The sequence below is a fragment of the Salipiger abyssi genome, assembly GCF_017311415.1.
Classification (GTDB): Bacteria; Pseudomonadota; Alphaproteobacteria; order Rhodobacterales; family Rhodobacteraceae; genus Salipiger; species Salipiger abyssi_A.
Genome location: NZ_JAEKIS010000015.1, coordinates 57,672 through 112,590, shown reverse-complemented (window position 1 = coordinate 112,590; position 54,919 = coordinate 57,672). Strand labels below are relative to the sequence as shown.

Annotated in this window: 57 protein-coding genes (2 of these 57 only partly in view); 27 read left to right on the top strand and 30 right to left on the bottom strand. The window is 64.8% G+C overall.

Annotation, left to right across the window (positions count from 1 at the left end):
* Positions 1-662, top strand: the 3' portion of a protein-coding gene (locus I6N89_RS18800; protein ID WP_236016720.1) for an SDR family NAD(P)-dependent oxidoreductase. Its footprint begins 88 nt before the window's first position; 662 of the gene's 750 nt are visible here — the last part of the coding sequence; its start codon lies off the left edge, out of view; it ends in the stop codon at positions 660-662.
* Positions 663-664: 2 nt separating this feature from the next.
* On the top strand, positions 665-1,627 hold the full coding sequence (locus I6N89_RS18795; protein ID WP_207020047.1) for a PDR/VanB family oxidoreductase: 963 nt from the start codon (positions 665-667) through the stop codon (positions 1,625-1,627).
* Positions 1,628-1,716: 89 nt separating this feature from the next.
* On the opposite strand, the gene I6N89_RS18790 is transcribed toward I6N89_RS18795, so the two are convergent.
* A complete protein-coding gene (locus I6N89_RS18790) occupies positions 1,717-2,187 on the bottom strand; it encodes a MarR family winged helix-turn-helix transcriptional regulator (RefSeq protein WP_207020046.1) in 471 nt (156 codons plus the stop codon).
* Between the two features lie 143 nt (positions 2,188-2,330).
* Between I6N89_RS18790 and I6N89_RS18785 the strand changes: the two genes are divergently transcribed.
* From I6N89_RS18785 to I6N89_RS18750, 8 genes are all read left to right on the top strand, one after another.
* Entirely contained in the window at positions 2,331-3,356 is a 1,026-nt protein-coding gene (locus I6N89_RS18785; protein ID WP_207020045.1) for a TRAP transporter substrate-binding protein, read from the top strand.
* Positions 3,353-3,892, top strand: coding sequence for a TRAP transporter small permease (locus tag I6N89_RS18780; protein WP_236016719.1), 540 nt, complete (start codon positions 3,353-3,355; stop codon positions 3,890-3,892). The genes I6N89_RS18785 and I6N89_RS18780 overlap by 4 nt, the downstream gene beginning before the upstream one ends.
* Before the next feature lie 16 nt (positions 3,893-3,908).
* Positions 3,909-5,189, top strand: coding sequence for a TRAP transporter large permease (locus I6N89_RS18775; RefSeq protein WP_207020044.1), 1,281 nt, complete (start codon positions 3,909-3,911; stop codon positions 5,187-5,189).
* Between the two features lie 10 nt (positions 5,190-5,199).
* Positions 5,200-6,228 (top strand): ketopantoate reductase family protein, encoded by a 1,029-nt coding sequence (locus tag I6N89_RS18770; protein ID WP_207020043.1) that lies wholly within the window; start codon positions 5,200-5,202, stop codon positions 6,226-6,228.
* 227 nt (positions 6,229-6,455) lie between these two features.
* Entirely contained in the window at positions 6,456-7,481 is a 1,026-nt protein-coding gene (locus tag I6N89_RS18765; protein WP_207020042.1) for a TRAP transporter substrate-binding protein, read from the top strand.
* A gap of 58 nt (positions 7,482-7,539) precedes the next feature.
* Positions 7,540-8,052: a TRAP transporter small permease subunit gene (locus I6N89_RS18760; RefSeq protein ID WP_207020041.1), complete on the top strand. Its 513-nt coding sequence runs from the start codon at positions 7,540-7,542 to the stop codon at positions 8,050-8,052.
* 6 nt (positions 8,053-8,058) lie between these two features.
* Positions 8,059-9,384: a TRAP transporter large permease gene (locus I6N89_RS18755; protein ID WP_207020040.1), complete on the top strand. Its 1,326-nt coding sequence runs from the start codon at positions 8,059-8,061 to the stop codon at positions 9,382-9,384.
* Between the two features lie 146 nt (positions 9,385-9,530).
* Positions 9,531-9,848: a hypothetical protein gene (locus I6N89_RS18750; RefSeq protein WP_207020039.1), complete on the top strand. Its 318-nt coding sequence runs from the start codon at positions 9,531-9,533 to the stop codon at positions 9,846-9,848.
* 16 nt (positions 9,849-9,864) lie between these two features.
* Here the strand turns inward: I6N89_RS18750 and I6N89_RS18745 are convergent, their stop codons facing one another.
* Positions 9,865-10,431, bottom strand: coding sequence for a nuclear transport factor 2 family protein (locus I6N89_RS18745; RefSeq protein WP_207020038.1), 567 nt, complete (start codon positions 10,429-10,431; stop codon positions 9,865-9,867).
* 229 nt (positions 10,432-10,660) lie between these two features.
* Here I6N89_RS18745 and I6N89_RS18740 point away from each other — a divergent pair, with 229 nt between their 5' ends.
* Positions 10,661-11,434 (top strand): class II aldolase/adducin family protein, encoded by a 774-nt coding sequence (locus I6N89_RS18740; RefSeq protein ID WP_207020037.1) that lies wholly within the window; start codon positions 10,661-10,663, stop codon positions 11,432-11,434.
* A gap of 11 nt (positions 11,435-11,445) precedes the next feature.
* On the opposite strand, the gene eutC is transcribed toward I6N89_RS18740, so the two are convergent.
* The 7 genes from eutC to I6N89_RS18705 form a co-directional block, all read right to left on the bottom strand.
* Positions 11,446-12,201: an ethanolamine ammonia-lyase subunit EutC gene (gene eutC / locus I6N89_RS18735; protein WP_207020036.1), complete on the bottom strand. Its 756-nt coding sequence runs from the start codon at positions 12,199-12,201 to the stop codon at positions 11,446-11,448.
* Positions 12,198-13,586 (bottom strand): ethanolamine ammonia-lyase subunit EutB, encoded by a 1,389-nt coding sequence (locus I6N89_RS18730; protein ID WP_207020035.1) that lies wholly within the window; start codon positions 13,584-13,586, stop codon positions 12,198-12,200. Before I6N89_RS18730 ends, eutC begins: the two co-directional genes overlap by 4 nt.
* Before the next feature lie 138 nt (positions 13,587-13,724).
* On the bottom strand, positions 13,725-14,021 hold the full coding sequence (locus I6N89_RS18725; RefSeq protein WP_207020034.1) for a type II toxin-antitoxin system RelE/ParE family toxin: 297 nt from the start codon (positions 14,019-14,021) through the stop codon (positions 13,725-13,727).
* A gap of 3 nt (positions 14,022-14,024) precedes the next feature.
* The gene (locus I6N89_RS18720) at positions 14,025-14,264 is read right to left on the bottom strand and encodes a type II toxin-antitoxin system ParD family antitoxin (protein ID WP_076706261.1); all 240 of its coding nucleotides are present in this window, start codon (positions 14,262-14,264) and stop codon (positions 14,025-14,027) included.
* Positions 14,265-14,365: 101 nt separating this feature from the next.
* Complete coding sequence (locus I6N89_RS18715; RefSeq protein ID WP_207020033.1) at positions 14,366-14,833, bottom strand: MaoC family dehydratase; 468 nt, start codon at positions 14,831-14,833, stop codon at positions 14,366-14,368.
* Between the two features lie 7 nt (positions 14,834-14,840).
* Complete coding sequence (locus I6N89_RS18710) at positions 14,841-16,013, bottom strand: acyl-CoA dehydrogenase family protein (RefSeq protein ID WP_207020032.1); 1,173 nt, start codon at positions 16,011-16,013, stop codon at positions 14,841-14,843.
* 43 nt (positions 16,014-16,056) lie between these two features.
* Positions 16,057-17,295, bottom strand: coding sequence for a CaiB/BaiF CoA transferase family protein (locus tag I6N89_RS18705; protein ID WP_207020031.1), 1,239 nt, complete (start codon positions 17,293-17,295; stop codon positions 16,057-16,059).
* Between the two features lie 242 nt (positions 17,296-17,537).
* Between I6N89_RS18705 and I6N89_RS18700 the strand changes: the two genes are divergently transcribed.
* The 3 genes from I6N89_RS18700 (at position 17,538) to I6N89_RS18690 (ending at position 22,031) form a co-directional block, all read left to right on the top strand.
* Positions 17,538-18,947, top strand: coding sequence for an MmgE/PrpD family protein (locus tag I6N89_RS18700; RefSeq protein WP_207020030.1), 1,410 nt, complete (start codon positions 17,538-17,540; stop codon positions 18,945-18,947).
* Between the two features lie 112 nt (positions 18,948-19,059).
* Positions 19,060-19,518, top strand: coding sequence for a MaoC/PaaZ C-terminal domain-containing protein (locus I6N89_RS18695; protein ID WP_207020029.1), 459 nt, complete (start codon positions 19,060-19,062; stop codon positions 19,516-19,518).
* 167 nt (positions 19,519-19,685) lie between these two features.
* Positions 19,686-22,031 (top strand): xanthine dehydrogenase family protein molybdopterin-binding subunit, encoded by a 2,346-nt coding sequence (locus I6N89_RS18690; RefSeq protein ID WP_207020028.1) that lies wholly within the window; start codon positions 19,686-19,688, stop codon positions 22,029-22,031.
* Between the two features lie 41 nt (positions 22,032-22,072).
* Here I6N89_RS18690 and I6N89_RS18685 read toward each other — a convergent pair whose 3' ends face one another.
* From I6N89_RS18685 to I6N89_RS18670, 4 genes are all read right to left on the bottom strand, one after another.
* Positions 22,073-23,371: an MFS transporter gene (locus tag I6N89_RS18685; protein WP_207020027.1), complete on the bottom strand. Its 1,299-nt coding sequence runs from the start codon at positions 23,369-23,371 to the stop codon at positions 22,073-22,075.
* A 157-nt stretch (positions 23,372-23,528) separates the two neighbouring features.
* Positions 23,529-24,395 carry an RNA polymerase sigma factor SigJ gene (sigJ, locus tag I6N89_RS18680; protein ID WP_207020026.1) on the bottom strand — a complete coding sequence of 289 codons (867 nt, stop codon included), beginning with the start codon at positions 24,393-24,395 and terminating at the stop codon, positions 23,529-23,531.
* A 19-nt stretch (positions 24,396-24,414) separates the two neighbouring features.
* Positions 24,415-24,870, bottom strand: coding sequence for a carboxymuconolactone decarboxylase family protein (locus I6N89_RS18675; RefSeq protein WP_207020025.1), 456 nt, complete (start codon positions 24,868-24,870; stop codon positions 24,415-24,417).
* Positions 24,871-25,021: 151 nt separating this feature from the next.
* Positions 25,022-26,221, bottom strand: coding sequence for an acyl-CoA dehydrogenase family protein (locus I6N89_RS18670; protein ID WP_207020024.1), 1,200 nt, complete (start codon positions 26,219-26,221; stop codon positions 25,022-25,024).
* Between the two features lie 264 nt (positions 26,222-26,485).
* Between I6N89_RS18670 and I6N89_RS18665 the strand changes: the two genes are divergently transcribed.
* The 4 genes from I6N89_RS18665 to pcaF all read left to right on the top strand — a co-directional run bounded on the left by I6N89_RS18665 (position 26,486) and on the right by pcaF (position 30,331).
* Positions 26,486-27,652 carry a thiolase C-terminal domain-containing protein gene (locus tag I6N89_RS18665; protein ID WP_207020023.1) on the top strand — a complete coding sequence of 389 codons (1,167 nt, stop codon included), beginning with the start codon at positions 26,486-26,488 and terminating at the stop codon, positions 27,650-27,652.
* A gap of 23 nt (positions 27,653-27,675) precedes the next feature.
* Positions 27,676-28,140 carry a MaoC/PaaZ C-terminal domain-containing protein gene (locus I6N89_RS18660; RefSeq protein WP_076706271.1) on the top strand — a complete coding sequence of 155 codons (465 nt, stop codon included), beginning with the start codon at positions 27,676-27,678 and terminating at the stop codon, positions 28,138-28,140.
* Between the two features lie 15 nt (positions 28,141-28,155).
* The gene (locus I6N89_RS18655; protein WP_207020022.1) at positions 28,156-28,956 is read left to right on the top strand and encodes an enoyl-CoA hydratase/isomerase family protein; all 801 of its coding nucleotides are present in this window, start codon (positions 28,156-28,158) and stop codon (positions 28,954-28,956) included.
* A 172-nt stretch (positions 28,957-29,128) separates the two neighbouring features.
* Entirely contained in the window at positions 29,129-30,331 is a 1,203-nt protein-coding gene (gene pcaF / locus I6N89_RS18650) for a 3-oxoadipyl-CoA thiolase (protein WP_207020021.1), read from the top strand.
* Positions 30,332-30,340: 9 nt separating this feature from the next.
* Here pcaF and I6N89_RS18645 read toward each other — a convergent pair whose 3' ends face one another.
* Positions 30,341-30,817 carry a MarR family winged helix-turn-helix transcriptional regulator gene (locus I6N89_RS18645; protein WP_207020020.1) on the bottom strand — a complete coding sequence of 159 codons (477 nt, stop codon included), beginning with the start codon at positions 30,815-30,817 and terminating at the stop codon, positions 30,341-30,343.
* 117 nt (positions 30,818-30,934) lie between these two features.
* On the opposite strand from I6N89_RS18645, the gene I6N89_RS18640 reads away from it, so the two are divergent.
* The gene (locus I6N89_RS18640) at positions 30,935-32,422 is read left to right on the top strand and encodes an MFS transporter (protein WP_207020019.1); all 1,488 of its coding nucleotides are present in this window, start codon (positions 30,935-30,937) and stop codon (positions 32,420-32,422) included.
* Here I6N89_RS18640 and I6N89_RS18635 read toward each other — a convergent pair.
* The 6 genes from I6N89_RS18635 to rpoN form a co-directional block, all read right to left on the bottom strand.
* Entirely contained in the window at positions 32,419-33,258 is an 840-nt protein-coding gene (locus I6N89_RS18635) for an acyl-CoA thioesterase (RefSeq protein WP_207020018.1), read from the bottom strand. The genes I6N89_RS18640 and I6N89_RS18635 overlap by 4 nt on opposite strands.
* A complete protein-coding gene (locus I6N89_RS18630) occupies positions 33,255-34,136 on the bottom strand; it encodes a thioesterase family protein (RefSeq protein ID WP_207020017.1) in 882 nt (293 codons plus the stop codon). Before I6N89_RS18630 ends, I6N89_RS18635 begins: the two co-directional genes overlap by 4 nt.
* Positions 34,137-34,179: 43 nt before the next feature.
* Entirely contained in the window at positions 34,180-35,025 is an 846-nt protein-coding gene (locus tag I6N89_RS18625; protein WP_207020016.1) for an SDR family oxidoreductase, read from the bottom strand.
* Between the two features lie 45 nt (positions 35,026-35,070).
* A complete protein-coding gene (locus I6N89_RS18620) occupies positions 35,071-35,463 on the bottom strand; it encodes a Zn-ribbon domain-containing OB-fold protein (RefSeq protein ID WP_236016718.1) in 393 nt (130 codons plus the stop codon).
* A 5-nt stretch (positions 35,464-35,468) separates the two neighbouring features.
* Positions 35,469-36,275, bottom strand: coding sequence for an enoyl-CoA hydratase-related protein (locus tag I6N89_RS18615; RefSeq protein ID WP_207020015.1), 807 nt, complete (start codon positions 36,273-36,275; stop codon positions 35,469-35,471).
* 74 nt (positions 36,276-36,349) lie between these two features.
* A complete protein-coding gene (gene rpoN, locus I6N89_RS18610; RefSeq protein ID WP_207020014.1) occupies positions 36,350-37,774 on the bottom strand; it encodes an RNA polymerase factor sigma-54 in 1,425 nt (474 codons plus the stop codon).
* 325 nt (positions 37,775-38,099) lie between these two features.
* On the opposite strand from rpoN, the gene I6N89_RS18605 reads away from it, so the two are divergent.
* The 7 genes from I6N89_RS18605 to I6N89_RS18575 all read left to right on the top strand — a co-directional run bounded on the left by I6N89_RS18605 (position 38,100) and on the right by I6N89_RS18575 (position 46,261).
* The gene (locus tag I6N89_RS18605) at positions 38,100-39,758 is read left to right on the top strand and encodes a sigma-54 interaction domain-containing protein (protein WP_207020013.1); all 1,659 of its coding nucleotides are present in this window, start codon (positions 38,100-38,102) and stop codon (positions 39,756-39,758) included.
* Between the two features lie 113 nt (positions 39,759-39,871).
* Entirely contained in the window at positions 39,872-40,993 is a 1,122-nt protein-coding gene (locus I6N89_RS18600) for a C4-dicarboxylate TRAP transporter substrate-binding protein (protein WP_207020012.1), read from the top strand.
* A gap of 100 nt (positions 40,994-41,093) precedes the next feature.
* A complete protein-coding gene (gene dctP / locus I6N89_RS18595; protein ID WP_207020011.1) occupies positions 41,094-42,119 on the top strand; it encodes a TRAP transporter substrate-binding protein DctP in 1,026 nt (341 codons plus the stop codon).
* 126 nt (positions 42,120-42,245) lie between these two features.
* On the top strand, positions 42,246-43,277 hold the full coding sequence (locus I6N89_RS18590) for a TRAP transporter substrate-binding protein (protein WP_207020010.1): 1,032 nt from the start codon (positions 42,246-42,248) through the stop codon (positions 43,275-43,277).
* A 71-nt stretch (positions 43,278-43,348) separates the two neighbouring features.
* The gene (locus I6N89_RS18585; RefSeq protein WP_207020009.1) at positions 43,349-43,948 is read left to right on the top strand and encodes a TRAP transporter small permease; all 600 of its coding nucleotides are present in this window, start codon (positions 43,349-43,351) and stop codon (positions 43,946-43,948) included.
* Positions 43,948-45,231, top strand: coding sequence for a TRAP transporter large permease (locus I6N89_RS18580; RefSeq protein ID WP_207020008.1), 1,284 nt, complete (start codon positions 43,948-43,950; stop codon positions 45,229-45,231). Before I6N89_RS18585 ends, I6N89_RS18580 begins: the two co-directional genes overlap by 1 nt.
* 382 nt (positions 45,232-45,613) lie before the next feature.
* Positions 45,614-46,261 (top strand): biosynthetic peptidoglycan transglycosylase, encoded by a 648-nt coding sequence (locus I6N89_RS18575; protein ID WP_207020007.1) that lies wholly within the window; start codon positions 45,614-45,616, stop codon positions 46,259-46,261.
* Here the strand turns inward: I6N89_RS18575 and I6N89_RS18570 are convergent.
* The 8 genes from I6N89_RS18570 to I6N89_RS18535 form a co-directional block, all read right to left on the bottom strand.
* Complete coding sequence (locus tag I6N89_RS18570; RefSeq protein ID WP_207020006.1) at positions 46,234-46,845, bottom strand: hypothetical protein; 612 nt, start codon at positions 46,843-46,845, stop codon at positions 46,234-46,236. The genes I6N89_RS18575 and I6N89_RS18570 overlap by 28 nt on opposite strands.
* Before the next feature lie 386 nt (positions 46,846-47,231).
* The gene (locus tag I6N89_RS18565; protein ID WP_207020005.1) at positions 47,232-48,236 is read right to left on the bottom strand and encodes an amidohydrolase family protein; all 1,005 of its coding nucleotides are present in this window, start codon (positions 48,234-48,236) and stop codon (positions 47,232-47,234) included.
* A gap of 18 nt (positions 48,237-48,254) precedes the next feature.
* Positions 48,255-48,485 (bottom strand): tautomerase family protein, encoded by a 231-nt coding sequence (locus tag I6N89_RS18560; RefSeq protein WP_076706181.1) that lies wholly within the window; start codon positions 48,483-48,485, stop codon positions 48,255-48,257.
* 10 nt (positions 48,486-48,495) lie between these two features.
* The gene (locus I6N89_RS18555; RefSeq protein WP_236016717.1) at positions 48,496-49,263 is read right to left on the bottom strand and encodes an SDR family NAD(P)-dependent oxidoreductase; all 768 of its coding nucleotides are present in this window, start codon (positions 49,261-49,263) and stop codon (positions 48,496-48,498) included.
* A gap of 16 nt (positions 49,264-49,279) precedes the next feature.
* Positions 49,280-50,743, bottom strand: coding sequence for an NAD-dependent succinate-semialdehyde dehydrogenase (locus tag I6N89_RS18550; protein ID WP_207020004.1), 1,464 nt, complete (start codon positions 50,741-50,743; stop codon positions 49,280-49,282).
* Between the two features lie 72 nt (positions 50,744-50,815).
* Positions 50,816-51,943 carry a C4-dicarboxylate TRAP transporter substrate-binding protein gene (locus I6N89_RS18545; protein ID WP_207020003.1) on the bottom strand — a complete coding sequence of 376 codons (1,128 nt, stop codon included), beginning with the start codon at positions 51,941-51,943 and terminating at the stop codon, positions 50,816-50,818.
* Positions 51,944-51,980: 37 nt separating this feature from the next.
* The gene (locus tag I6N89_RS18540; RefSeq protein ID WP_207020002.1) at positions 51,981-53,288 is read right to left on the bottom strand and encodes a TRAP transporter large permease; all 1,308 of its coding nucleotides are present in this window, start codon (positions 53,286-53,288) and stop codon (positions 51,981-51,983) included.
* Complete coding sequence (locus tag I6N89_RS18535; protein ID WP_207020001.1) at positions 53,288-53,839, bottom strand: TRAP transporter small permease; 552 nt, start codon at positions 53,837-53,839, stop codon at positions 53,288-53,290. Before I6N89_RS18535 ends, I6N89_RS18540 begins: the two co-directional genes overlap by 1 nt.
* 252 nt (positions 53,840-54,091) lie before the next feature.
* Here I6N89_RS18535 and I6N89_RS18530 point away from each other — a divergent pair, with 252 nt between their 5' ends.
* On the top strand, positions 54,092-54,247 hold the full coding sequence (locus I6N89_RS18530; RefSeq protein WP_156876479.1) for an RSP_7527 family protein: 156 nt from the start codon (positions 54,092-54,094) through the stop codon (positions 54,245-54,247).
* A 264-nt stretch (positions 54,248-54,511) separates the two neighbouring features.
* On the opposite strand, the gene I6N89_RS18525 is transcribed toward I6N89_RS18530, so the two are convergent.
* Both I6N89_RS18525 and I6N89_RS18520 read right to left on the bottom strand, forming a co-directional pair.
* A complete protein-coding gene (locus I6N89_RS18525; protein ID WP_076706187.1) occupies positions 54,512-54,832 on the bottom strand; it encodes a carboxymuconolactone decarboxylase family protein in 321 nt (106 codons plus the stop codon).
* A 68-nt stretch (positions 54,833-54,900) separates the two neighbouring features.
* On the bottom strand, positions 54,901-54,919 hold the final stretch of the coding sequence (locus I6N89_RS18520) for an aldehyde dehydrogenase family protein (RefSeq protein ID WP_207020000.1). The gene runs 1,394 nt beyond the window's last position; 19 of the gene's 1,413 nt are visible here — the last part of the coding sequence; the start codon falls outside the window, past its right edge; its stop codon occupies positions 54,901-54,903.

Sequence of the window (54,919 nt, the reverse complement as noted above, 5' to 3'; positions counted from 1 at the left end):
ATCGCGTGATTATCACCGATATCGCCCCCGGCGCAGAGGCGGCGGCGCTCGCCTCCGAGCTGGACCTCGCGGGCGAGACCGCGATGACCGCGACACTGGATGTCTCGAAGCCCGAGGACTTCCAGGCGGTGCTGGAGAAATGCGTATCGCGCTGGGGCTCGGTCGAGATTCTGGTGAACAACGCCGCCCGCACCGAGGCGCAGGCGCTGATGGAAATCGACCCCGCGACCTTCAACGAGATCGTGGCCACCAATGCCGGCGGCACCTTCGCGGGCTGCCAGATCTTCGGTCGCCATTTCAAGGAGCGCGGCTATGGCCGGCTGATCAACATGGCCTCGCTCGCCGGGCAGAACGGCGGCACTGCCACCGGTGCGCATTATGCCGCGTCCAAGGGCGCGATCCTGACCCTGACCAAGGTGTTCGCCCGCGATCTTGCCCCTTTCGGCATCACCTGCAACGCGATTGCGCCGGGGCCGATGGATACGCCCATGGTGCGCGAGGTCGTCGGTGACAAGCTCGGGGCGATGATCGAGACTATCCCGGTGAAGCGCCTCGGCGATCCCGATTTCGTCGCGCAGATGGTGGTGATGCTGGCGAGCCCCGAGGCCGCTTTTGTCAACGGCGCCTGCTGGGACGTCAATGGCGGGCTTTATGTGAGATAGATATGACCGAGACCGCTCAGAAACTCCGGGTCAGCGCGCGGATCGACGACCGCGGCGAGATCGCCCGCATCCGTTTCGTACCCGACGGGCCGGGATCGCTGGCGCCCTTCGAGGCAGGTGCGCATCTCGATATCTACCTGCCCGGGCCCGGTCTCTGGCGGCAGTATTCCCTCTGCTCCGATCCCGCCGAAAGCGGTTTTTACGAGATCGGCGTGTTGAAGGATCCGGCGAGCCGGGGCGGCTCGGCGGCGCTGCACAACAGCGCGCAGGTCGGCGCCGTCTTCGCCACCGAAGGGCCGCGCAATCATTTCCGGCTGGAGGAAAGCGCCGACAGGACAGTGCTGTTCGGCGGCGGCATCGGGGTCACGCCGATGATTGCCATGGCGCGGCGCCTGCACGCGCTGGGGCGCGACTTCACCCTGCATTACTGCACCCGGTCCGAGGGTGTCACCGCCTTTCTCGACGCGCTGGAGGGCTGCGGTTTCGCCGACCGGGTGGTGTTTCATTTCGACGACGCCGGCGCGGCGCAGCGGCTCGATCCGGCGCGCGACCTGCCGGCACCGGCGCCGGGCACGCATGTCTATATCTGCGGGCCGCAGGGCTATATGGACTGGTTGATCGCCGCGGCGCAGGAGGCCGGCCATGCCAGCGCGAACATCCATCGCGAGTATTTCTCGGCGGACGTGGAGCTGGGCGGCGACGGGTTCGAGGTCGAATGCGCGCAGAGCGGGCTGACCATCAGCGTCGGCCCCGACGACACCATCGTGAAGGCGCTGGCGAAAGCCGGAATCGCGGTCGAGGTGAAATGCGAGGAAGGCGTCTGCGGCACCTGCCTCACCGATGTGCTGGAAGGCGAGATCGACCACCGCGACCAGTTCCTGACCGAGGAGGAGCGCGAGGACGGCGACATCATGTGCGTCTGTTGCTCGCGCGCCAAGGGCCCGAAACTGGTGCTGGATATATAGGGGATGGGAATGGATCTGCCGCAGACGCACCGGGCCTGTCGCGATCACCGCGCCCTGATGGCGGGGCCGGTGTGATGCATGTCCGGCGCTCAGATCATCCTGGCCAGATCGGCGCTGATCTTGCGCAGGATGCCGTTGAGCGTCTCCAGCTCGGCGGGCGAAACGTGATAAAAGCTCTCGTCGCGGATCCTGTCCGCCTCCACCAGCGCCTGCGCGCGCAGCGTATCGCCCTTTTCGGTCAGCCGCACCTCGGTCACGCGGCCGTCGGTCGGGCGCACACGGGTTTCAACCAGCCCGTCGCCGATCATCCGCTGCACAACCTTGGTGGTGGTGTTGAGCTTGACGTTGGAGAACTCCGCGATCTCGGACACCGACATGTAATCCTGCTCGAAAAGCGACATCAGCACCCGCCAGCGCGGTGCATCGATACCGATGGGCTTGAGCCGCTTTTCCAGCGCCAGAGTGTAGTAGACATTCGCCCGGTTGATCCAGAAATAGGGCCATGTTTCACGAAAATGGCCCTGGCTGGCCTGCGTATCGGTCGTTGTGTCTTCGGTCATTTCTTGTCTTGCATCCGCTGTCGGTGGGGCAGACTATCCTGCAAAAATACAAATAAGATAAACAGCTTGCCGGACAAGCTTTTGAGCGCAAAGCGCCCGCGCGGGCGTCATAACACCAATAAACTCCAATGGGGAATATGAAAATGAACGTGAAAATTCGAAATATTGCGTCCATGGCCGCCGCGGCGGCGCTCTTTGCCGGCGCGGTGCAGGCGGAAACCGTGCTCACCGTGGCCAACTGGCTGCCGCCCTCGCATCCGCTGGTCTCGGACGTGATCGTGCCGCTGACCGAGCAGATCGCCGAGGCCACCGGCGGCGAGGTCAGCGCCAATATCCTGCCCGCGCCGCTCGGCCCGCCCGCCGCGCATTACGATTTCGCGGTCAACGGCGTGGCCGACATCACCTTCGGCGTGCAGGGCTATACGCCCGGCCGCTTCAAGACAACCAATATCGCCGAAATCCCCTTCATCGGCGACAGCGCCGAGGCGACCTCGGTTGCCTATCAGCGCGTCTGGGAGGCGATGTTCAAGGATGCCGGCGAATATGACGATGTGAAGATGCTTGCCGTCTTCACCCATGGCCCCGGCGAGATCTTTCTGAAGGACGGCGATGCCGGCGCGGTCGATCTGCTCGACGGCAAGAAGCTGCGCGTGGGCGGCGGCATCGTACACGAAGTCGCCTCGGAACTGGGCGCTGTGCCGGTCGAGGGCCCGTCGTCGAAAGCCTATGAGCTGCTGAGCCAGGGCGTCGCGGACGGCATCCTCTTTCCCTATGAATCCGTCGCCTTCTTCAAGCTGATCCCCCAGCTCTCCGTGGGGGTCTCGGTGCCCGGCGGGCTCTACAACACCGCCTTTTACATCGCGATGAACAAGGCGAAATTCGAAAGCCTGACGCCGGAGCAGCAGGCCCAGATCGACAGCGTGACCGGAGAGGCGCTGGCGCGCATGGCCGGCAAGATGTGGGACGATGTCGACGCCAAGGGCCTCGCCGCGATGGAGGGCGAGATCGCGGTAACCCCCGCCACCGAGGAACAGATGGCCGCGTGGAAAGAGACGCTGGCACCGATCATCGAGGCGAAGATCGCCGAGGTCTCGGAACGCGGCGTCGACGGACAGGCGGCCTATGAGATGCTGCTCAAGGAGATCGCCGCGGAAAGCGCCGGGGAATGAAGCAGCCGGTGCTGATGGACGAAACCGGGCAGGAGGCGGCGCGCCGGCGACTGCCCCCCGCCCGGGTGCTTGGCCGCGCCGGCACGGCGCTGGCCGTGGCCGGCGGGCTGATGCTCACGATCATGATGGGGCTGACCGTCTGCGACGTGATCGGGCGCTACGTGTTCAGCGCACCGGTGAAGGGCGCGGCGGAACTGACCGAGATCCTGCTCGCGGCGGTGATCTTTCTCGGGCTGGGCGCGGTGTCGCTGAGCGAGAACCACGTCACCGTCGATCTGCTCACCGAAAAACTGCCCTCTGCGGTCGAGCCGCTGCGGCTGGCACTCACCGGGCTGTTCAGCGCGGCGGTGCTTGGCGTGGTGAGCTGGCGGCTCTGGATCTATGCGGCGCAGATCGGCGGCTATGGCGGCTCGACCTCGACGCTGGCGATCCCGGTCGCGCCGCTGGGCTATTTCTGCGCGATCTGCGCCGCCATCGGCGCCGTCATCACCGCCATTCTGCCGGTCCGGCGCCTCGCCCTGCGGCTGCTGGCATGATCCTGGAGGGCTAGGCATGGAACATTGGCCGGTAGGCATCGCGATCCTGAGCGTGCTGTTGCTCGTCGGCGTGCCGATCTCCTTCGCACTGGCGGGCGTCGGGCTGGTCGGCGTCGCCTCGATCATCGGCTGGACGCCGGCACTATCGCTGCTGGGATCGGTGTTTTTCGACAATGGCCGCGACTATTCGCTTTCGGTGCTGCCGCTGTTCCTGATGATGGGCAATTTCGTGGTGCAGTCCGGCGTAGCCGAGGATCTCTACACCTCGGCCTATGCCTGGCTGCGCCACCGCAAGGGCGGGCTGGCGACCGCCACAGTGGTCGCCTGCGGCGCTTTCTCTTCGGTCTCGGGCTCCTCCATGGCCACCGCCGCGACGATGACCCGGATCGCGCTGCCCTCGATGCGCAAATTCGGCTATCCCGACGAGCTCTCCACCGCCTCCATCGCGGCGGGCGGGACGCTGGGCATCCTGATCCCGCCCTCGGTGATCCTGGTGTTTTACGGGATCATGACGCAGCAGGATATCGGCAAGCTGTTCCTGGCCGGGATCATCCCCGGCATCATCGGCATCATCGGCTATTCCATCGCGGTGAAGCTGTCGCTTAAGCTCCGCAAGATCGACCTGCCCGTCGAGGAAAAGCTGCCGCTGGGCGCAAGGCTGCGCGCGCTCAAGGGCACCGCGGGGGCGCTGGTGCTCTTCACCTTCATCATGGGCGGGATCTATCTGGGTGTCTTCACCCCCACCGAAAGCGCCGGCATGGGCGCCGGCGGCGCGCTGCTGCTGGTCGTCCTGCAACGGCGCTTTTCGCTCAACGCGATGATGCTGGTGCTCTACGACACGATGAAGACCACGGCGATGATGTTCTTCATCCTGTTCGGCGCGCTGACCTTCACCAATTACGTGAATATGTCGGGCATGACCCGCGACATCCAAAGCTTTCTCGGCCTGTTCGGCGATAGCCGGATGGCCTTTATCCTGGCGATCCTCTGTATCTATCTGGTGCTGGGCTGCGTGCTGGAAAGCCTGTCGATGATTATGCTCACCGTGCCGGTGTTTTACCCCATCGCGGCGGCGCATGGGGTGGATCTGATCTGGTTCGGGATCTTCGTCGTGATGGTGACCGAGATCTCCTACATCACGCCGCCGGTGGGGATGAACGCCTTCGTACTGCGCTCGGTGGTGCCGGATGTGCGGCTGAGTACGATCTTTCGCGGGCTCGGCCCTTTCGTGATCATGGATGTGCTGCGCATCGGCCTGCTGACGCTGGTGCCGTCGCTGGTGCTGCTGCTGACATAGGGGCGCGGGGATGAGCGGGATTGCGGAAATCGGCATCGTCGGCGCCGGCAATATCGGCACGGCGATGGCGGCGCTGCTGTCGCGCTCCGGCGCGCGCGTGTCCCTGGCGGCGCGGGGGCCGCGCGGCGCGGAGGTCGCGGCAAGGGGCGTCGCGCTCGACGAGCGCGGCACCCTCATCGAGGCGCGAGTGGCGACAGCCGAGACCCTGCCACACCCGGTGGACGCGCTGTTTCTCTGCGTGAAATCGCAAAGCCTCGCGGCGGCGGTCAGCGCCAACCGCCATGCCATCACCCCCGACACGCTGGTGATCCCGATGGTGAACGGCATGCCCTTCTGGTTCTTTGCCGGGCCCGATGGCATCGGGCAGGTGCCGCATCTGGATCCGCAGGGCGTGCTGGCCTCCAGTTTGTCGCCGGGACAGGTACTGGGGGCGGTGCTGCTGATGACCGTGCGCATGGACGCGGCCGGCGTGGCGATCTCCTCCAACACCCCAACGCTGAGCCTGGGGCCGGTGGCAGGCGGCGCCGATCCGGCGCGCATCGCCGCGCTGATCGCCCTTCTGGAGGCGGGCGGCGTACGCAGCGATCTCTGCCCAGACATCCGGCAGAAGGTTCTGGTCAAGCTGCTGGCCAATCTCGCCACCAATCCGCTGACCGCGCTCACCGGCGCCACGCTGGCCGAAACCGGGCGCGACAAACGGTTGCGCGGCATCGCGCTGGGGCTCGCCGGCGCGTTCCGCAGCTGGGCGGCGGCGCGGGGCCATGACCTGCCCGGCGACGACTGGCTGGTCGATCTGCTGCTCGACGCCGGGGAGTTCCCCACCTCGATGTTGCAGGATGCCCGCGCCGGGCGTGCGTTGGAACTCGACGCGATCTGCCGCGCTCCGCTGGAGCTGGCGCGGCGCGACGGGCGCGACATGCCGCTGCTGGCACGGCTTCTGGCGGAGATCGGAGCGGCAGAGCGGCTGCCCCTGCCCGCCACCGCACGCGACGCAGCGCTGAACCGGTTGCGCGAGAGGGCACCTGCCCCAGGCGGCTGAACGCGCCCGCGCCCAAAAGGTTACCAGCAGCGCACGGCAGCGAGGCTTTCTGCCCGTTTTTTCCGCATTGCTGGAATTGTCACCTTTTTCAATATGATAATATTGGAAGAAATGCGATATTTCGCAGTTATTAACAGTAATATGCATGTATTTTGGCAAGCGTTCAGCCTGCCGATGCAATGACGCCCTGAGCCAACAGGCGATCCGACCAACAGGAGAATTCCGCCATGATCCGACTGCCCCGCCCCCTCGCCGCCCTGGCGCTCACGGCGACCCTTGCCGCCCCCGCCGCCGCCGATACCAAGCTCGACATCCAGAGCGCCTGGCCGCTGACCATGCCCGCCTCGGGCGCCAATGCCGCCTATCTCGGCGAAAAGCTCACCTCCGCGTCCGGCGGCTCGCTGGATGTCACCATCTACGGCGCGGGCAAGCTCGTGCCATCGCTTCAGATCTTCGACGCGGTGCAGCAGGGTTCGCTCGATGCCGGCATCACCTCGCCGCTCTATGTGGCGGGCCGTTTCCCGGCGGTGCAGCTTTTTGGCGGCATCCCCTTCGGCCCCGACGCGATCACCCATACCGGCTGGCTCTATGACGGCGGCGGTGCCGAGATCTGGTCGGAGATCTACGCCGCGCAGGGCGTCAAGACGATCCCCTGCGGGCTGATGGATAGTGAAGCCGGAGGCTGGTACAATTTCGAGATCAACAGCGTCGAGGACCTCAAGGGCAAGAAGATCCGCTTCGCCGGTCTCGCGGGCGAGGCCATGGCCAAGGTCGGTGCGTCCATCGTGCTGCTGCCGGGCGGCGAGATCTATCCCGGCATGGAAAAGGGCATCATCGACGGCACAGAGCTTTCGATGCCCGCGATCGACATCACGCTCGGACTTCAGGACGTGGGCAAATACTACTACCTGCCCGGCTGGCATCAGCCCGCCGCAATGAACGAGCTGATCATCAATATGGCGAAATGGGAGAGCCTGGAGGAAAGCCAGCAGGTGCTGATCGAGGAAACCTGCAAGGCGGTGAACCTGCAATCGGTAATGTCGACCCTCACCCTGAACGGCGATGCCATCGCAGAGATCGAGGCGGCGGGGGTCGAGATCCGGTCCTTCACACCGGAGGTGCTGGAGCCGCTGCGCGCCGCCTTCGACGAGGTGATCGCCGAGCAGACCGCCAAGGACGCAGATTTCAAGCGGGTGTGGGACTCGCTCACAGCCTATCGTGAGAAGACCGCGGCCTGGGCCGGCACCCGCTGAGCACCATGGCGCGCCGGAGGGCCCCCTGCCCCCCGGCGCCGCTCTGTCCGGACGGATCATGCACCGCCTCGTCACCCTCATCGAACGCATCGTCGCCGCGATCGGCCGCGCGGGAAGCCTGTTCCTGCCGCTGCTGATGGTGGCGATCCTCGTCAACGTGTTTTCCCGCTATGTGCTCGGCATCGGCTCCATCGAGCTGGAAGAGCTGCAATGGCATCTGAACGCGGTGGCGGTGATGTCCTGTCTCGCCTGGGCCTATCAGCGCGATGCGCATGTGCGCGTCGATGCGCTGCACGCTCGGATGTCGCCGCGGCAGAAGGCGCTTGTCGAGCTCTTCGGCACGGCGTTCCTGCTGTTTCCGTTCCTGTGGTATGTGACCGGCTCCGCCTGGACGATCTTCGAATACAGCTGGAAGCTGAAGGAAGGCTCGCCGATGCCTTCTGGCCTGCCGGCGCGCTACATCGTCAAGTTCGTAATGGCAGCGGGGCTTAGCCTGCTCTTTCTCCAGGGCGTCGCGATCCTGTTGAGATCGTTGCTGACCCTGTTCGGCCGCAGACATATGGCGGAGTAGCCGGCAATGGATGCGCTCTTCGTCTTCCTGCTCTTCGCCGGTTTCATGGTCGTGATGTTCTCGGGCTATCCCATTGCCTTCGTGCTGGGCGGCGTTGCGGTGGGTTTCGCCGCGCTGGGAACGCTGCTCGACGCGTTTGCGGTCGAGGCCGACATGGCTTCGCTGCGGATGATCGGCTTCGTCGCCAACCGGATTTTCGACACGCTGTCGAGCTATTCGCTGATCCCGATGTCGATGTTCGTCTTCATGGGGCTGATGCTCGACAAATCCGGGGTTGCCGAGCGGCTGCTGACCCGGATGCACGGGCTGTTGCGGGTGGTGCCCGGCGGCATGGCGGTCTCGGTGGTGCTGATCGGCGTGGTACTCGCTGCCTCCACCGGCATCATCGGGGCCTCGGTGGTGCTGCTCGCCACCATTGCCATGCCGGCGATGCGCGGCGCGGGTTATGACGACAGACTGGGCCTCGGGGTGGTGGGGGCAACGGGCTGCCTCGGCATCCTGATTCCGCCCTCCATCATGCTGATCGTGATGGGCGATCAGCTCCAGATCCCTGTAGGCGATCTGTTTCGCGGCGCAATGCTGCCGGGGCTGCTTCTGGCGCTGGCCTATGTGCTCTACGCAGTGGGCGCGGCGATCCTGCATCCCGAGCGCGCCCCTGCCCGCCCGTTGGAAGACCGCCGCGGCGCGGGTGCGATGCTGCGCGATCTGCTGGGCACGCTGGTGGCGCCGCTGCTGCTGGTTGTGGCGGTGTTGGGCTCCATCGTTTTCGGCATCGCCACGCCCACCGAAGCCTCGGGCGTCGGCGCCGCCGGCGCAACACTGATCGCACTGGGATCGCGGCGGCTGAGCTGGGCGGGGTTCCGCGCGGTCTGCGAAGAGACCGGCATCACGACCGCCTTTCTCTTCGCGCTTATCTTTGGGGCCTCATGCTTTGCGGTGGTGTTGCGCGGCTATGGCGGCGACGGGCTGATCGAGGCGGCGCTGCACGCGATCCCGCTGCCGCCCACCGGCACGCTGGTGCTGATCCTGGTGATCGTGTTTCTGCTGGGGTTCTTTCTCGACTGGATGGAGATCATCCTGATCGTGGCGCCGCTGGTCCTGCCGGTGCTGACTGCCCTCGGCCACGATCCGGCCTGGGTGGCGATCCTTATGGCGATCTGCCTGCAAACCTCCTTTCTGACCCCGCCGGTTGGCATGGCCCTGTTCTACCTAAAGAACAGCGTGCCGGATGTGGAGATCACCCAGATTTACCGCTCGGTCATTCCCTTCGTGCTGATCCAGGCGGGTATTCTGGTGCTGACGCTGCTGGTGCCGGGGCTGGCGCTCTGGTGAGGATGACCGATCGGTTGGCGGTGTTCGGGAACACGGTGCCGACAGCGCGACCTCCGGCGCGGCCGGGCGATCTGTTGCGGCGGAAAACCTTGACGCCTGGCCTTGGCAATGCTGCGATGCAGCAAGGACATTCTTGGAGAAACGCCATGGCAATGCGGATTTCGGCGCCTTTTGGAGGCGCGGTGACACAGGCTTTCGATATCTGGTCGAACTGGTTCGAAAACGTGGGGCAGATCGGGTTCATCAATATCGACCTCGGCCGCACGGCAAAACCCGAGCTCGAACGGCGCATTTTGGACGACGTCGGCAGCTATGGCTACCAGATCGGGCGCATGTCGGAAGCGCTTGATGTGCTGATTGACCAGGCCGATCTGGACTGCACAAAGCTCAGCTATGCTCAAATCGCGGCCCTGCATGACTTTCGCGAGATGGTCGAAGAGGTCAAACGCTGCAAGCAGAGCTAGCCGGCACCGCCCCTCTTCACGGCGCCATCAGCACCGATTTCGACGGGTAGTCCGAGGCCCAGGTCGCCGGCAGCGGCGCGACAAAGACGTTTTCCGTCCGGTTGCGGGTGAACCGCCATTTGCCATCCTCGCATTTGCGGAACGTGTTGAACAGACGCGAGGACCGCAGCAACGCCTTGCCATCGGAGAACAGCCAGGGCTGCATGTGGACCCACTGGCCGGTCGCCGTCATCGCGTCGGGCGCGACGGTGATCTGTTCGGACGTCACGTAATGACAATTCAGGATCAGCGCCGGGTCGGTCTTGCCACCCCAGAATGCCTCGAAGTGACGGCGCACCGCCGCCTTGCCCTCGGCGCGGCCGAACTGGTTGTCGTAATACTCCCCCACCCCTTCCCAAACCGCCTCTTCTGAAAAAAGCTCCATGATCAGGTCGACCCGCTCGGCATCGTCGCGCACCCCGAATTCCGGCAGCGGCGTGTCGCAGAGGAACATGTAGCGCATCTGCACCCGGCGCACGTCGCTTTCCGCCTCAAGACAGGCGATGCGGCGGGTGAGGGCGTCGAGAGTCGAATCCTGGGGCATGTGAGTCCTTCCGGAAGAGTGGGCGCGGAACGGCCCGCGCGCAAAATTTGATCTCCGCGCCGGGGATTGCCCAAGCTTGAAGCGGTAAGGTTACTGTAATTACTCTCCCTTGGAACAACGCAAGAGATATATTAAAAATGGCGGTTGCTCGCGTTGACCCCGAAAGTCATTGCATGAACATTACTCTAAAAGCTCTGCCGGCACCGCCGCGTTTCTAGAGGACATGCCGATGAACACGCCGACACAGATCCACAAGGAGTCCACGCCGATGGCCGGGATGAGCGAAGCGGAGCTGCGCGCGCAGCTCGCCGATTTCTATCATCTGGTCAGTTATCTCGGCTGGACCGAACTGATCTTCAACCACATCTCGGTGCGCCTGCCGGGCGAGGAGCATGCCTATCTGGTGAACCCGCTGGGGCTGCATTATGACGAAGTAACCCCGGAAAACCTGCTGGTGGTCGGGGTGGACGGCAAGCTCAAGCGCGAGAGCCCTTACCGGCCCAACCCTGCGGGCTTCGCCCTGCATGGGGTGATCCACCAGCACCGGCCGGATGTGGGTTGCATCGCACATACCCACACCACGCCGATCTCCGCCATCGTGATGAAGGACGGCCATATCGACCACAACACCTTCAACGGCGCGCAACTTTACGGTCGCGTGGCCTATCACGATTTCGAAGGCATCACGATCTATGACGACGAGCGCGAGCGCATGCTGGCCTCGCTGGGTGACAAGCATGTGCTGGTGCTGCGCAACCACGGCATCGCCGTCTGCGAGGCGGATATTCCGCTCACCTTCTTCCTGCTCTGGACGGTGCAGCGCGCGGCGGAAATCCAGTGCGCCGCCGCCGCGATCCCCGGCCCGAACGTGCAACTTTCCGACGAGATCAAGCGCAAATGCGCCGAGGATGCCCAGCGGCTCAAGGACAACGCCGCCTTTGCGACGCTGCTCTTCGACGCGATGGTGCGCAAGATGAAGCGCGAACGCCCGGAATTCGCCTGAGCGTCTCGTCGTCAGTCGGGGGCGGAGAGCGCCGGCCCCGAGGGGCGGTCGTCCTTGAGCGCCACGCCGGTGGCGCCGAGTTCGCGCGCCTTGCGGATCAGGAAGGCCAGCAGATCCGTCGCCCGGTCATAGCTCAGCCCGCCCCGGCCGTGGATGTTCGACACGCAGTTGCGACGGCTGTCGGCGGTGCCGGGCTTCGGATCCCAGGTCAGATAGGCGCCGAGACTGTCCGAGACCGAAAGCCCCGGGCGCTCGCCGATCAGCACCAGGCAGAGCGGCGCCTGCATGGCGGCGGCGATCTCGTCACCGATGGCGACCCGGCCCTCGCGCACCAGCGCGACCGGGCCGATGGCGATCTCGGGCAGCGCCCCGGCAATGGCGCGCACCATATTGGCGGCATGGGTGCTGACGGCGGTGGCCGAGAGCCCGTCGACAATGGCGATGGCGAGATCGGGCGCCGAGGCCGCGATACGCGCGCGGCTGTCGGCGGCCAGCCGGCGCCCCAGATCCGGGCGGCGGATATAGATGTCGCGAGTCTCCGCCTGGCTGTGCAGGTCGAGCACCTCCAGCCCCTGCCCGGTCAGTGCGTCCGTGATGCCTTCCCAGTCCGCCGGGCTGCGGATCGCGTCGCGGGCGCGGGCATGGCTCAGCTGGAAATCGAGCACCGCCGAAAGCGGCGCGGCGCTGCCCGTCGGGTCGAGCCGCACCCGCGACGGGGTGAGATCGCTCAGCCGGTGCACCACATCGGGAAACTCTGCCTCGCTCATGACGACAGCCCCATGCGCTGCACCAGCCCGCCGAGATCCGGCAGCGCGCGCGGGCCGGCGCCGCTCTGCGCCAGATCCATCCGCGCCAGCCAGGCCTCGAATTCCGGCGCCGGGCGCAGGCCGAAGGTCCGGCGCAGATAAGTGGCATCCTCGAAGGACAGGCTCTGATAGCTCAGCATCACATCGTCCGAGCCCGGCACGCAGATCACGAAATTCACGCCCGCCGCCGCAAGCAGCGTCATCAGCGTGTCCATATCGTCCTGATCGGCCTCGACATGGTTGGTGTAGCAGACATCCACCCCCATCGGCAGGCCCAGCAGCTTGCCGCAGAAATGATCTTCGAGCCCGGCGCGGATCACCTGCTTGCCGTCATAAAGATATTCCGGCCCGATGAAGCCCACGACCGTGTTCACCAGAAGCGGCTCATAGGCGCGGGCGACGCCATAGGCGCGCACCTCCAGGGTCTGCTGATCGACGCCATGATGGGCATCCGCCGAGAGCGGCGCGCCCTGCCCGGTCTCGAAATACATCACATTGTTGCCCACCGTGCCGCGCCCCAGCGAGCGTGCGGCGTCATTGGCCTCGCCCAGCACCGCGAGATCGACGCCAAAGCCGCGATTGGCGGCCTCGGTCCCGGCGATGGACTGAAAGGGCAGATCGACCGGCCCGCCGGCATTGATGATCTCGATGGTATTGGTGACATGGGTCAGCACGCAGCTCTGCATGGGCATGTCGAAATCGAGCCGCAGATCGTCGAGCGCCTTGAGGATCTCGGTGCAGTTCGACAGGTTGTCGGAGGCCGGGTTGATACCGATCACCGCATCGCCCGCCCCCTGCAACAGCCCATCGAGCACCGCCACCGCGATGCCGCGCAGATCGTCGGCGGGGTGGTTGGGCTGAAGCCGTGTCGAGAGCCGCCCGGCCCCGCCGATGGTGTTGCGGAACCTGGTGATCACCTGGCATTTGCGCGCCACCGCGATGAGATCCTGATTGCGCATCAGCTTGGAGACGGCGGCCACCATTTCCGGTGTCAGCCCCGGCGCCAGCCGCGCCAGCGCCGCGCCGTCGGCGGCATCCGAAAGCAGCCAGTCGCGCAGATCGCCGACGGTCATCGCCGCCACCGGCGCAAAGGCCGCCCTGTCATGGCTGTCGACGATCAGCCTTGTGACCTCGTCATCTTCATAGGGCACCACGGATTCGTTGAGAAACTCCGCCAGCGGCAGTTCGGCCAGCGCGAACCGTGCCGCGACCCGGTGCACCTCGCTCTCGGCGGCAAGGCCGGCCAGCTCATCGCCGGAGCGCGCCGGTGTGGCCGCCGCCAGCAAGGCCGCGAGCGACTCGAACCGGTATCTTTCGTGACCGGCGGTCGCGAAATAGACGGGCATTTGATCTCTCCTGCTTCGGAAACGTCTTTGGCCAAGCTTTGGCACCCGTTCCGGGCAGGTTCCAGATTTGCCGCGCCCTCTGCCCCCCGCGCGCGGGGCAACTGCCGAAACTTCGAGCGGCAGGGGCGGTTTCGCGCGTTATTCGGCCAGAAACTCCGCCCAGTTGGCGCGGCCATGGACGATGCGCAGGATATCGAGGTGATCCGTCTCGGCGCGGTAGATCACCAGATGTTCGCGACAGGGGTGGATGCGCAGCGGCGGCGTGAACGCCTCACGCAGCCGGGCGATCTCGGGGAATTCGGCGAGAAGGGTAAAGGCGGCGTCGAGCCCGGTGAGATAGGCCGTGGCCTGCTCGGTGCCCCAGCGCTCAGCCGTATGCGCCCAGATCGCATCGAGATCCGCCACCGCGCGCGGGCGCAGCCTGATCTGGAGCATCTCTCAGCGCGTCCCGGCGGTCTTGCTTTCGAGAAAGGCGGCCATGTCGAAGGGCTGCGCCTCGCCGCTCCGCATGCCCTCGTCGGCCAGCGCCTGGATCTCGGCAATGGCCTGCTGGCGCGACTGGTCGCGGCGGATGAGGTCGCGGACATAATCGCTGACATTGCTGTAGCGCCCGTCCCGGGTGCGGGATTCGACCCAGGATTTCATCGGCTCGGGGAGGGAGACGTTCATCGTTGCCATGCCCATAATCTGGACCCGATGGCAAAGTTTGTCAATATCGCGCCAGAGCCTCAGCCGGCGGATCGCAGCCAGGAGCAAGGGCCGCAATCCGCCCGACCCGCTCAGGCGCCTGCCGTCTCGGGCTCGACAAAGGCGCGGGTGCGGATCATCCGGGTGGAGGTGTAGTTGATCACCACCTCGCCCTTCTGGTTCACCACATCGTGGTTGGTCACCACCACGCCCCGGTCGGGCTTGCTGGTCAGGCGCTTGGAATGCAGCGTCACCACATTGTGGATCGTGTCCCCGGCAAAGCTGGGCTTGAGGAATTTCGGCGTCAGCTCAAGCAGGTAGATGCCGCGCTTGCTGGTCAGCCCGTCATTCAGGATCAGGCCCTCGGCAATGGAGAGGACGAAGATTCCGGGCACGAGGCGCCCGGAATAAAGCCGCTGGGAATAGTCCGGATCGGTATAGGTGGGCGAGGTGAACTCGCACAAAGCCACGAACTCCGCCACCATCTCCTCGGTGATGGTGCGCGTGGCGCTCACCCGTTCCCAATCGTCGGTATATTCCTCGAAATACAGTCCCGCCATGATGCCCTCAATACGAGCGCGGCATGCCGAGCACATGCTGGCTGATATAGTTCAGCACCATATTGGTCGAGATCGGCGCGATCTGGAACACCCGGTTCTCGCGCACCTTGCGCTCGATGTCGTATTCCACCGCGAGGCCGAACCCGCCATGGGTCTGCTGGCAGTGAAAGCCCAGCTCCCACGAGGCTTCGGAGGCCAGCATCTTGGCGATATTCGCCTCGGCACCCGCCGGCTCGCCATTGTCGAAGAGTTCGGCGGCTTTCCAGCGCATGGCATCGGCGGCCATCAGGTTGGCATAGCCGCGCGCCAGCGGGAACTGCACGCCCTGGTTCTGGCCGATGGGGCGGCCAAAGATCACCCGCTCCTTGGAATAGTTCACCGCCGTCTCCAGGAACCACTTGCCGTCGCCGATGCATTCGGCGGCAATCATCACCCGCTCGGCGTTGAGCCCGTCGAGCAGGTAATAGAACCCCTTGCCCTCTTCGCCGATCAGCGCGTCCTCGGGGATTTCCATATCGTCATACCAGACCTCATAGGTGTGGTGGTTGAACATGGCGTCGATCTTGCGCGTGGTGATCTGCTTGGGATCGACCTCGCGCTTGTCGACGAGGAAGCAGGACAGGCCCCGGAACGGCTTGCCCTCGGGCGCCTCGCTGGTGCGGGCGAAGACGATGAACATATCGGTGTGGTCCATCCGCGAGGTCCAGACCTTCTGGCCCTTGACGATCCAGCCCTTGCCCCCGCGCCGGGCGCGGGTCTGGATCTTGGAGGTATCCGTGCCGGCGTTGGGCTCGGTCACCGAGAAGGATTGCAGCCGCACCGAGCCGTCAGCGACCTTGGGCAACACGTTCCTCTTCTGCTCGGGCGAGCCGTGGCGGGCAAGGATGCCCATCATGAAGAGCTGGCCGTGGATCATCGAGCCGGTGCCGCCGGAGCGGTGGATTTCCTCGACCACAACCGAGGCCTCCCGGCAGCCAAGCCCCATGCCGCCATATTCCTCCGGCACCATCACCGCGCCGAGCCCCGCCGCCATGGCGTCCTTGATGAACTCGTGCGGGTAGCCGCCGACGCGGTCCAGCTCGCGGTAATATTCCTGGGGGTAGCGTTTCGTCACGTTGCGGGTGGCCTGAAGCACATCCGCCAGCGTGCCGTCATAGTTCGAATCCAATGCGTCCAGCATCTGGGTCTCCTCCGTCTGTGTTTCTGTCTCGGGTTGGCCGGGCTCAGGCGACCTGTTCGGCAGCCACCGCGCCGAAGGCGCCGGCGCGGGCGAGCCGCGCGCGCGTCTCGGCGCCGAAGCCGTATTCCGTCAGGATCGTGTCGTTATGCTCGCCCAGCAGCGGCAGCACCGAGGGCTTGCCCCGGTCGTCGAAGCCGGTGGGATCGCCGGGCAGCCGGATCGTGCCGCCGAGCCCGTCCTGCACCTCGCGGAACGAGCCGCGCAGCACGTAATAATCGCTCTCCAGCACCTCTTTCAGCGACAGGATGCCCGCCACCGGCACATCCGCCTTGCCGAAGATCTCGGTCAGCTCGTCGCGGGTGTGCTGCGAGGTGAAGGCCTCGGTCAGCTTCAGCACCTCGGGCTGATGCTTTACCCGGTCGAGATAGAGCGCATAGCGCGGGTCGTCGGCGAGCTCGGGCCGCCCGATGCCGCGGGCGAATTTCTTCCACAGCGCATCGGAATTGACGCCGAGGGTGATCGCCCCGTCCTTCGCGGTGAAGACGCCATAGGGCACGCCGTGGAAATTGTTGCCGCCTGCTGTCTGGTTGATCTTTTCATCGGCCATCTGGATGCGCGCCAGCGCGACCGAGAGCATCGGCAGCAGCGATTCCGGCAGGGTCAGGTCGATGAGCCGCCCCTTGCCGAGCCGCTCCTGATTGCGCAGCCCCAGCAGGATCGCCGAATGCGCCGTCATGCCGGTGGCCACATCGCCGAGCGCATAGCCGCACCAGACGGGTCGGCCTTCACGGTCGCGGGTCATGCCGGTGCTGCCCGACATCGCCTCGCCAGTCATCGCAAGCCCGGCGCGGTCGCCGAATTCGCCCGCGTTCTCCAGCCCGAACCCGCTGATATTGGCAATGATCAGGCGGGGATAACGCTTGTGCAGCTCGGCGGGGTGCAGCCCCAGCCGCTCCAGCGCGGCGGCGCGCATATTGGTCACCAGCACATCCACCTGGCCCAGCAGCTCGTGGAAGACCTCGATCCCGGCTTCGGATTTCAGATCCAGCGCAAGGCTCTTCTTGTCGCGGTTCAGCGCCGCGTAGAAAGACGACATATGCCCCCTGGCACCGCGCCGCATCGGCTCGCGCAGGCGGGCCAGCTCGCCCTTGGGCGGCTCGACCTTGATGACCTCGGCGCCCTCCTCGGCCAGAAGCTGACAGCAATAGGGCCCGGCAATGAGATGCGAAAGCTCCAGCACCTTCACGCCCTCAAGAGGCAGAGTTTCAGAGACCGCCGGCATGTATGTTCCTCCCTGACACAAGCGCGGGGCGGCACGGTTCGCAGCCCCCGTCCTATCGAAGTGCCGCCGGTGAGGCGTAAAGTACAGTCGTAGGTTTCGACCCGTCGTTCAGAGATTCTTACCACCCATCCGGTCAGTTTTTCTGAACGCTGGCGGCGGGAAGTCTAACTGGACTAACGCCTTCCATTCAGAGCAGATTTGCCCCGAGGACGCTGCCCTTCCGGCAGCCGGGAGGAGACCCTATGCAAGCCAAATCCGATGTCGCATTTCCCTTTGCCGAGACCGCGCTCGCGCGCTCCTATGGCGATCTCTCCGAGGCCACCGTGGCCGCGACACAGGCCGCGCTGACCGATACGCTGGCCTGCGCGCTGGCGGGCACCAATGCCCCCGGCGTGGGCGAGGCGCGGGCCGGGTTCGGCAGGCAATGGCCGGGCGGGACGGTGACGGTCTGGGGCGGGTTCGGTCACGCCATGGGGCCGATGGCGGCGGTGATGAACGCCGCCAGCCTGCACGCGCTCGATTACGACGACACCGACGACAAGGTGCCGCTGCATGCCAACTCGGTGCTGCTGCCCGCGCTCATGGCCTATATGGAGGAGCGCGGCATCGCCTGCGACGGCAAGGATTTCCTGACCGCGCTGGCCGTGGGCATCGACGGCGCCATGCGCATCGGTCGTGCCGGCGGCCCCAAGGCGCGCAAGGGCTGGAATTACAGCGTGATCAGCGGCGGCATCGGCACCATTCTCGCGCTGGGGCATCTGGGCAAATGGGACACCCAGACCACGGTCGACGCGCTGGGGCACCAGCTCGCCCAGACCTCGGGCAGCCTGCAATCCATCATCGACGGCAGCCTCGCCAAACGCTTCCAGCCCGCGATGCTGGCCAAGGACACGCTCTTTGCCGCCGCGCTTGCCGAGGCGGGCGTCGACGGCCCGCGCAATGTGTTCGAAGGCCGCGCCGGGTTCTGGGCGCTCTATCAGGACGGCGAGTGGGACCGCGACGTGATGCTGGGCGGGATGGAGACCTGCTCCATGGTCACCGATCTCAGCCTCAAGCCCTACCCCACCTGCCGCTTCACCCATGCCTCCATCGACGTCGGCATCGAGATGCACCGGCAGGGGCTGCGCCCGGAAAACATCAAGCGGCTGAAGATCATGCCCAGCGGTCAGGCGGTGAACATGACCGGGCGCGATTTCGATCACACCAAGGCGGGCGTGGTGGATGCGCAATTCTCGGTCGCCTATTCCACCTCGGTGGCGCTGGCGCAGGGCGCCATGAAGATCGACGACATCACCATCGACCGCATCCGGCAATCTCCCGTGGGCGCGTTCGTCGCCGAGAAGGTCGTGGTCGAGGCCAACCCGGAGGTCGATTTCCTCTCGATGTCGCCGGTGGTGGTCGAGGCCGAGCTGACCAGCGGCGAGATCCGCCGCTTCGACGGGCCGGACGTCTCGGGCAGCCCGGAAAAGCCGCTCACCCGCGACCAGCTTTTCGACAAGGTGACCGATTGTCTGGGCTCCAACGACGCGGCTGTGAGCGCCGAGGAGCTGATGGCCTCGGTCGATACCCTGCCGGAGGCGGCGTCGATGGCGCCGGTCATGGATCTGCTGGCCCGGCCCTCCACGCGGGCCAAACACAGCGCCGTCGCCTAGGCGCCTACCTCTGACAATCCGATCCCGTCCGGGCCGCCCCAACGCGGCGGCCCCGTCCCGCATGTCCGCCTGGGTCATGCGACCCCCCTCATCTGTTCGTAAGGAGACCACAATGACCACCGAAATACGCGGCATGTATTGGGAAGATTTCGAGGTCGGCGCCACGGTGACCACGCCGTCCCGCACCATCACCTCCACCGATATCGTGAATTTCGCCTGCCTCTCGGGCGATTTCAACGAGGTCCACACCAACTGGGAATATTGCAAGACCACCCCATTTCAGGAGCCCATCGCCCACGGTCCGCTGGTCTATGCGGTGGCCGCCGGGCTGCAATATGCCAGCGGCATCAATGACGGCACGCTGATCGCGCTCTTGCAGATCGACGCCTGGCGCATGCTGGTGCCGGTCAAGCATGGCGACACCTTCCATGTGGAGCTCGAAGTGCTGTCGAAAAAGGAAACCAGCAAACCCGACAAGGGCACCGTCCGTCTCAAGCGCAAGTTCGTGCGTCATGACGGCACGCTCCTGCAAGAGATGGACGTCACCATGCTCTACAAGCGCCGCCCCTGAACGCTGCCGCCGGGGCTTGCCTTTCGGTCCCGGCGATGCACTCTTTCCCGCAACGGCCCCCGAGAGGCGGCACGCTGGCACGCGCATTGCATTGTCAATACAATTGCCACGGGATGCGTCCGGCCCGGTCACCCCCGCGCCGCCGCAACAGCGAGGAAGGAAGCGCCATGAAGTTCAGCCCCGGAGAAGCCAATCCCCGCCACGAGGACGACCGCCTGCTGACCGGGCGCGGCCAGTATTCCGACGATGTGCGACTGCCGAACATGGCCTATGCCGCCATCGTGCGCTCGCCCTATGCCCATGCCGGGATCACCGGCATCGACGCCGAGGCGGCGCTTGAGATGGAGGGCGTGCTGGCGGTGCTGACCGGCGCCGACTGGGACGCGGACGGGCTCGGCGAGGTGGTCAACCCCGGCATCGTCATGAAACCGCCGCTGCCAAAACCCGACGGCACCTCTTTCGTCAACCCGGGACGCAAGCCGCTGCCCACCGACCGGGTGCGCTATGTCGGCGAACCGGTGGCCCTGGTGGTCGCCGAAACCCCCGCACAGGCGGCGCTGGCCGCCGAGGCGGTGGAGCTTGATCTCGACCCGCTGCCCGCCGCCATCGCCACCGCCCATGCCCGCGACGAGAACGCCGCCCAGGTCTGGGAGGCGTTTCCGCGCAACGAGGTCTTTGTCCACAGGATCGGCGATGCAGAGGCGGCAGAGGCGGCGCTTTCCACAGCGCCGCATGTGCTGCGCGAACGGCTGGTGGTCAACCGCATCCACGCCAACCCGATGGAACCGCGCTCGGTCACCGGCGATTACGATGCGGAGCGCGATCACTACACGATCTATGGCGGCGTACAGCGCTCGTTTTCGTTCCGCGACATGCTCGCCGAGAAGGTGTTTCGCGTCACCCCCGATCAGGTCGATGTGGTGCCCGGCGATGTCGGCGGCTCCTTCGGGCTCAAGGGCTCGATGAACATGGAGATGCCGCTGGTCGGCTGGGCCTCGAAACGGCTGGGCCGCCCGGTGAAATGGACCGCCACCCGCACCGAAGTGCTGACCGGCGACGAACACGCCCGCGACGTGATCGTCGACGCGGCGCTGGCGGTCGACGATGAGGGCCGGTTCCTGGGCTTTCAGGCCGAGACCGTCTCGAATCTCGGCGCCTTTGCCGGGTTCTTCGGGCTGGCCCCGGCGGTGCTCAACCTCGGTTCCATGGCCGGCCCCTACACCATCCCGGCGATGAGCGTGGAGGCGGTGGGCGTCTGGACCCATACCGGCCCCGTCGCCCCCTATCGCGGCGCGGGCCGCCCCGAGGCCGCCTTTGTCATCGAGCGCATGGTGGACCTCGCGGCGCGCGAGCTGGGCATGGACCCGGTGGAGATCCGCCGCCGCAACCTGATCCCGGCGGATGCCCTGCCCTACAAGACCGCGCTGACCTTCACCTATGATTGCGGCGAGTTCGAAGCGGTGCTCGACAAGGCGCTGGCGGCGGCGGATTACGCCGGTTTTCCCGCCCGCAAGGCCGAGTCTGCCGCGCGCGGCAAGCTGCGCGGCATCGGCGTGGCCATGTGCATCGAGACCGCCGGCAGCGCGGGCTACGAGACCACCGAGCTGAAATTCGCCGAGGATGGCAGCGTGACCGTGCTGGCGGGCACGACGAACCACGGTCAGGGTCACAGCACCCTTTTCGCGCAATATGTCTCGGACCGGCTGGGCTATGATGGCGCCGAGATTTCCGTGGTCGAGAGCGATACGCGCGAGATCAAGGACGGCGTCGGCACCGGCGGCTCGCGCAGCGCCACCTTTGCCTCGGCGGCGGTCGAGGACGCGATCGCCAAGGCGGTGGCCAAGGGCAAGCGCATCGCGGCGCATCTGTTGCAGGTGGGCGAGGCGGATCTGTCCTTCGACTCCGGCGAATACACCGTCGCCTCCTCCGGTCAGCACATTTCGTTCCAGGAGGTGGCGCGCGCCGCCTTCTCGCCCGACATGCTGCCGAGCGGAATGGAGCCCGGTTTCCACGAATACGGCCGCAGCGAGCTGGGCGGCCCGAGCTTCCCCAATGGCTGCCATGTCTGCGAGGTCGAGGTCAGCCCCGATCTCGGCACTGTCGATGTGCTGAGCCATGTGCTGGTCGACGATGTCGGCTTCGAGATCAACCCGATGATCGTCAAGGGCCAGCTGCATGGCGGCGTGTTGCAGGCAGCGGGGCAGATCCTCATGGAAGATCTGGTCTATGACGAGGACGGGCAGATCATCACCGGCTCGTTCATGGATTACGCCATGCCGCGGATCTCGGATTATTGCAGCATCGAGGCGGGCAGCCATCCCGTGCCGACCGCAACCAACCCCACCGGCGTCAAGGGCGCGGGCGAGAGCGGCACGGTGGGCGCCATGCCGGCGCTGGCCAATGCCATCGAGAACGCCATCGCCGAGCGCGGCGCCAAGCTGCCCGACATGCCGGTGACGCCGTTCAAGCTCTGGACGGCATTGCAGGAGGCGCTGCCCGCCAAGGCAGGGTGAAGCGCCGGTTTGAGACATAGCGGTGGGCAGGATTGCCCACCCTACGCGCTCTGCGCCGCGTGGCGGGCGAGCCCTTCGCCCAGCCGCTTCCAGCCCGCCAGCGTCAGCACGGCAATGCCGGCGGCGGCGACCCAGAACGGCGCGGTAAGCGCGATATCGCGCGGCAGAATCTGCTCGGCGCCGCGCACGATCAGCCCTGACAGCATCAGTCCCATCGGCATCATCCCCCAGGCCAGCAGCCGGTAGACGCTGTTGACCCGGCCCAGCAGCCGGTCGGGGATCATCCGCTGACGAGTCGAGACCGAGACCGTGTTCCAGACCAGACCGGCGAACTCGAAGAGCGCCAGGATCAGCGACAGCGACCAGGCGTCGGGTGCCAGCGCGACCCCGACAAAGGCCGGAACGGAGGCAAAAAGCATCCATTGTGCCGCCGGCCCCGCCCCCATACGCCGCACGATGCGCTCGCCAAAGATGCCGCCAAAGATCCCGCCCACGGCACCCGCCGCGAGGATCGCGCCATAGGCGGAAGACGAGAGGCCGAGATTTTCCTGCACATGCAGGATCAGCGCGATCATCACCATCTGAAAGAACAGGTTCCAGAACCCGGTCAGCCAGGCCAGCAGTTGCAGCAGCGGCGAGGCGCGCAGAAAGGCGATGCCCTCGCCCAGCTCATGGCGCCAGCCGCGCCGCTCCACCTGCTCGGCGCGAAACCGGCCCTTGATGCCCAGCACCACCAGCACGGCGGAGAGATAGATCAGCGCGTTGATCGCGAAGGGCAGCGGCAGGGCAAAGGCGATGAGCGCCGCGCCGAGCGGTGGCCCGATCAGCGCGTTGCCGGTCAGCTCGACGCTCCAGAGCCGCCCGTTCGCCGCCTCCAGCCGGTGACGCGGCACCAGCGCGGGCAGCATGGTCTGCGCGGCATTGTCGCGAAACACCTCCGCCACGCCGACCGCCAGCGCCGCGAGAGCCAACGCGATAAAGGCCGGGAGCGAGGAGACGCCGGTCTCCGGCGGCGCGGAGAGCGGCAGGGAGGACCAGAGCGCCAGTGCCGCCGCGCCCAGGGCCGTGGCCCGCAGGATGTCCATGCGCAGGATCAGCAGGCGGCGGTCGGTCCGGTCGGTGACGATCCCCGCCGGCAGCGCGAAGAGCGCCCAGGGCAGGCGCAACGCCACGGCGATCAGTGCAATCAACAGCGGGTCGCGAGTCAGCAGCGAGGCCGTCCAGGCCCAGGCGACGGTGGCGATGCCATCGCCCAGATTGGTCAGGCCGCTGGCGGCGATAAACCGCCCGATGGGCGACGCGACCGCCGCGAAACCCCGACCGGATCCCCTGCCCGTCATCGTCTTGTCCTTATGCTTGTCCCGTCTGCCGCATCGCCAAACCGATCGTCAGAGGCTACGCGGCAGAGATTGGTCATCCGCGACAGTATGGTCAATAGCACTGCCCCAAATCGCGCGGGCGGAACCCAAACCCGCCCTCATCGCAGCGCCACCGCTGTCAGGCCACCCCTTCGACCAAGCCCGCCAGATGCCGGAGTTTGTCGGGATTGCGGACGATCCAGACCGCCACGATTCGGTCGCCGCGAATGCCGATGGCCGTGGTTTGCAGCACATTGCCCGGCTCGCGCGTCACGAAACCAGGCGCACCGTTGATGCGGTACAAGGACGGCACGGGCGGGGGCGGAAACGCGGCCTTGCGGGCAAGACCTGCGAACAGCCCCGCCGCCCGGCGGCGGCCGCGCAGCACATTGATCGCGGCAGGCACCTTGCCGCCGCCATCCGTATGCACCTCGATCTCTTCGGCAAAAAGATCGATCAGCCCCTGCAAGTCGCCGCTGCGGCAGGCATGCCAAAAGGCCGTGACAATGGGCAGGCTGTGGTCCGGCGCTCCGTCGGGCGGCGGCTCGCTGCCCACCAGCCGCTTGCGTGCCCGCGACACAAGCTGCCGGCAGGTCTCCGGGCTGCGCCCGACTACCCTGGCGATGTCGTCGAACGGATAGTCGAACGCATCGCGCAGCAAAAAGGCGGCACGCATTTCGGGCGACAGCCGGTCGAGCGTCAGGATCAGCGCAATGCTCACATCCTCGCTGACGATCCAGCTGCGTTCCGCATCGGGTGCGCGACCGGCGACCAGCGGTTCGGGCAACCAGGCGCCGACATAGGTCTCGCGCCGGACACGGGCGGATTTCAGAAAATCGAGGCAGAGCCGGGTGACCACAGCTCCAAGCCAGCGCGGCACCGAGTCGAGCTGCGCCGGATCCTGATCGGCAAAGCGTATCCAGGCCTGTTGCAGAATGTCCTCGGTCTCGGCCACAGAGCCGGTCATGCGATAGGCAAGCCCCGCCAGCCGGCGGCGCTCGCTCATGAACAGATCGATGCGCGGATCAGGCGGCATCTTTTCGCAGCGGATGTGCCGAGCGGAACCCGACGGCAAAGCGGTTCCAGGCATTGATGGCATTGATGACCAGCGTCAGATCGACGCTTTCGCGCGGGGTGAACGCTGCCAGCAGCGCCTCATAGGCCGCGTCCGGCGCGCCGCTGCTTTCCAGCCGGGTCAGCGCATCGGCCCAGCCAAGCGCCGCGCGCTCGCGCCGGTCGAAAACCGGGCTTTCAGGCCATGCGGCCAGCACGTCGAGCTTTTGCTGCGAGATCCCGGCGGCGCGCGCGTCGGGCGCGTGCATATCCAGGCAGAAGGCGCATCCGTTGATCTGCGACACGCGCATTTTCACCAGCTCGCGCAGATCGTGCGGGATCGAGAGCTTTTGCGTCTCTTCCTCCAGCCGGCGCATCGCGGCAATCGCTTCGGGCGAGGCCTGATAATAGTTCAGTCGTTCGGTCATCGGGTGGCTCCATTTCGGTGATGTCCTGAAACAGTGACGATGCCAAACCCGGTTCTGTGACAGCCGGCGGCAATCTTTCTGCCTTGCGCCCGGGCAAAAGAAAAGGCGGCGGGCCGAAACCCACCGCCTGTCCTGCCTGTTTGCGAGGAGCTCAGCCGGCCTTGGCCATGCTGCGCAGCCCGGTCTTGCCGTGGTGCCGGTCGGCGATCTTGTAGCCGAGCGCGTCCTCGGCGATCAGCACCTTCTGCACATTGGCGGTGCCCTCGCCGGTGAACATCAGATCCGCATAGGCCTTGTATTTCGCGATCCGGTATTCGCGGCTCAGCCCGTAGCCGCCATAGATCTGCTGCGCGGTATCGGTGCAGAACTTGGCTGTCTGGCTGGCGTGGAACTTGGCGATGGAGGCGATGCGGTTGGTCGGCAGCTCCTTGTCCATGAGCTGTGCTGCCTGATAGACCAGCGCACGGCTGGCCTCGATGGCCACGGCCATTTCGGCGATCTGGCCCTGGATGAGCTGGTACTTGCCGATGGGCGAGCCCTTGATGATCCGCTCATTGGCATAGCGCACCGCATCCTCATAGGCGCCGATGGCGATGCCGAGCGCCTTGGCCCCGATCACCGCGCGGCCGCCCTGAAGCGCGCGCATGATGATCTTGAAACCGTCGCCTTCCTTGCCCAGCAGGTTTTCCGCCGGCACGGTGAAATCGTCGAGATAGACCGCCGAGACGCGGAACGCCTTGGACAAGCCGACGTCGATCGGCTGGGCGGTAAAGCCCGGATACTTCTTGGGCTCCACGATAAAGGCCGAGACCCCCTTGGCGCCGGCCTCGGGATCGGTCTTGGCGAGCAGTATACCGACATCGCATTCGTCGCCCAGCGTCGCCCACATCTTGGAGCCGTTGAGCTTGTAGACATCGCCGTCGCGCCTGGCGGTGGTCTTCATCGCGCCCGCCGCGTCCGAACCGCCGCCCGCCTCGGTCAGCGCCATCATGCCCACCACATTGCCGGCGAGCAGGTCGGGCACGTATTTCCGGATCTGCTCATCGGTGCCGCCGAGATAGATGCAGGCCGGGCAGTTGCCACCGTTCTGGTTGAACCCGCCATAGCGGATATCCATGCGGGCCATCTCCTCGATGATGATCGCGGCGGCGAGATAGCCCATCTCGGAGCCGCCCACATGTTCGGGGAAGGTGGCGCCGTAATAGCCCGCCGCACCCGCTTTCTTGATCAGCTCGCGCGGCAGCTCGCCGCGGGCCTCGTACTCGTCCATCACCGGGCAGACCTCGGTTTCCATGAAGCGGCGCACCGACTCCCGGATCGCCGGGATTTCCTCGGGAAGCATGTCGTCCATTCTTCAATCGTCCTTTCCTGTTCAATCCTCATATGGGCGCTGTGCTGCCCTGTCCCTGCGCGGACGACGCGGCGGCAGACCTGCCGTGGCCGCCATCGCCCGGATATGCCACGATCATACGCAACCAGCGTGCCAGAGCACGCGGCGGCTGCACAGCTCCGCGCTGGCACGCGGTTTGCATCTTTCCCGGCAATATTTGCCGCGCCCCGATATCCGGTCAGACGGTTCGGGCCGCGCGTGCCGCGCTACGTGAGGAGACAGTGAATGAGCCTGAGAAACCGTGCCGTCATCGTGGGTGTCGGGGAAAGCGACATCGGCAAGCTGCCGCATATGAGCGGGCTGGGCCTCAACGCGCAGGCGGCGCGGCGGGCCATCGCGGATGCCGGGATCAAACATACCGAGATCGACGGGCTGCTGACCGCCTATTCCTTTACCGAACCCTATTTCATGCTCGGCTCGGTGCTGGCGGAATATCTCGGCCTCACCCCGCGTTTCGGCGGCTCCATGGTGGTGGGCGGCGCCTCTCCGGCGGTGATGCTGCACCACGCGGCGATGGCGGTCGAGACCGGCCAGGCGGATGTGGTGCTGGTTTGCGCCGGCGAGAACCGCGCCAGCGGCATCTCCCGCGACGCCGCCGTCTCGGCGCTGGCCGCGGTCGGCCACCCCTATTTCGAGGCGCCCTATGGCATCGGCATCCCCTCGCTCTACGCGCTGGTGGCACAGGCCTACATGCACAAATACGGCACCAAGCGCGAGGAAATGGCGGCGGTGGCAGTCAACACCCGCAACCACGCGCTGAAACATCCCAACGCGCATATGAAAAAGCCGATCACCATCGACGATGTGCTCGAGTCCAAGCCGATCTCGGACCCGCTGAACATGCTCGACTGCTGCCTGATCTCGGATGCGGGCGGCGCCTTTGTCGTCACCACCCCCGAGCGCGCGGCGGACATGTCCGGCAAGCCGGTCTATCTCGCCGGCATCGGCGAGCTGCACACCCACGAGCACCTGACCTCGGCCCCCAGCCTCACCGATTACGGCGCCGAGCACACCGCCAAGGTCGCCTATGACATGGCCGGGCTCGGGCCGCAGGACATGGATCTGGCGATGCTCTACGACTGCTTCAGCATCGTGCCGATCATCGAGCTGGAAGAGCTGGGCCTCGCCCCGCGCGGCGAGGGCGGCGCCTTCTTCGCCGAGGGCCACGCGGCGGTGGGCGGCAAGCTGCCGGTCAACACCCATGGTGGCATGCTGAGCCACGCCCATGCAGGCGCGGTCGGCGGGCTGATGGATATCGTCGAGGCCGTGCGCCAGCTGCGCGGCGAGGCGGGCGAGCGTCAGGTCGCCGGAGCCGAGGCGGCGGTGGTGCATAACGAGGGCGGCATCCTGTCCTCGCATTGCACCATGGTCTTCACCTCGGAAGCACGCTGAGACAGAAACAGGAGATACCGACGATGGCCACCGAGCCCAGAGGCAAATATTACGAGGATTTCGAGGTCGGATCCTCTTTCGAGACGCCGCGCCGCACCGTCACCAACACCGATATCGTGAATTTCGCCTGCCTCTCGGGCGATTTCAACGAGGTGCACACCAACTGGGAATACGCGCAAAAGACCCCTTTCGGCGAGCCTATCGCCCACGCCCCGCTGATCTACGCGATCATGGGCGGGCTGAACTACGCCAGCGGCGTCAATGACGGCACGCTGCTCGCGGTGATCGGCATCGACGAATGGCGCATGCTGAAGCCCGTGCTGCATGGCGACACGGTGCATATGAAGACCACCGTGCTGGAAAAACGGCTGACCTCCAAGCCCGGACGCGGCATCGTCAAGGTCAAGCGCGAGTTCAAGAACCAGCGCGACGAGGTCGTCCAGACGATGATGGCCACCTTCATGTACAAATGCCGTCCCGAGGCATGAGCGGAAAGACCACAGATGAGTGACGCAACACCCGACGAGCTGCTGTTCACGGTCGAGAACGGGGTCGCCACGATCACGATCAACCGGCCCGACAAGCGCAATTCCTTCCATGACGACATGGTCCGGCAATGGGTTGCCTGGCTGGAAGAGTGCAAGACGCGCGACGATGTGAAGGTGATCGTCTTCACCGGCACCGAGACCTCGTTTTCGGCGGGCGGCGACACCAGCCGCTTCAAGGGCAAGTCGGAACAGACGCCCTTGCAGGCCAAGGCGGGCATGGTCGAAAATACCCAGTCGCTGGCGCGCAAGGTGGCCGAGATCGACAAGCCGATCATCGCCGCAATCAACGGCATGGCGGTGGGCGGCGGGCTCGACGTGGCGCTGATGTGCGACGTGCGCCTGATGGCGTCTTCGGCGCGGGTGGCCGAGACCTATGCCAAGATGGGGCTGATCCCCGGCGTCGGCGGCGCCTGGTTCCTGCCGCGCATCATCGGCACCGCCGCCGCGCTGGATATGTTCTGGACCTCGCGCTGGGTCGCGGCCGACGAGGCGCTGTCGCTGGGGCTGGTCAACCGCGTCTTCCCCGACGACACGTTCCGCGCCGAGGTGAAAGCCTATGCCGAGCAGATCGCCGAGGCCGCGCCGCTCTCGGTCCGCTTCATCAAGCGCATGGTCTATCAGGGGCTGAATGCCGATCTGCACTCGCATCTCGACACGCTCAGCTCGCATATCGCGCTGGTGCGCACCAGCGCCGACCACAAGGAGGCGGTCGCCGCCTTCAAGGAAAAGCGCAAGCCCAGTTTCACGGGCAACTGAGACCGGCGCGGCGGCACCTCCCTCCTCCCTTCCCCGCCGCCGCGCCCGCCTTTCGCCGCCGATCCTCCCATCCCGGCGAAAGGACGAAACGGGGGCCGGCACGGGTCAGAGACCGCCGGCCCCCGCTCATGACAGCCGGGGACCGGCGCCCATTCCTACCGGAGACAAAGACATGGATTCATTCATCTGCGACGCCGTGCGCACGCCCATCGGCCGCTATGGCGGCAAGCTGTCCTCGATCCGCGCCGACGATCTGGCGGCGCTGCCGATCCGGGCGCTGATGGAGCGTCACCCCGAAACCGACTGGTCGGCGCTCGACGAGGTGATTTTCGGCTCCGCCAACCAGGCGGGCGAGGACAACCGCAACGTGGCGCGCATGGCGGCGCTGCTCGCCGGACTGCCGGTGAACGTCTCGGGCACAACGATGAACCGGCTCTGCGCCAGCGGCATGGACGCGGTCGGCGCCGGCTCGCGCGGGATCCGCGCGGGCGATTACGATTTCGTCCTCGCCGGCGGGGTCGAGAGCATGAGCCGCGCGCCCTTCGTCATGCCCAAGGCCACCAGCGCCTTTTCCCGCGCCAATACGGTCTATGACACCACCATCGGCTGGCGCTTCGTGAACCCCAAGATGGATGCCGAGCACGGCACCCATTCCATGCCGCAGACCGCTGACAATGTCGCTGCCGACTACAGTGTCAGCCGCGAAGACCAGGATGCGTTCGCGGCCCGGTCACAGGCGCGCTGGCAGGCGGCGCATGAAAAGGGGATCTTTGCCGATGAAATCGTTCCGGTGAGCGTGCCGCAGCGCAAGGCCGATCCGATGATCGTCGATACCGACGAACATCCCCGCCCCGGCACCACCGCAGATAAACTTGCCGGGCTGCGCGGCGTCAACGGCCCGGATCTGACCGTGACCGCCGGCAATGCCTCCGGCGTCAATGACGGCGCCGCGGCGCTGCTGCTCGCCAATGAGGCCGCCGCCGCGAAACATGGGCTGACGCCGATGGCCCGCATCGTCGGCATGGCCGCCGCCGGCGTGCCGCCGCGCGTCATGGGCGTGGGCCCGGTGCCCGCCACCCGCAAGGTGCTGGAGCGTACCGGACTGAAGATTGAAGACATGGACGTCATCGAGCTCAACGAGGCCTTCGCCAGCCAGGCGCTCGCCACCCTGCGCGAGCTGGGGGTGCCCGACGACGCCGAACAAGTGAACCCCAATGGTGGCGCCATCGCACTCGGCCACCCGCTCGGCATGTCGGGCGCGCGGCTTGTGCTGACCGCCGCCTATGAGCTGAAGCGCCGCGGCGGGCGCTATGCGCTCTGCACCATGTGCGTAGGCGTGGGCCAGGGCACCGCAATGATCATCGAGGCGGTCTGACCCGTCGCGCTAATCTTGCTCCAGCTCCGAAAGCCCGGCGTTGAACGCATCGAGAAAGCGGATCATCAGCTTCGAGAAGCGCTCGGCGTCCTCATCGCTCCAGTCAGAAATGACTTCTGAAATCAGTGCGTTGCGGAGCTGGGCGATCTCGGCCAGCATCTCGCTGCCGCGCGCCGTGCGCACCACCAGCGCCCGGCGCGCATCGTTGGACGAGACCCGGCGCTCCACCAGCCCGTGCCCGACCAGGGTCGAGACCAGACGGCTGGCGCGCGACTGATCCACCCGCATCGCCTTTGCGATCTCGTTGATCATCACGCCCTGCCCCTCCTCGGCGCCGGGCACGATCGACAGCGCATCGAGCGCCGAGACCTCCATCGTCGCCGCCTGATTGGCCATCGCCGTGCGCCCGATCACCCGGCGCCCGATCATCAGCTTCATCTGCACCAGCCCCCCGCCGATGCGCTCGATACTGTCCGTCCGGTCCATGCGCTGCCTTCCCTCTCTCCCGAAGCATGATTTTGACATATATGCGGAAGTCATGTAAATCGCCTTCATGGCCGCCCCACGGGGGTGTCCTCCCCTCCCCTGTTCGCGGTGACCCCGATGCCCAAGGATTCCGGCGCCTATCCAGAGAAACAGATCGCCTCAGAGCCGGGCCCCACGCGCAACCAGCTGATCGTCTTCGGCTTTCTCATGCTGACCCAGATGATCGCGACGCTGGACAACCAGATCGTCGCCACTGCGCTGCCCACCATTGTCGGCGATCTCGGCCAGGCGGAGCATTTCAGCTGGCTGGTCTCGGCCTATGTACTGGCACAATGCGCGGTGATGCCGGTCTATGGCAAGCTGGGCGACCTGATCGGGCGCAAGACCGTGGTGATCGCCGCGCTGGTGATCTTTACCATCGGCTCGCTGCTCTGCGCCGCGAGCTGGTCGATGACCAGCCTGATCTCGGCGCGCATCCTTCAGGGGCTGGGCAATGGCGGGCTGCTCGTTTCGGTCTTTGCGGTGAGCGCCGATCTTTTCGCCCCGCGCACCCGGGCGCGGTTTCAAAGCTACCTGAGCTTCGTCTTCGTCTTCGGCTCGGTCATCGGCCCGACGCTGGGCGGCTTCCTGACGGTCACGCTTGGCTGGCGCTCGATCTTTCTGGTCACCGCGCCGATGGGGCTGATCGCGATCTTCGGCTTTCTGCATTTCATGCCGCAGCACAAATCCGGGCGGCAGCCGATCATCGACTATGCCGGCGCGCTGATCCTCGCGATGACAGTGACCACGCTGGTGATCTGGGTCGACAGCGCCCGGCTCTTCGACGGTTTCGCCACCCCGCTCAGCCTGACCCTCGGCGCCCTGGTTCTGGCTGGCGCCGCGCTCTGGATCCGCGTCGAGCGCCGCGCCCCCGAACCGGTGGTGCCGCTGACCCTCTTCGCGCAGCGCAATTTCGCGCTGCTTGTGGCGCTGACGCTCTGCAACGGCGCGATCTCGGTCGGGCTGATCACCTATTTCGCCTATTTCCTGCAAATGGGCGTCGGCCTGTCGCCCTCTGCGGCGGGGCTCTATTTCATCGCCATCACCATCGGCGTGTCGAGCGGCGCGCTGATCGCCGGTCGGCTGATGTCGCGCGATGTGCATTTCACCCGGCCGCTGCGCGCCGCCTTCAGCCTCTGCGCGCTGGTGCTGGGGCTGATCGCCTGGCTGCCGCATGACATGCCGCAGCCCTATCTTGCCGGGCTGTTCGTGATGCAGGGCTTTTCCATGGGGCTGGCGATGAACGCCATCATGCTGGGCGCGCAGCTTTCCGCGCCCGAGGGCGATGTCGGTGCCGCGACGGGGGCCATTTCGCTGGTGCGCACGGTGGGTGCGGCGCTGGCCATCGCCATCTATGGCACGATCATCGCACTGGGGGTGACAGGGCTGGAAACCGCCTCCGGCCTCTCGGGCTCGGAGATGACGCCGGCACTGCTCGAAACGCTGTCGGAGGAGACCCGCCACGAGGTCGTGCGGCTTTATTCCGACAGTTTCACCGCGCTCTTCCAGACCGCCTCGGGCTTTGCGCTGCTCGGGCTGGTCTTTGCCTGCCTGATGCGCCGCTAGGCACCAGCGGCCCGCAGCGCCTCGGCCAGATCCGGCGGCAGCTCGGTGGATTTGCGCGCCGCCATGTCGAGGATCAGCGTGATAGTGCTGATGCTCGACAGCGCGGCGCCGGTGCGGAGATCTTCGAGCTGGTGACGGATCTCGATGGATTTGCGCCCGATCTCGCGGAACCAGGACACCTGCCGCACCGGAGTGCCGGGCGCCGCATTGCCCTGCCGGGTGATCTTCAGCTCGACGATGGCGCGGCCCAGACCGCGCCCGTAAAACGCATCCGAAGACACCCCAACGAATTGCCAGAGATGACCGTTGCCGTCCGAGACCCGCATATGCAGCGCGCTCATCAGCAGCTTGCCAGTGCCGTCGAAATCCTCGGGCCGCAGGATGCCCGCATGGGTGACCGTTGCCCGCCCCTCTGCCAGCGCCGCGCCGGTGTCGCTGACGCCATGCGGCCCCGGCGGCAGGCTGCGCGGCGCATAAGCCTCGGCATCGCTGCCCTGCGGATCCGGGCCGAGCCCGTCGCCGCGCAGCTCCAGCGCAGAGGCGGCGACGCGCCCGCTGCTGCCCTCGCGGATGATATGCGCCACACCGTAGGGCGCCCGCGCCTCGGAAAGACGGACAGAGCCGATGGACAGGGTTTCAAGCAGCCGCAGCTCTCGGAAGAACCGCACATGGAACACCTCCGGCGGCGCGGCGGGCTGCGGCCCGGGCACGCCCTGCGCAAAGCGCTCGGAGGCCTGCTGAAAGGCGCGCACGTAAAAGGCGGTGTTCCAGTGGTCGTTGGCGTCGATCTCCCAGGCCGGCACAAAGGCGTGATGGGTCACCGTCTCGGCGCTCATTCCGGCTCACCGAGCCCGTAGGCGCGTGCCGCATCGCGGAGGAACTCCGGCACGGTCACGGGCTTGCGTTTTTCCAGGTCGATCACCAGCAAGAGCTGCTCCAGCGTCGCGCAGGGCGCGCCGGTCTGTGTGTTGACGATCTGGTGCCGCGTGGTGAAATGGCGCGAGCCCAGATCCGACACCCAGGACTGTACGTCGAGACTGTCGCCCACTCCACAGCCGCCATGCAGGGTAAAGCTCATCTCCACCGCCATGCGGTTGCAGTTGCTCTCGTTGATCCAGTCCGCCGTGAGCCCGATCTGATTGAGGAAACTGTGCGACGCCCCGGAACAGAGCGAGGCGAGCGCGTTCCATTGCAGGCAGTTGCGGTGATCCACATCCGAGGGCCGGACCACACCCACCATCGCCGTGGGCAGCGCTGCGCCCTGCGGATCGCGCGGCACCGCGACAAGCTCATGCGGCGTGGCAGGAAGCCCGCGCGGCAGGGCCGGCTGAAGCTCCTCCGCCGTGCAGGCAGGCAAGTCAGCCACCGGATAGGCAGGCATTTCGATGGCCGTGGCCGAAAGCCGGTCATCCTTGCCCTTGAGCATCCGGTGCAGCACCCAGCCGGCATAGGGCCCCTCGGCGATGCGCGCCGACAGCACCCGCATGGTCTCGGGACAGAACAGCTCGCCATGAAAGCGGTAATGCCGGAAACCGGTGCTCTCGGACCCCGGGTTCTCGCCGGTTGCGGCGGTGGCCAGAATCTCGGAGGCCATCTGGAAGGCGCGCACATAGAACTGCACGTTCCAGTGATTGTTGCGGTCGCATTCCCATCGCTTCACCACGCCGGAATAGGTGGCGACGGCGGTCTCTGTTCTCAGCAGGCGGTCGAGCATGGCACTCCCTTTGTCGATTGCCCCAAGGCTACCCGCCCCGAGCTCAGAGCGCATGCAGGTTTCGGACCTTGGAGGGTACGACATTGTATTGCCGCCCGCCATCGACCAGCAGATCGGCGCCCGAGATGAACGACCCCGCCGGCGAGGCGAAGAAGGCCACCGCCTCGGCAATGTCGCCGATCTCGCCCACCCGGCCGAGCGCGGTGCGCTCCATCTCCTCGGCAAAGCGTGTGGGATCGTCGGCCATGCGGTTGATGCCGCCGGTGCCGCCGATGGGGCCCGGCGCGATATTGTTGATATGGATATTGTAGCGCCCCCACTCCACCGCCAGCGTATGCGCCATGGAAATCAGCCCCGCCTTGGCGGCGGCGGCATTGGCCGAACCCGGCCAGCTCAGCCAGGCGAAGGGCGAGACGATATTGACGATGCGCCCGCCATCCGGCGCGTCGCGCAGCGGCTTGAACGCCGCCTTGCAGCAGGCCCAGGCGCCGTTGAGATTGATATCGACCAGCACCTTCCAGCCGTTCTCGGTCAGATCCTCGGCGGGGCTGTGAAACAGCCCGGCGGCGCAGTTCACCAGGATGTCGAGCGAGCCCAGCTCGGCCACGCAGGTGTCGACCGCCGCCTGCACCGCATCGAAATCGCGGATATCCACCGCCACATAGGTCGCCTCGATCCCTTCGGCGGCGAGCCTGGCTTTCGCCTCGGTCAGCACATCCTCCTTGCGGCTGACGATGCAGACACTGGCGCCCAGCAGGCCCAGAACACGGGCGATGCCAAAGCCGATGCCGGTGCCCCCCCCGGTGACAAAGGCGGCCTTGCCCCTGAGCATGTCGGGGGCAAAGGTCTGAAGCGGGCTTCTGGGGTGTTTCGGCGCTGTATCGGCCACGGCGGTCTCCTCCTGTGTCGTGTCTGTCTGGGGCGTCGGCGCGGCTCAGGCGCGGCGGAACACGGGCAGCGTGTTGCCCTCGTGATCCGTCTCGAAATCGACCGTCACCGCGTCGCCGATCTTCACATCGAGCGCGTCGTCCCCCACCAGCGCCGCAATCATGCGCGGGCCTTCGGCCACGATGATCGAGGCGACCACATACGGCACCTTGTCGCGAAACGCCGGCAGCGGCGCGCGGCGCACGATGGTGAAGGTCTCGACCGTGCCGGTGCCGGCGCTTTCGCTCCAGTCGAGATCGGCCTCCCAGCAGGTGGCGCAGTGATGACGCGGCGGGAACTGCACCGCGCCACAGGATTTGCACTTCTGGAACAGCAGCTTGCCCTCTTCGGCGCCCTTCCAGTATTCGAGGCTGTCGCCATTGGCGAAAGTCATGGTCATGTCGGTCAGTCCTTCTGTTCGGGGGCCGCGCGGAATCGCGAGAAATCGGGTTTGCGCTTCTCGAGAAAGGCCGTCGTCCCTTCCTTCTGTTCGGTATCGCGGTAATTGTCGGGCACGATCCAGCGGCGCAGGCTGTCGCCCTGTCCCAGCAGATCCTGGAATTCCTGCACGAAAGTGGCCTTGTAGACCTTGAGACAGGTGGGCGCGACGGCGAGCAGCTCGTCGCACCATTTCGCCACCTCGGCATCGAGATCCGCCATCGGCACCACCGCATTGACCAGACCCCAGTCATACATCTGCTGCGCCGAGTATTTCCGCCCCAGCATCCACATCTCGCGAGCGCGCTTGTGACCCACCACGCGCACCAGATAGCTGATCACCGGCCCCGAGGTCGGATAGGCGACGCGTGGCTCGCTCTGGGAAAAGATCGCGTGATCGGCGGCGATGGTGAAATCGCAGAAATAGGCGAAATGGTTGCCCCCGCCCACCGCATAGCCATTGACCCGCGCGATGATCGGCTTGGGGCACTGGCTGAAGGTCAGATAGGGCGGCGCGAATTCGCGCGGGCCGGTATGGCCCATCTTGCCCTCGCGCTGCTTGGAGACATCGGCGCCGGCGCAAAAGGATTTCTCGCCCGCGCCGGTGAAGACGATCACCCCCACCACCGGATCCTTGCCCGCCATGTCGAGCGCCGTCTCGATCTCGCGCATGGTCTCGGGCGTGCAGGAATTCAGCTTTTCCGGGCGGTTGATGGTGATCGTCGCGATATGCCCGTCGATCTCGTAGAGAATGTCCTCGAATGCGGCAGCCATGATCCCCCCTGTTTCCTCACAAACCGTTCAGGGGAAACCAAGCAAATCATGTGCCAGCGCGTGCCCGGACGGGCTCAGGCATAGGCCTCTTCCGCCTGTTTCTGCCGGCGGCGTTGCAGCGACGAGGGGATATTCATGATGTCGCGATACTTGGCGACGGTGCGCCGCGCGATGTCGATGCCGCCCTTGCGCAGCTCGCTGACGATGGCCTCGTCCGACAGCACGGTCTTGGCGGTCTCGGCATTGACCAGCGCGGCGATCTTGTGGCGCACGGTTTCCGACGACAGATCCCCCTCGCCGTCCACCGAGGCGATGGAGTTGGTAAAGAAAAACCGCAGCTCATAGAGGCCGCGATCCGTCATCAGGAACTTGTTGGAGATCGCGCGACACACGGTCGAGACATGCACGCCCACGGTCTCGGCCACATCGCTGAGATTGAGCGGCTTGAGATGCTCGACCCCGTGTTTCAGGAACGCCTCCTGCTGGGTGACGATCTCGGTGGCGACATTCAGGATGGTGCGGGCGCGCTGATCGACATTGCGCGCCAGCCAGGTGGCGTTTTTCATGCAATCGACGACAAAGCGCTTGTCCTTCGATCCGAGCTTGCCGGCGGTGATCTCGGCGTAATACTGGCGGTTGACCAGCACGCGCGGCAGCAGCGCGGTGTTCAGCTCGACCTGATAGCCGCCATCCTCGGCGGAACGCACGATCACGTCGGGCAGCGCCGGCGGAGTCGGAGTGGTGTCGAACCGCCGGCCCGGGCGCGGATCGAGATCGCGGATCTCGGCGGCCATCTCGGCAATGTCCTCAAGGTCGACACCGCAGAGCTTTGCCAGCTTCCTGAGATCGTATTTCGCCAGCAGCGGCAGGTTCTCGATCATGCAGGCCATGGCCGGATCGAAGCGGTTCTTCTCGCGCAGCTGGATCTCCAGACATTCGGCGAGGCTACGCGCGGCGATGCCGGCGGGCTCGAAGCCCTGCACGCGCTTCAGCACCTGCTCGACCCGCTCCTCGGTGGTGCCGAGGCGGCGGCAAATTGACTTAACATTTTTGCCCAGATAGCCGCTCTGATCCAGCGACTCGATGAGCTCGACGGCAATCATCGCCTCGGCGGGATCGCGGAAGGTCATCGCCGCCTGCCGGTTGAGATGGTCGCGCAGGCTGATCTCGGCGGCGAGGTAACGCTCGATACCGTTGTCGTCGCGCTCGCCGACGGCTGCGCGAGACCCGGAGCCGCCCATCCCCATGCCGTCGCCGCCAGAGGCGCCGCGCTCGGGCGCCGGGGCGCTCTGGGCGTTGAGGCTGGTCGAGGGCGCCGCGACATCGGCGTCGCTGCTCTGTCCGACCAATTCCATCAAAGGGTTACGCTCTGCCTGATCCCTCAGAAAGTCGTCGAGCTCGTTGGCGCTGAGCTGGAGAATCCGGATCGACTGGATGACCTGCGAGGTGATCGCGACGGTCTGTTTGGTAAATACACCAACCTCATGGCGAAGCTGCATGGCTCCCTCCCTGATGCAACGGCCCGTGTCCGTCTCTCATGTGATGCGTGCGGTCCGACCCGGCCTCCCAACCAAGCGACCCAGTGCCTCTCCCCCTGCCGCGCGTCTGTGCCGGCAGGCCCGGCCGAGAGACAGATTTACCAGAAATCTGTCCTCGACTACGACTTTTTGCGGGGATTCCAAATCAATTGCAAGAGAAAAAACAGAGTGCGTGACCGCGATGAGAACATACATGGCACAATAGTGTTATCCCTGAGTACGATTCACGGTTGTGCCGACGCGACTCTCTTCGTAGGTTAACGCAAACAAGGAAATGAGCAATCCAATGTCTGAAAAAGATAGGACAATCAGCATCCAGGGTGTCGCCGTCAACGACAGCGAGGGCGGGCTGCTGTGGAGTTTCGGCATCGCGACCGACCCGCGGATCGAGGAAATGCTCGACGACGAGGAATGGATTCAGGAGGCGATCGCCGCCCGGATGCGGCCGATTCTGCTCACCGACCACAAGCTCATCGCGATCACCTCGGAAATCGCCGGCGGCTATCTGACGGTGCTGTCGGACAGCGCCAGCGACGTGGTGATGAACTTCATCCTCAACGTGCCCTTCGCCTATGACATCCTCAACCACATCCTCACCGACCCCTATGATGCCATGGCGGTGGTCGATGCCAAGGAGAAGGTCGCCTTCATCTCGCCGATCCACGAGAAATTCTTTGGCATGCATAACGGCGAGGGCGTCGGCAAGAACGTGCGCGACGTGATCGAGAACACCCGCCTGCACAAGGTGGTGCGCACCGGCATCGCCGAGGTCGGCCAGATCCAGCACATGCAGGGCAACGAGCGCGTTGTCTCGCGCCACCCGATCCGCCGCGACGGCAAGGTCGTGGGCGCCATCGGGCGGGTGATGTTCAAGGGGCCGCAGCAGCTCGAAGCGATGTCCAAGCGGATCCACGATCTGGAATCCGAGATTGCCGTCTACAAGAAAGAGACCCGGCAGAAGGTGAAGGGCGAGGAATTCCTCGACATGATCATCGGCCAGAGCCTCGCCATCCAGTCGGTGCGCGAACAGATCCGCAAGATCGCGCCGCTGGACATCCCCGTGCTGATCCAGGGCGAAAGCGGCACCGGCAAGGAGCTGGTGGCGCAGGCGCTGCACATGATGAGCGCGCGGCAATCTGGCCGGCTGGTCACTATCAACGCCGCCGCCCTGCCCGACACGCTGGTGGAAAGCGAGCTCTTCGGCTACGAGGCCGGCTCTTTCACCGGCGCCGACCGCAAGGGACGGCCCGGCAAGTTCGAGCAGGCCGACAAGGGCACGATCTTTCTCGACGAGATCGGCGACATGGCGCTCGACACCCAGTCGAAGCTGCTGCGCGTGCTTCAGGACCGCATCGTCGAGCGGGTCGGCGGCGACAAGCCCAAACATGTGGATTTCCGCCTGTGCAGCGCCACGAACCGCGATCTGGAGACATTCGTGGAGGAAGGCCGCTTCCGGCTCGACCTGTTCTACCGCATCAGCCCGGTGGTCATCGTGCTGCCGAGCCTCGAAGAGCGGCTTGAGGACATTCCCCTGCTCATCAATCATTTCGCCGCCGATCTCGCCAAGCAGTACAACCGCCCGGTGCCCGAGATCGACCCGGATGTGCATTCCTTCCTGATGGAGCAGGACTGGCCCGGCAATATCCGCCAGCTTCGCCATGTGATGGAGCGGGCCTTTGTGTTCTGCGAAACCGGCCGGATGAGCGTCGCCGATTTCCGGACGCAGCAGGCAAGCATGAAGCCCGCGAGGAAAGCTGCCAGCGTGACCAGCCCGCAGGCAAAAAGCGGCTCGCTCAAGGACAATCTGGAGGAGCTGGAGGCCAAGCTGATCAACGACGCGATCATCCGCTTCAAGGGCAACAAGAAGAAGGCCGCCGAGCATCTCGGCGTGTCGCGCTCCTATCTTTACAAGAAGCTGGAGGCCCTGGGCGGCGATCCCGACTGACCCGCACCACGCGCCACGCGCGGCAGACGGGCATGCCCGGTGACGGGCTGCTTTCCAATTGGCACGCGATTTGCATCAAATGTATTTACATAACGTTCGGAGGGAGGAACCACATGCGTTACACGATGTCTGCCACGGCGCTTTGCGCGCTACTGGCGGCCGCGCCGGCGGTCGCCGACACCTATCTCGCCGCGACCTGGCTGGGGCTCGGCTCACCCAACGGCAAGTTCATGCAGGAATATGTCTCGCAGATCGACGAGATTTCCGGCGGTGAGCTGACTTTCGATCTGCATGCCGCCGGCGCCCTGCTGCCCGCCGATGGCAGCCTCTCCGGGCTCAGCGCCAATGTCGCGCAATTCGTGCACATCACCGGCGCCTATGTGCCCTCCGACCTGCCGCTCGACAATGTCATGAGCGATTTCGCCTTCGCCTATGAAGGCTCGCTCACCGCGCTGGCCATCGGCTCGATCGAGACCAAGCTGACCGATCCCTCGATCCAGGACGAGTACAAGAGCCACGACGCGGTATTCGTCTCAACGGGCGCCAACGGCCCCTACAACCTGATCTGCAAGGGCGAGATCCACGGGCTCGACGATCTCGACGGCAAGAAGATCCGCGTCACCAGCAGCGCCCATGTGGCATGGCTGAACGCCGTCGGCGCCACCTCGGTCAGCGTGCCGGGCTCGGAGATCTATACCGGCCTGCAACGCAATTCCATCGACTGCGCGGTGGGCGACCCGCTGTTCCTGACCGATTACTTCAATCTGGTCGAGGTCGCGGATTCCGTCACCACCCTGTCGCTCGGCTGGCTCGACACCGGCGGCTATTTCTTCAACCGTGACTTCTGGAACGACATCACCCCCGAGGAACGCCGGCAGCTTCTCGACGCGGCGGCGATGACCACGGCGGTCAATATGATCGAATGGGAGGAAAGCCTGGAAGGCGCCTATGCGGCGGCCAACGAACAGGGCGTCGCGGTGATCGAGCCCGACGAGGACCTTGCCGCGCAGATGGAGGCCTACAAGGCCGAGTATCGCGACGGCTTCGCCGCCTTCGAGATGGACAAGCGCAATATCGACGATCCCAGCGAACTGGTGGCGCATGCGGATGAGGCACATGACCGCTGGAACGCGCTCCTGTCGGAGATCGACGCGCGCGACCCCGCGGCGCTCGCGGCGCTGCTGAAAACCGAGATCTACGACAAGATCGACGTAGAGACCTACGGCATCGACTGACCCCTTTGCCACGGCTGCCAGGTGACGCAACGGCAGTCGTGGCACACCATTTGCGTCCTTCAGCGCTTGCGGAATAAATTCCGCCAACGTGGAGGAGCACATGAAACACATTTCCAATCTCGCCGCCGTGGCCTCGGTCGTCGGCGCGACGCTGGGCATGCCCGCGCAGGCACAGGAGACGACCAAACTGAAGGTCGCCTCCTTCCTGCCGGAATCGCACCATATCGTCGCGCATGGCACGCAGGTCTGGATGGATGCCGTCACCGACTCCGGGGCGCCGGTGGAGTTCGAATTCTACCCCGCGCAGCAGGCCGGCAAGGCCAACCAGCTGCTCGACCTGATGACCGCCGGCGCGCTCGATGTGGTCGAGATCGCGCTGGGATATTACACAGACCGCTTCCCGCTCTTCGGCGTGGTCGAGATGCCGGGCATGTATCAGAACCCCTGCAACGGCGCGCAGGCGATCCGCCGCCTCGCCTCCGAAGGCGGCGTGATCTATGAGGACGATATCGCACCCAAGGGGCTGCACCCGCTGTCCTTTTATGTCTTCCCGTCCTACGCGACGATCTCGCGCCAGCCGATCCACGGCGCAGAGGATTTCGCCGGGCGCAAGATCCGCACCGCCGGCGGCGCGATGGAACTGGAAGTTTCCGAGCTCGGTGGCGTCGCGGTCAAGATGTCTTCGCCCGAGATCATGCAATCGCTGTCGCGTGGCACCATCGACGGCGCCATGCTGACCTATCTCAGCTCCAAGCAGTACGAGCTCTACCGCTCTGCCCAATACGGCACCTCGGGCTACAGTTTCGGCGGCGCCATCGTCATCCTGATGATGACCGACCAGAAATACCAGGCTCTGAGCGACGAGGCCAAGGCCGCGGTCGACGCTGCCGGGGTCGAGGCAGAGCAGGCCTATTGCTCCTATGCCGTCGAGGGCAACGCCGAGGCCATGGCCTTCATGAAGGAGCAGGGCGTCGAGATCCACGAGATCACCGAGGACGAAAAGGCGGGGCTCGACACCAAGCTCGCCTCTCTGTCGGACAACTGGGCGGCGCAGCTGGAACAGATCGGCAAGCCCGGCGCAAAGGCGCTCGCAGAGTTCCGCGCCCTGCTGGAATCGAACGAATAATTAACGGCGCTGCCGGACGTCACGCGCCTGTCGCATGACGCCCGGCAGATCATGCGAGACCAGTGGCACACGATTTGCAGTGTTACGTTTGTGAAGTCTCGTTTCACAAAGTTCAGGGAGGACGATATGAAAACCTATCTCAAAGAGGCGCTGGCCGCATTTGCCACCACGCTGATGATCCCCGCCGCCGCCATGGCGCAGGACAGCATGACGCTCAAGCTGGGCACATTCCTGCCCTCGACCCATTTCGGCGTCACCCAGGGCACGAATGTGTTTATGGAGGAACTGAGCAAGCTGACCGACGGCAAGGTCGAGGTCGAATTCTACCCCGCCGAACAGGCCGGCAAGGCCAAGCAGCTGCTTGAACTGGTGCGCGTCGGCGCCATCGACATCGCCGAGATCGGCACCGGCTATGTCAGCAGCGACGACATTCCGCTGCTGGGCGTGCTGGAAGTGCCCGGCATCGTGGAAAAGGTCTGTGACGGCACCCATGCCAGCCGTGCTGTTGGCGATCCTGGCGGCGTGGTCTATGAAAACGCCTACAAGCCGCTCGGCATCCGCGTGCTGAGCTACTACGTCTATTCGCCCTACGGCCCCGCGGGCTCGCGCCTGCCGGTGGAATCCGTCGAGGCGCTCGAAGGCATGAAGCTGCGCAACGCCGGCGGCCTGATGGAACTGACCGTGGCGGCGCTCGGCGGCGTGCCAATGAAACTGACCTCGCCGCAGGTTCTGACCGGGCTTCAGCGCGGCACGGTGGATTCCTATCTCGGCGCCTATCTCTCGGTCGAGGCCTATGAATACTACCTCTACGCCAAATACGGCGCGACCGGCTTCTCGATGGGCACGCCGGGTATCTTTGCGGTGATGTCGGAATCGAAATACCAGTCGCTGCCCGAAGATATCCGCACCGCGCTGGACGAGGCCGGCATGATGGCCGAGGAAAACTTCTGCGCCTATTCCGATGCCAACGAGGCCCGCGCCATCCAGGAGCTTCAGGACGAGCACGGCATGGAGATCCACACCTGGACCCCGGAACAGGTTGAGCTGCTGCGCGAAAAGACCTCTCATGTCTCCGAAGACTGGGTGGCGAGCCTTGAGGCACGCGGCATTCCCGCCGAGCAGACCCTCGCCGATTTCCAGGCCGCGCTCGGCGACTGAGCCAAGCCGCGACAAAGCGCTTCCCGGCCCGGCCGGGAGGCGCCTCACTCCAACAGGCGGGGAGCCACGCAATGTCAGAAACCGACCATCCTCCCCCGGGCGCCGCGCAGCGCGTCTTCCGGGCCCTCGACACGGCGCTGAGTGCCGTTGAAAAGCTCATCATGGCGATTGTCGTCGTCGTGCTCTTTCTCATCATGATCTTCGTCGCCGCCGATGCGCTGCTCCGCTACACGCTGAACAGCCCGCTGATCTTCAGCTACGATCTGGTGTCGATGTATCTTCTGCCGGTGGCGATGCTGATCCCCGCCAGCTTCGTGCTGCGGCGCGGCGGGCATATCTCGGTCGATCTCTTCGCGCTGATGATGCCCGCGCGGATGCAGCAACTGCTCTTCGGCATCTCGACGCTCGCCTGCGCGCCGGTCTTTACCATCATGTTCTACCGCATCATGCAGAGCTCGCTGGAAAGCTATGAGCACGGGCTGGTGACCACCGGCATGATCAACTGGCCGATCTGGCTGCATCAGGCGATCTTCAGCGTGACCACCTTTGCCGTGGCCGTACGGCTCGTGCATATCGGCATCACCAATCTCTTCGCCTTCGTCACCGGCGCCGACAAGATCGCCATTTCGGTGCTGCCCGACCATTCCGACCCGCTTGAGGAGGCTGTCTGATGGCTGTCGCGATCGGCTTTCTTCTGCTCGCCGTCCTGCTGGTGATCGGGCTGCCCGTGGCGCTGGCGCTGGCGCTCTCCGGCGCCGTCGGGCTCTATTTCGTCGGCGGCACCGCGCTCTCCACCGGCATCCTTGCCGCAGCCCCCCTCGGCGCGGTCGAGAGCTATGAGTTCGTGATGATCCCTATGTTCATCCTGATGGCGAATTTCATCGTGGTGAGCGGCGTCGCGGACGACATGTTCAACATCGCCAAGACCTGGATGGGCCGCGTACCCGGCGGTCTTGCCCATGCCACCGCGATCACCGGCGCCGCCTTCGGCGCCATCTCGGGCTCCAGCACCGCCGCCGCCGCGACCCTTTCCTCGACCACGATTCCGGGGATGATCAAGCACGGCTACGACCGCCGGCTCGCCTCGGGTGTGGTGGCGATCTCGGGCACGCTGTCGATGCTGATCCCGCCCAGCGGCGCGATGATCATCTACGCGCTGCTTGCGGATATGAGCGTCGCCAAGCTGCTGATCGCGGGGATCATTCCGGGCCTCATGGTAACGGCGGCGATCATGCTGACGATCCTCTTCCTGGTCTGGCGCAACCCCGATCACGCGCCGAGCGCCGAGAGCTACACCTGGCGGCAGAAATTCGGCTCGCTCAAGGCGGCGTGGTCCTTCATCCTGCTATTCACCCTGGTGACCGTGGTGATCTATACCGGCATCGGCACCCCCACCGAGGCCTCCGCCGTGGGCGCGCTGGCGGCACTGCTGCTGGCGGTGAGCCGGGGCACTACGGTGAAGGAGCTGATCCACGCGGCCCTCGCCACCGCAGAGGCCAGCTGCATGATCGCGCTGATCTTTCTGGGGGCGCAGATCTTCGTCTACTTCCTGACGATGACCCAGGCGACGCAGGATCTGGTGGCCTATGTGATGGCTTCGGGCATCCCGCCGCTGGCGATCCTGATCCTGGCACTGGCGATGTACCTCATCCTGGGCTGCTTCATGGATCTGGTGGCGATGCTGATCCTGACGGTGCCGGTGGTCACGCCGCTGATCCTGCAGCTCGGCTACGATCCGATCTGGTTCGCGGTGATCACCATTGTCATGGGCGAGGTCGGCGTGCTGACGCCGCCACTGGGGATGAATGTCTTCGTGATCTCGAAATACACCAAGATGCCGGTGGCCGACGTGTTCCGGGGCTCCTTCCCGCATGTCATCGCCCACCTGATCCTCGTGGCGATCCTCGTGGCCTTCCCGGGTCTGGTGACCTGGCTGCCCTCGACGATGCAGTGAAAGCGGGGTGGGCAGGGAGTGCCCACCCTTTCATGCGGAGCTGGGGGTCTTTTAGTCAGCCCTTCCGCGAAATTCGCGCAAGCTGCACCATGACGCTAAGCACGGACGCGCAGGACACAGCGCTATCCGCAATGGCTAGGGAAACGATCGCTCTCTGCCCGGCCATTGAGACCAATCAGATTCATCCTTATGCGACCTGTGGTTCTGAGTGAAGTTTCAGGCTGTCGTAAAAGGCTTGGTAGTTGGCTAGCAGCACGTTCAGTGGTATCCAACCTGCGGATGATTGCTAAGGTCAAATAAATTGCGAATCCCTCCCTCGAAAATTCACGAACCAAGCACCCACCTTGGATTTAAAAAGTTTCTTCTCGCACTAAATCGAGACTTGGATACAATTAAGGATGCGGTCAGCTTTAATCGTGACTATGGATTTTACTTCGATCACTCACTGCCGTTCGATTTAGAAGTCACATCAAAATTAGAAACTGCGATTCTCTACATGGAGGATCGCAGATTCTATTGCCACAAAGGGTTTGAGATGCGGGCAATTATCCGCGCCTTGCATCGTTTGATCAGGCGAGGAAAGATAAGCGGCATTAGCACGATAGATCAACAGGTTGTTAGAATTTCTACGCGACGCTTCGAGAGGTCATTCGCGCGTAAAGCGCGCGAGATAATATTGGCCTGTATACTGAATCTTCATATCTCCAAAAGATCAATATTTGACTACTATGTCCACAACGCGTATCTCGGCTACAGAATGCAGGGTTGCGAAGTCGCATCAAGGAAAATATTTGGCTTGCGAGCTTGCGATCTGGACGAAAAGCAAGCTTCGTTTATTGCTAGCCTTTTTCCCCTCCCATTCCCGAAGGACGTCTATCAAGAGTATATCAACTCAGGCCTCCACCCTATGACTGACCCGAATGACTTGATTAAATTTGCGGAGAACATTGCGCCTCGCTGGTCAGGAAGGGTCAAGTATCGGTTTAAAATTGCCCAGCAGGCCTATGACTTTAAATTTAGAAGCCTTTGAATGAGGTAAGTTCTTGATATCATGTCAAGATGACCCACCCTAATATTGTCGTATAGTGAAATCCTAGATGTTTCCTCATTCGCGGTCATTTCGTTGAGATCGGCGAGTAAGCGGTAAGCGGCATAGCGTGCAACATCCAACCTCCTTTGCGCCGCTTCTTGCTCATCTCGATGCGCGGCACTTAGATTTTTTTTCCCATATCGATTTGTTCTTAAGGCGATATCGCTCACCTTTCGTATTTTTTCATGAACGGAATTTTCAAATTCCAGCATTTTCTCTTTGCCAAAAAAGTGGAATATTCTTGATTTGAAACTGGAAAATTCGTGCATCCAATCTCGGACACTATTCCTGTAATGCTGAAGCTCATCTTCAGTTGCGTCGCCTCTATTAACGCACGAGACAAATTCCGAAGTAGCCAGAATTCGCTTATCAAAGGCACGCGCCAGATCTTCAATAACCTTAGTGCACGCCTCGAACTCTCTTTGGCGAACTTCTTCGCGCTTATTGTGCCTCCACGACCTTTGTTGGAGGAAATAGCCAACCAATGCCACCACTAGACCAATTAGAACGGACTGCGGAAACATTCTTCTAACCTCGCATCACAAATGATACAGTTTCTTACTCGGTTCGCTTCGTCGCAGGCAGATTCATCCGCTCAGACATAGCGCGCGATAATTGCTGTGAAGCGTTGGAGGCATTATTTGCACGTACGCCAGCTTTCGTCAATGTGGGCCACCTCATCTCAAGCGCATTCGACCTTAGGGTCAGCTGAATAATGACAGATTAGTCCCCAATAGCCTACCTCCGACCGAAACCAGAGATCGGAGACGCCGCAAATAACAGCTGCGACCAGCCGCGCTGCCGCGAGTTCAACCAGTGATGCTGAATGTCGGCTCAGTGCCGGTTGCATCAGCCGGACCAGGCATTGCCCTGCCGAGTGCCACATCCGCTTTCTGCGCAAAGCTCCCCCTCACACCCCCAGCCGATACACCCGCGCTGCCGTACCGCTGTAGAGCGCGGCCTTCTCCTCCTCCGAACAGCTCGCCGTGATCCGCTTCAGCGCGTTCCAGAGCGGCACGTATCCGCAGGAAAACGCGTCGGGGGGGAAGTTGCTCTCCATCATGCAGCGCTCGGCACCAAAGAGTCCGATGGCCGTCTCCACATAGGGCCGCCAGACCTCCGCCAGCTCCTCCGAGCTCACCAGATCCGCGCGCGTCTCGAAGCCGAAGCCCCAGACCGGCATTCCCAAGCCGCCCACCTTGCAGACCACATTCGGGCGCTTCGCCACCTCGGCCAGCTTGTCACGCCAGTCGGAGAAGAGATCCCGGCGCTCGGCGTCGCTCATCTCCAGCCCCATGGCGATGGTCATGTGATTGACGACGATCGGCGTGTCGGGGAAGGCATCGGCGAGATCTCCGATATCGGGCAGTTGCAGGTGAAACCCCGTCGCGTCGTAGCTCAGCCCGCGCGCGGCGAGCTGGGCAAAGCCCTCGCGGAAGTTCGGATGATGATAGAGCCCCTGCGGCGGCCGCCCGGTGGAGAAATAGCGATAGGGCAGATCGCTGGGGTGATCCATGCTGATCTGCCGGATCCCGCGGAACCGCTCGGGCGCCGCGGCGAGCGCCCGGTCGAACAGCCAGCCGACCTGCTCGCCGAGCCGCAGATCGGCCTTGCCGACGATGCCGGCGCAGACCTTCGGCCCCTCGTATTCGGTGCCCGAGCACATGGCACCGACGCCGTTGGCGAACTCGATCTCGCCCAGCGGGCGCAGCACCTCCGGCCCCTCGCGGCGCATGAAGGCGCCGGTCTCGACATAGACCGAGGCCACCACATTGTGCCCGGCGCGCATGTCGTCGAGACATTCGTCGAGCATATAGCGCACGCCCTTGCGCTCGAAGAGGTGGTGATGCGGGTCGACGATGGGCAGATCCGGCTCCAGGATCTCCTCGTCGCGGCCTTCCAGTCGCTTGGTCATGCGGCGCCCTTTCCGGTCTCAGACATCCTTGTATCCGGGTTTCTTGTAGAGACGGTCCTTGTTGCCCCGGATCTCGGGCAGGAAGACCTGCCCGATCCAGTCGGCGCGAGGCACGTCCTCTATGGCCACCGAGAGCGCGTCTTCGCCGACGCCCATGACCTCGGTCGCGGTCTTGACCAGCGCCTCCGCGATCTTCTGCTTGGTGGCCTCGTCGCGGCCCTCGATCATCTTGATGGAGATATGCGGCATGGGTCTCTCCTCAGCCGGCGGTAAAGCCGCCATCGACGGCAAAGGCCTGACCGGTGGCATAAGAGCCGCGATCCGACAGCGCCCAGCAGGCCATCTGCGCCATCTCGCGCGGATCGGCGAGGCGCCCGAACGGGATCTGGCCGAGGATCATCTCGCCGCGCCGCGCCATCGTGTCCTCCAGCATCGGCGTGTCGACATAGCCCGGGCAAAGCGCGTTGACCCGGATCTTCGGCGCGTATTCCAGCGCGGCGGTCTTGGTCATGCCGACCACCGCGTGTTTGCTGGCGGAATAGCCGGTGGTGGTCGGAAAGCCCTGAAGCCCGGCGAGCGAGGCGGTGTTGATGATCGCGCCGCCACTCTCCTGCGTCAGCATCTGGCGGATCTGAGCCACCATGCAGAGCCAGGTGCCCTTGAGGTTGATGGTGACGATGCGGTCAAAGGCTTCCTCGTCCCATTCCGCCGTGAGCCGCCCGCCCTGCCCGATCTGGCCACCGGTGATGCCGGCATTGTTGAAGGCGCAATCGAGCCGGCCCCAGCGATCCACCGCCGCCGCAACCATCGCCTCGATATCCGCCCTGCTGGCGAGATCGGCCACCACCGGCACGACCTCTCCGCCCAGATCCCGCACCTCGTCGGCGGTCTGCTCGACCCCCTCCGGGGTGACATCCGAGATCACGAGGCGCGCCCCCTCCTCGGCAAAGAGCCGGGCCGAGGCGCGACCGATGCCGCCTGCCGCGCCGGTGACGAGCGCGACCTTGCCGTCTAGCATTCCTGTCATAAGACCCTCCCTGATCTCAGATATTCACGCGGCGCTGGCTGATCGTCTTCGAGACGGTGTAGCTGTCGAGCGATTCCATGCCGCCCTCGACGCCGATGCCGCTTTCCTTGTGCCCGCCAAAGGGCGCGTCGGCGCCGGGGCTGGTGAACTGGTTGATCGCGACCGAGCCGCATTCCAGCGCGTTGGACAGCCGGTCGGCCATCTCCACATCGTTGGTAAAGACATAGCCCGCGAGACCCACCTCGATATCGTTGGCGATGCTCAGTGCCTGGTCCATATCCGCCACCGGCGTGCAGGGCGCGAGCGGACCGAAAGGCTCTTCATGCATCACGCGCGCATCGAGCGGCACGTCGCCCAGCACGGTGGGCGCAAAGAAGCAGCCCGAATTGCCGACGCGCTCGCCGCCGGTCAGCACCTTCGCGCCGCGCTCGACCGCGTCGGCGACGAGGCTCTGCATGGTCTCGATACGGCGGAAGTTGACCAGCGGACCGACCTGCGCGCCCTCGGTAAAGCCGTCGCCGACCTTGAGCTTGCCCGCCCGCGCGGCGAATTCACCGACGAAATCGTCATAGACCTTTTCGTGGATCAGGAAGCGCGAGGGCGACACGCAGAGCTGCCCGGCCATGCGGAACTTGCCGCCCACCGCCAGCTCGGCGACCTTGGCGGGATTCACATCGGCGCCGATCAGCACCGGCGCATGGCCGCCCAGCTCCATCAGCGAGGGTTTCACCCCCTCGGCGGCCAGCCGCATGAGCTGCTTGCCCACCTCGACCGAGCCGGTCAGCGTCACCGCGCGGATCACCGGCGACAGGATCAGCTTTTCCGAAACCTGGCTGGATTTGCCGTGAATGACCTGAAGCACGCCGTCCGGCAGGCCTGCGTCGATGAAACACTGCGCCAGCAGGCAGGTCGAGGCCGGGGTCTGGCTGGCGGGCTTGATGATCACCGAACAGCCCGCCGCGATAGTGCCGGCAAGCTTGCGGCCCGCAGCACTCACCGGTACGTTCCACGGGGTGAAGGCCGCGACCGGACCGATGGGCTCGCGCATCACGAACTGATAATTCGGATGCTGGGTCGGCACGACGCGGCCATAGGTGCGCAGAAGCTGCTCGGCATCCCAGTCGAGAAAGCTCGACGAGCGCGACACCTCGGCCTCCGCATCGGCCAGCGGCTTGCCATGTTCCAGGGTGATCGCCGGGGCGATGTCCTTCGCCCGCTCGCGCATCAGCACCGCCACCCGCTTGAGCAGCTCCGAGCGTTCCTGCGGCGGCACCTTGCGCCAGATCTCGAAACCGCGCTGCGCCGCCGCCAGTGCCCGGTCGAAATCGGCATCGGTGGCACCGGGGACCGGGCCGAGGATCTGGTCGTCCGCCGGGTTCTGCACCTGGTGGCAGGGCGCGCGGTCATAGATCCACTCGCCGTCGATCAGCATACCCACCTTGGGATAGGTGTAACCGTGGGAACTGGCTTGGTCGGTCATGGTGTCATCCTGTGTTGTCACGGGGGCGCCCGATGCGCCCCCAGGAATGTTTTCGCGCGCAATCCCGCGCGGTCAGTCGAGCCCGTAGGTCTCGACGTCGATCCTGTCGAAGATCTCCCGGTCGAGCAGCGCCGTCACCGCGTCGAGATCGGTGGTATCGACCTCCGCCAGCAGGCCCTTCCACTTGTCCATGGCCGCGACCATGTCGTCGATGAGCTGGGTCGGGTCGTCGATGCCGCGCTTGTCCATCTCGGATTGCGCGAGCTTCGCGATGAAGGCCTCGTTGAACTCCGCCAGCGCAGCCGTATCCGCCTCACTCGGTTCGTTCAGCGCAACCCCGGCGGCCTCTGCCGCCTCCCAGGCCTGATCGACCTTGGCCTGATAGCCGATCATCGAACGGGCGGTGGCGCGCGACAGCGCCTTGAACATGGTGCGGCGTTCCTCGGGCGTGCGCTCGGCCCAGAAATCCTCGTTCATGTAGTAACCGCCGGTGGCGTTCGAGCCGAGCGGCAGCCGGTAGACCGATTGCGCCACTTCGTTGAGCTTGAAGTAGTCGGTCAGGAACAGCGCGTCGCCAAAGGCGCAATCGAGAGAGCCGCGCTGGATGCCTGTATAGATCTCGCTTGCCGGCACGCTGACCGGAACGGCGCCGTACTGGGTGGCGAACTCGATCTGCGTGGCCGAGCTGGTGCGCACCTTGCGGCCGTCGAGATCGGCGACAGAGCTCATGTCGAAGGAGCAGATCGGATAGTAGATCCCGATGGAAAAGCTGGTGACGAACACCAGATCGTGCCCCCGGATCTCCTTTTGCATCTGTTCGTTGAAAAAACCGACCTCGGTCTTGGCAAAGGCCAGCGCGAGCTGATCGTCGGCGGCAAAGGAGAGATCCGCCGTCACCGCATCCACCGGCATGTCGGAGGGGATATAGGCAGCGGTGATATTGGCGAGCTGCGCCACGCCCGAGGCGATGCCCGGCAGGGTGCCGTCCGCCGGCAGCAGCACGCCGCCCGGGAAGATCTCGAAGTCGATCTCTCCGCCCGTTGCCTCGCGCACCTGATCGGCGAAATCGTTCAGGAACACGTCATTGGGCGAGCCCGACACGTTCCATGTCGCCGCGCGGAATGTCTCGGCGGCGGCGGGCAATGCGCCGGCCCCCAGCCCGATGGCCGCCGTCGCGGCCAGGATCGTTCTCAACCTCATTTTTTCCTCCCTGAGTTGAGCATCGAAAGCGGTGTCGTCACTTCATGATCCCGGGCAAAAACAGCGTGATGATCGGGAACAGGATCAGCAGGGTCAGCGTCACCAGATCGGTCAGGATGAACCAGGCGGCGCCGCGGAACACATCGACCAGCGAGACCGCCGACCCCAGCGCGCTGCGGATGACATAGACGTTCAGCCCCACCGGCGGGGTGATCATGCCGATCTCCAGCAGCTTGATGGCGATGATGCCGAACCAGACCATATCCACGCCCAGCCCGTTCAGGATCGGCTGGATGATCGGGATGGTCAGCAGCATGATCGACACGCTGTCCACGAACATCCCCAGCAGCACGTAAAGCAGCGCGATCATCACGATGATGGCGATGGTCGAATCCACATGTTCGAGCATCAGCCCCGACAGCGCGTTGGGCAGCGAGGACAGCCCCATGAACACCGCGAACATCGTCGCCCCGATGGCGATGATAAAGATCGAGGCGGTGCCCTCGGCGGTCTCGATCAGCGCACGGACCACCGCCTTTCGGGTGAGCGAGCGGCGCAGGAGCGCGATCAGCACCGCCAGCCCCGCGCCGATGGCGCCCGCCTCGGTGGGCGAAAAGATCCCGGTAAAGATGCCACCCAGCACGCCGAGGATCAGCGCCGGCAGCGGCCAGATATCGCGCAGCGCCGCCCATTTCTCCTCGCGCGTATGGGTGGTGTCGTTGACCGGCGCCAGCGTCGGGTCGAGATAGGAGCGGATGGTGATCATGGTGATATAGGCCACCGCCGAGAGCACCCCCGGCACCACGCCCGCCACGAACAGCGCGCCGATCGAGGTATCGGTGAAGATGCCGTAGAGGATCAGCAGAATGCTCGGCGGAATGAGCGAGCCCAGCGTCCCCGCCGCCGCGACCGAGCCGGTGGCGAGCGAGGATTTGTAGTTGGATTTCAGCATCTCCGGCACCGCGATGCGCGAGAAGGCGGCGGCGGTGGCGACGCTCGATCCGCTGGCCGAGGCAAAGAGCGCCGAGGCCACCACGGTCGCCGAGGCCAGCCCGCCCGGCACCCGCCCCAGCACGATGCGCGCGCTGGCGAAAAGCCCGTTGGTCAGCCCCGCCTGCGCCGCGATATAGCCCATCAGCAGGAACATCGGCACGGCGCTCAGGCTCCATTGCGCGATGAAATTGGCCGGGATCGCGGTGAGGATGCCCCAGGCCGCGCCCATATTGGTGATCGCCGCGATGCCGCCGAAGGCGACGATGCCCAGCACCACCCCCACCTGCATGCGCAATGCGATCAGGATCAGCGCGACGACGATGCCCGCAATGCCGATTTCCAGCCGGTCCATCAGATCGCCTCCTTGCCGGTCTGGCCACCATCGAGCGGCACGGTATGGGTGGTCACAACTTCCCAGTCGCTGCGGATCAGCGTCTGGGCGAGGCGCAGCAGGCTCATCGCCGCCACGAGCCAGAGCCCGATGGGAAGGAAGAAGGTCGCCGGCCAGATATAAACGACGATCTGGCCGTCGATATATTCCTGCTTGTCATAGGATTTCAGCGCGTCCAGCGACGACTGATAGGCCAGCAGCGAGAAAAAACTCATCTGCCCGACATAGGACAGCGCCACCATCGCCCGCCGCCAGCCCGGCGCGAACATGTTGTAGAACAGATCCACCGCGATACCGCTGTTGCGCAGCTCGACAAAGGCCAGCGGCAGAAAGACGGCGGCCAGCATGTAATAGCGCGCGACGATCTCGGCGGTGCCGGGGATCGGCTTGTTGAGGAAATACTTCATCGCGACGTCGAGGCAGACATGCACCGCCATCGCGAGCAGAAACGCCCCGGCGGCCCATACCAGCAACCGGGCCGCCACCCCCAGTATCCGCTCAAGCAATGCCATGCGTGCCCCTCCCTGCATGCGCGTGTTCCGAACGGGCTTGGGGCGCTTCCCCCTGAACCTTCGGAAACAATTTCTTACCGATGTCGTGGATATGATCGCAAAAGCTATGCCAACGAAGGCATTGGCGCTCGAATGTCGTGAAAACGCCCGTCCAAGCCATGCTGCAACTGCAAAGCGGGCTTGCCGACAAGCGGTCTACTGATCCCCCCGAGGATGCACTAACTTCCCTCTATCTTGCTGAAAGGAAAGATTATGACGTCCGAATATACCGATGCTGCAACTGCACAACTGGTGCGCGCCGCCAAACTCGAACGCAGCCAAGCTGTCGCCTCGGCCCTGCGTGGTTTCGGCCAGTCTGTACGCGCCCTGTTCAAGCGCGCGCCCTTTGGGAAATCCCAGCATATCTGAGTTTGCCGCTACGGCCGTGCGGCCGTGGCAAGCGATGCAGGGTAAGATCCGCCTCCCTCTGGATCTGGCACGGCCCTGCAACGATTCCGCCCGCTCCGTATCTGCCCCCTGGGCGATACCGGGCATGGCGGGCTCTTTCTCATCCGATATCCCACAAACCGGATCGCAGCGCGCAACAGCGGCGCCGGGCGTTTCTGCGCGCCTGCCACACGCGTCGCACACATTGTGTCCTCAGACCGAGACACGCGCCTGACACGCCGCCGCTCAGCCCGTCTCTTTTTCGAAAATCGGCATCCCGGCCTTGGCCGCGTTCACACCGCAGGGCCAGCCGCCGTAGAAGGCCACCTGCACTACCAGCCCGCGCAGCTCGTCGGCGGTGACGCCGTTCTCGACCGCGACGCCCATGTGATGGCGCAGCTCCTCGTTCTTGCCGAGCGCCGCCAGCACCGCGCAGGTCACAAGGCTGCGGTCGCGGGGGCTGAGCTCGGGCTGTTTCCAGACATCGTTATAAAGCACCTCGTCGCGCAGCCGCCCGAATTGCGGCACCGCCTCATAGATCCCCGCATTGCTGTTCCGATCTGCCATGCCATGGCCCCCCTGCCCTGCTGCGATGAAAAAGGCCCGGCCGGATCTCCCGGCCGGGCCGTCCTGTCTCAGAACCCGATGATCGCT

Coding starts and splice junctions, on each gene's coding strand:
- I6N89_RS18795 (WP_207020047.1), top strand. CDS start 665: ATGACCGAGACCGCTCAGAAACTCCGGGTCAGCGCGCGGATCGACGAC.
- I6N89_RS18790 (WP_207020046.1), bottom strand. CDS start 2,187: ATGACCGAAGACACAACGACCGATACGCAGGCCAGCCAGGGCCATTTT.
- I6N89_RS18785 (WP_207020045.1), top strand. CDS start 2,331: ATGAACGTGAAAATTCGAAATATTGCGTCCATGGCCGCCGCGGCGGCG.
- I6N89_RS18780 (WP_236016719.1), top strand. CDS start 3,353: ATGAAGCAGCCGGTGCTGATGGACGAAACCGGGCAGGAGGCGGCGCGC.
- I6N89_RS18775 (WP_207020044.1), top strand. CDS start 3,909: ATGGAACATTGGCCGGTAGGCATCGCGATCCTGAGCGTGCTGTTGCTC.
- I6N89_RS18770 (WP_207020043.1), top strand. CDS start 5,200: ATGAGCGGGATTGCGGAAATCGGCATCGTCGGCGCCGGCAATATCGGC.
- I6N89_RS18765 (WP_207020042.1), top strand. CDS start 6,456: ATGATCCGACTGCCCCGCCCCCTCGCCGCCCTGGCGCTCACGGCGACC.
- I6N89_RS18760 (WP_207020041.1), top strand. CDS start 7,540: ATGCACCGCCTCGTCACCCTCATCGAACGCATCGTCGCCGCGATCGGC.
- I6N89_RS18755 (WP_207020040.1), top strand. CDS start 8,059: ATGGATGCGCTCTTCGTCTTCCTGCTCTTCGCCGGTTTCATGGTCGTG.
- I6N89_RS18750 (WP_207020039.1), top strand. CDS start 9,531: ATGGCAATGCGGATTTCGGCGCCTTTTGGAGGCGCGGTGACACAGGCT.
- I6N89_RS18745 (WP_207020038.1), bottom strand. CDS start 10,431: ATGCCCCAGGATTCGACTCTCGACGCCCTCACCCGCCGCATCGCCTGT.
- I6N89_RS18740 (WP_207020037.1), top strand. CDS start 10,661: ATGAACACGCCGACACAGATCCACAAGGAGTCCACGCCGATGGCCGGG.
- eutC (WP_207020036.1), bottom strand. CDS start 12,201: ATGAGCGAGGCAGAGTTTCCCGATGTGGTGCACCGGCTGAGCGATCTC.
- I6N89_RS18730 (WP_207020035.1), bottom strand. CDS start 13,586: ATGCCCGTCTATTTCGCGACCGCCGGTCACGAAAGATACCGGTTCGAG.
- I6N89_RS18725 (WP_207020034.1), bottom strand. CDS start 14,021: ATGCTCCAGATCAGGCTGCGCCCGCGCGCGGTGGCGGATCTCGATGCG.
- I6N89_RS18720 (WP_076706261.1), bottom strand. CDS start 14,264: ATGGCAACGATGAACGTCTCCCTCCCCGAGCCGATGAAATCCTGGGTC.
- I6N89_RS18715 (WP_207020033.1), bottom strand. CDS start 14,833: ATGGCGGGACTGTATTTCGAGGAATATACCGACGATTGGGAACGGGTG.
- I6N89_RS18710 (WP_207020032.1), bottom strand. CDS start 16,013: ATGCTGGACGCATTGGATTCGAACTATGACGGCACGCTGGCGGATGTG.
- I6N89_RS18705 (WP_207020031.1), bottom strand. CDS start 17,295: ATGCCGGCGGTCTCTGAAACTCTGCCTCTTGAGGGCGTGAAGGTGCTG.
- I6N89_RS18700 (WP_207020030.1), top strand. CDS start 17,538: ATGCAAGCCAAATCCGATGTCGCATTTCCCTTTGCCGAGACCGCGCTC.
- I6N89_RS18695 (WP_207020029.1), top strand. CDS start 19,060: ATGACCACCGAAATACGCGGCATGTATTGGGAAGATTTCGAGGTCGGC.
- I6N89_RS18690 (WP_207020028.1), top strand. CDS start 19,686: ATGAAGTTCAGCCCCGGAGAAGCCAATCCCCGCCACGAGGACGACCGC.
- I6N89_RS18685 (WP_207020027.1), bottom strand. CDS start 23,371: ATGACGGGCAGGGGATCCGGTCGGGGTTTCGCGGCGGTCGCGTCGCCC.
- sigJ (WP_207020026.1), bottom strand. CDS start 24,395: ATGAGCGAGCGCCGCCGGCTGGCGGGGCTTGCCTATCGCATGACCGGC.
- I6N89_RS18675 (WP_207020025.1), bottom strand. CDS start 24,870: ATGACCGAACGACTGAACTATTATCAGGCCTCGCCCGAAGCGATTGCC.
- I6N89_RS18670 (WP_207020024.1), bottom strand. CDS start 26,221: ATGGACGACATGCTTCCCGAGGAAATCCCGGCGATCCGGGAGTCGGTG.
- I6N89_RS18665 (WP_207020023.1), top strand. CDS start 26,486: ATGAGCCTGAGAAACCGTGCCGTCATCGTGGGTGTCGGGGAAAGCGAC.
- I6N89_RS18660 (WP_076706271.1), top strand. CDS start 27,676: ATGGCCACCGAGCCCAGAGGCAAATATTACGAGGATTTCGAGGTCGGA.
- I6N89_RS18655 (WP_207020022.1), top strand. CDS start 28,156: ATGAGTGACGCAACACCCGACGAGCTGCTGTTCACGGTCGAGAACGGG.
- pcaF (WP_207020021.1), top strand. CDS start 29,129: ATGGATTCATTCATCTGCGACGCCGTGCGCACGCCCATCGGCCGCTAT.
- I6N89_RS18645 (WP_207020020.1), bottom strand. CDS start 30,817: ATGGACCGGACGGACAGTATCGAGCGCATCGGCGGGGGGCTGGTGCAG.
- I6N89_RS18640 (WP_207020019.1), top strand. CDS start 30,935: ATGCCCAAGGATTCCGGCGCCTATCCAGAGAAACAGATCGCCTCAGAG.
- I6N89_RS18635 (WP_207020018.1), bottom strand. CDS start 33,258: ATGAGCGCCGAGACGGTGACCCATCACGCCTTTGTGCCGGCCTGGGAG.
- I6N89_RS18630 (WP_207020017.1), bottom strand. CDS start 34,136: ATGCTCGACCGCCTGCTGAGAACAGAGACCGCCGTCGCCACCTATTCC.
- I6N89_RS18620 (WP_236016718.1), bottom strand. CDS start 35,463: ATGACCATGACTTTCGCCAATGGCGACAGCCTCGAATACTGGAAGGGC.
- I6N89_RS18615 (WP_207020015.1), bottom strand. CDS start 36,275: ATGGCTGCCGCATTCGAGGACATTCTCTACGAGATCGACGGGCATATC.
- rpoN (WP_207020014.1), bottom strand. CDS start 37,774: ATGCAGCTTCGCCATGAGGTTGGTGTATTTACCAAACAGACCGTCGCG.
- I6N89_RS18605 (WP_207020013.1), top strand. CDS start 38,100: ATGTCTGAAAAAGATAGGACAATCAGCATCCAGGGTGTCGCCGTCAAC.
- I6N89_RS18600 (WP_207020012.1), top strand. CDS start 39,872: ATGCGTTACACGATGTCTGCCACGGCGCTTTGCGCGCTACTGGCGGCC.
- dctP (WP_207020011.1), top strand. CDS start 41,094: ATGAAACACATTTCCAATCTCGCCGCCGTGGCCTCGGTCGTCGGCGCG.
- I6N89_RS18590 (WP_207020010.1), top strand. CDS start 42,246: ATGAAAACCTATCTCAAAGAGGCGCTGGCCGCATTTGCCACCACGCTG.
- I6N89_RS18585 (WP_207020009.1), top strand. CDS start 43,349: ATGTCAGAAACCGACCATCCTCCCCCGGGCGCCGCGCAGCGCGTCTTC.
- I6N89_RS18580 (WP_207020008.1), top strand. CDS start 43,948: ATGGCTGTCGCGATCGGCTTTCTTCTGCTCGCCGTCCTGCTGGTGATC.
- I6N89_RS18570 (WP_207020006.1), bottom strand. CDS start 46,845: ATGTTTCCGCAGTCCGTTCTAATTGGTCTAGTGGTGGCATTGGTTGGC.
- I6N89_RS18565 (WP_207020005.1), bottom strand. CDS start 48,236: ATGACCAAGCGACTGGAAGGCCGCGACGAGGAGATCCTGGAGCCGGAT.
- I6N89_RS18560 (WP_076706181.1), bottom strand. CDS start 48,485: ATGCCGCATATCTCCATCAAGATGATCGAGGGCCGCGACGAGGCCACC.
- I6N89_RS18555 (WP_236016717.1), bottom strand. CDS start 49,263: ATGACAGGAATGCTAGACGGCAAGGTCGCGCTCGTCACCGGCGCGGCA.
- I6N89_RS18550 (WP_207020004.1), bottom strand. CDS start 50,743: ATGACCGACCAAGCCAGTTCCCACGGTTACACCTATCCCAAGGTGGGT.
- I6N89_RS18545 (WP_207020003.1), bottom strand. CDS start 51,943: ATGAGGTTGAGAACGATCCTGGCCGCGACGGCGGCCATCGGGCTGGGG.
- I6N89_RS18540 (WP_207020002.1), bottom strand. CDS start 53,288: ATGGACCGGCTGGAAATCGGCATTGCGGGCATCGTCGTCGCGCTGATC.
- I6N89_RS18535 (WP_207020001.1), bottom strand. CDS start 53,839: ATGGCATTGCTTGAGCGGATACTGGGGGTGGCGGCCCGGTTGCTGGTA.
- I6N89_RS18530 (WP_156876479.1), top strand. CDS start 54,092: ATGACGTCCGAATATACCGATGCTGCAACTGCACAACTGGTGCGCGCC.
- I6N89_RS18525 (WP_076706187.1), bottom strand. CDS start 54,832: ATGGCAGATCGGAACAGCAATGCGGGGATCTATGAGGCGGTGCCGCAA.